The following is a 56962-nucleotide window of genomic DNA, read 5'->3' as shown; positions in this document are numbered from 1 at the left end:
GTGCAGCAGCCGCGCGGCACCGCTGACGGTGCCGGTCAGCATGACGGCGTTGAAGACCTCGACGTGCTTGATGCGCATGGCAACGGCAGTATCGCCCGCGCCGGCGCTTCAGCGGAGGCGCCTCATGGCACGAGGAACGACCGCACCAGCGTCAGCTCGCCGGGCTTGCGCATCGGCACGCGGAACACCTGCTGCTTCTCGCGCGGCGTGCCCTCGTCCTCGACGATCGCGACCTGCGCGGTGGTGATCACGTCGCGCTGCTCGCCGGCGCCGTAGTAGTTGACGAACACGTGGTACGCCCCGCGCACCGGGCTCGGCGTCGCGAAGATCTCGGGGCCGAAGCCGGTCGTCACGTCGACGTCGAGCGCGCCGCCGTTGCCGGCCACGCGGGACCCGTAGAACACATGCTCGCCGTCGGGCGAGACGACGTGCAGGTCGAGGTCGGTGTTGTCGCTGTCCCAGCTCAGCACGACGCGCAGCCGCGTCGGCACGCGGCCGGCCTGCGCCTCGTAGAACTGGGTGCGCCTGCCGGCGCCGCCGCCGGGCGAGCGCACCTCGACACCGTGGCTGCCGCTGCCGAACGACCAGGGCCGCGCGAAGCCGCCGCTCTCGTCGACCGACAGCGGCATCGCGACGCCGTCGACCACCAGCCGCGCCGGCTGGCGCGCGCCGTCGGCCCGCGGCTTCGCGGCGCCGTCGATGTGCCCGCGGATCAGCGCGCTGGCCGAGCGGCCGTTCACGTTGACGCTGGCGGCCGGGTAGTGCACCTCCTGCACGAAATCCTGCTGGCGCGGCGGTGCGCTGCGCCAGCCGGAGGTCGGGGCGTCGATCGCGGATTGCGCCGCGGCGCCGGTGGCGGCCGCGGCCAGGATCAGGGGGAGGAGCTTCTTCATGAGTCGGCCAATCGCTGTGCGAGTTGTTCGATGTAGGCCTCGTCCTGTCCGCGCGGGTGGTCGCGGAAGGCGAGGTGCAGGTATTCGTGGATCAGCGTCACGCGGCCTTCGCGGCTCAGCCATTCGCGCACGCGGATCTCGAGCCGCCGCTGGTCGGAGTGCGGCGTGCCCATCGCGAGCTGGCACACCCGCAGCGCCGGGCCGAGCGGCTGGTAGCCGGCCTCGCGGCGCAGCAGCTCGCGCCAGCGCTGCTGGCGCTGCAGCAGCCAGGCGTGGGCCTGCGGCAGCGCCTCGCAGTCGGCCGCGGCCTGCGCGCCGGCGAGCGACATGCCGGGCCAGGTGGCGCGCAGGATGGTCTCGAAGCCGTCGCCGCGCCGGCTCGCGGCGACCGCGGCCTGCCACGACAGCACGCCGGGCGAGGCCTGGTCGAGGTGGTAGCGCACCTCGGCGCCGCGGATCACCAGGCCGTCGGTGAAGGCCGCCGCGGCGCGAGCCGCCTCGCTCGGCGGGTTCGGGCTGACGCGCTGCGTGCGGCTGTCGTCGGCGATCTGCCGGCAGGCCTCGGCCTGCGGTGCGTTCTGCAGCACGTAGCTGCGCGCCGCGATGGCCAGCGCACGGGCCGCCTCGACCTCCGTCGCGCGGCCTTCGCGGTCGACGACGCGGGCCACGTAGTCTTCGAGCGGCAGGCGCGCGTCGATCGCCGGGCCATCGCGTTCCAGGCGCAGCTGCAGGGCCGGCAGTGCGTCGACCGGCAGCTGCGTGCCGTTGCGGAACACCACCAGGTGGCGGCCGATCAATGCACCGGCCGGCGCCGCGCTGCCGTCGGCGCGCAGCACCGCCTGGATCGGGTAGCGCTGGAAGAAGCGCACGTCGATGCAAGGCTGCGCGGCCAGCGCATCGGCATCGTCCTGCGGCGCCGCCAGGCCGTGCGCCGACCACTGCCGCGCGATCCACGGCGCCTGCGCGCGCAAGGCCGTGCGGCTGGTGCCGGCCGCGCCGAACCAGAACGGCGTGCCGTCGGCCAGCCAGCCGGCGGCACCGCCGGCGCGTTCGCCGTCGATGCGCCACGACCAGGTCTTGAAGCGCGGCCCGCTGCCGAGCGCGGCCAGCACCGGGCCGTCGCGCGTGGCCAGCGGCAGCAGCGCCTGCCGTGCCGCGAGGCGCGACGGCGCCGGCACCTGGCGCAGCGCGTGCAGCAGATCGGGCACCGCCAGCTCGGTGGCGGGCTGCATCGCGTCGAGCCGCTGCAGCCAGGCCGGCGCGCCGTGGTCGCGCCAGAAGCGCGACCAGTCGTCGGCCGACAGCGCCAGCCGCTTCGGTTCGAAGTACGGGCCGCAGGAGCGCGCCAGCGCCTCGTCGCGCCCGATCGACACCCCCGGGTCGCAGCAGTAGTCGTCATCCGGCAGGCGCTGTGCCGCTTCGCAGCGGTAGGCCGGCTCCTGCACGCCGCGCGCCTCCAGGTAGCCGTGGACGAACAGCTTCCACAGGCTGCCGAGCGGCGTGCGCGGCACCGATGCGAGCGGCAGCGCGCCGTCGCCGCTGCGCTGCAGCGCGACCAGCGCGTCGCCCTGCAGCCAGGCCAGCCGCGCGGCCGGCGCGGCCTGCACGCCGCCGGCCGACGACAACGCGATGACGAAGCACAGACGCGCGAACATGGCAGCCTTCAGCGGACCTCGATGGACGTCCAGGCGCCGCTCGTGTCGACGCCCTTCGCCTCGGGCTGGTACATGCGGTGCACGCGCGCCGGCGGCAGCTTGAACTGGCCGCGCTGCGCAAAGCGCACCAGGTGACGCAGCGTGACCGAGCCGCCGGCGTCCAGCTTCTCGACCGGCACCGCATAGCCCTGCGCGGTCGGCTCATGCTGCGCGCGCTCCAGCGGCTTGCCGCTCAGGTCCAGGCCCCAGGTGCTGCCCTCGACCGCCGCGCCGGGCGGCAACGCGACCTCGAGCAGCGCCCAGCGCATCGCCTTCGGTGCACCGACGGTGACCTGGTCCAGGTACAGCGTGTTGGTGTCCAGCGGCGTGCCGGTCTCGACCCGCTCCAGCGTGACGTTCATGCGGGCGTTGTCGGCGGAGGCCTGCGCGCCGGCGGGTTGCGACGCCGCGGCCGGCTTCGCTGCCGTCACCACGCGCCACAGCGTGCGCTGGATGCTCACCGGCAGCACCGGCGCCTGCGCCTCGCTGCTCTCGTAGCTGACGTAGGCCCAGGCCGCCTTCGCGCCGGCCGGCAAGGCCAGCGTCTCGGGCAGCGCCGCACCGGCGGGCAGCGTCCACACCACGTCGCCGCTGCTGCCGACGCTGCGCTGCCACGGCGCAGCCAGCGCGACGCCATCGGCCGCGCCGTCGGGCTTGCGGCCGAGCGCGCGCTGCAGCCACAACAGCGTCTGCGAGCGGTCGAAGGTCGGCATCGCACTGCCCACCTGGCCGAGCAGCTCGCCGGCCTTCTCGGTGCCGCTGCGGCGCGTCGCCATCAACAGTGCTTGCACGAACGGCGACGGCGACACCCCGAGGCGCGCCGCCGCCGCATCGGCCGCGGCGCGCTGGTCGGCAGCGACCGCGCCCTTGGTCCGCTGCGCGGTGTCGACGGCGAGCACCAGCGCGATGTCGCGCGCGCCGCCCGCCTCGCCGTCGGCCATCGCCCAGCTGCCGCGCTGCGCGTCGCCCGGGCCCGCCTCGGGCGCCTTCGCGGCCACCAGCTGCTCGACCAGGCTCGCGTTCATCGCGCCGACCGGCAAACCCATCTCCTGCATCCACGACAACGCCAGCGCGCGCTGGATCGGCGGCAGTGCACTGCCCTCCTTCGCGTACACGTCGAGCAGCCGCTCCCAGTGATCGTCGGGCAGGCTGGTGCGCAGCGCCTGCGTCGCACGCCAGTCGGCGTAGTACGCATACGCGGTCAGGAAGGCGTCGTCGCTCATGCCGCGGCCCCACCAGCCGAAGCGCGCCTGCGGCCCGGCCATCTGCGCGAGCGACAAGCGCGCCGTCGACAGCCGCTGCACCAGCTGCGGCGCCAGCGGCTGCTGCGCCGGCGACAGCGACTGCAGCGCGATCGACAGCGGCAGCATGCGGCTCGCCGTCTGCTCGACGCAGCCGTACGGGAAGTCGATCAACTCCTCCATCCAGCGGTTGAACGCACCGGCCGCCGGGTCCTGCGCGAAGGCCACCCGCACGCGGGTCGCATCCGCCGGCAGCTTCAGCGGCGCGCTGCCGGCCGCCATGTCCAGCACTTGCTCGCGCGGCGCGCGCCAGGCCACCGGCAGGCGCTGCAGCGTGGTGTCGAGCTGGTCGACGACGCGGCCGTCCTGCTTCAACACCAGGCTGACGCCGGCCGCGCCGACGCGGTCGGCCGCGATCGGCAGCGCGATGAAGTTGATGCCCGGCTGCACGCTCAGCGTGTCCTTGCGCTCGACGCCGGCGCCGCGCGCTTCCCAGTCGACGCGCGCCGGCTGGCCGGTCTGGTTGAACAGCGCGATCGACGCCTGCGCGCGGTCGCCCTCGCGCTGCCAGTCGGGGCTGGTCCACTTCGCGTAGAACGGCTTGTCCGAGCGCACCCAGCCGACCTGCTGGCCGACCGCGCCGCCGGCCTGCATCGCCCGCGCGGTGATGCGCCAGCGCGTCAGCGAATCGGGCATGCGGAACGTGAAGCGCGCATGGCCGCCCGCATCGGTCGACAGCTTCGGCTCCCAGGCCGCCGTGTCGACGTTGTCGCGGCGCGGCCGCTCCAGCACCTTCACCGCGCGCTGGTTCACCTGGCGCGACGATGGCAGCACGCCGAGCTTGCTGGTCGCGAGGTCGTAGCCGATGAAGGACAGGCTCGCGCTGGTGCGCACGTTGTTGCGGCGCGGGTGGTAGAAGAAATCCTCGATGCCCGGCGCGATCTCCGGCTGCAGCACGTAAATCATCTCGTCGACCACGCCGACCGCGACCTCGGCCGCCACCGGCTTGCCGCCGAGCCGCGTGTCGATGTCGACCGTGACCAGCTCGCCCGGCGCGTAGACCGGCTTGTCGGTGCGCAGCGCCAGCGCGACGCGCGGCTGCTCGACCAGCAGCCCCTGGTTCTGGAACACGTAGTCGCCGTTCTTCACGTAGGCGACCGACACCGTCATGTTCGGGCTCATCTCCTCGCGCACCGGCAGCGTCAGCTTCCATTGCGTCGGGCCGAGGCGTTCGCTCCTGACCCAGTCGGCCGCTTCGCCGAGCACCGCGGTCGCTTCGACGCGGTCGCGCTCCAGCGTCAGCAGCGCGTGGTCGATCGGCTCCGGAAAGCTCAGCAGCAGCTCGGCGGTGTCGCCCGCGCGGTAGGCGGCGCGGTTGAACACCATCGTGATGCTGCCCGCGGGCGCCTTCAGCCCGTCGCCACTGACCCAGTGGCTGGCGGCGCCGACCAGGCGGCCCTGTTCATCGCGCAGCGACACGGTGTACGCGCCGGGCTGCGGGAAGCGCAGCGTCAGCACGTCGCCCGACGGCATCGCCCCCGATTCCTTCGCGCGGTTCTCGAGACGCAGCCATTCCCAGCGCGCCGGGCGCTTCGCATCGGCCGACGACTGCGCGCCGGCGCTGACGGTGAACGCGACCGGCTCGGTGGGCTTCGAGAACTGGCGGTCCGGCGTCAGCCTGAACGACCCGCTGCCGCGCTCGACCAGGATCTCCTTCGACGTGCGCACGCGCCAAGCGGCGCCGTCGGTCGCGAGCGCGGTCAGGATGTAGCGGCTCGGCTGGTCGGCCGGCGGCAGCGAGAAGCTCGCGACGCCGCTGCCGTCGGTCTGCAGCTCGTCCTGCGTCAACTTCAGCGGGAACTGGCCGCCGTAGTCGAGTTCGCCTTCGACCATCGTCAGCTTCTGCGCGCGCGCCGTCAGGCTGACGCGGGCATGGGCGACCGGCTTGCCGTCCGGGTAGTTCAGCTGCAGCTTGCCGCTGACGCGCTCGCCGGTCGCGAAGCCGGGCTTGTCGGCCAGCAGCGTGATCTCGAAATGCGGCTTCTGGTAGTCGGCGACGCGGAAGGCCGCGGTGTAGACATCGTCGCCCATCGCCAGGCGCAGCTCGTAGCCGCCGGCCGCCGCGTTGTCGGGCAGCGCGAAGCGGGTGTCGGCGCCCTGCGTGCCGCTGAAGCGCAGCGACTGCGTCGCGATCACCTGGCCGGCCGGGTCCAGCGCCTGCAGCGCCAGCGGGCCATCCTTCAGGCTCACCGATTCGCGCGCGCTGCGGAATTCGCGGCCGGTCACCTTGACCTGCACCCAGTCGCCCGGGCGGTACAGCGGGCGGTCGGTCACGGCATAGACCTTGGCCGCATAGATCTCGCTGTCGTAGTAGAAGTTCTCGGAGATGAAGACGCCGCCGGCCGGGTCTTCGCCGAACACATAGGTCTGCTCCGGCGCCTTGCGGTCGAGCCGCACCAGCCCCTGCGCATCGGCCGCGCCGCTCTTCAGCACGCCGATTCCGTCGGTCCACACGACGCGGGTCTTCGGCACCGCGGCGCCGTCGCCGCGCTGCGCGGCCCACACCAGCATTTGCTCGCCCGACACCTTGGTCAGCGCGACGGTGTCGCTGACGAACAGCAGCGTCGTCGCGCGGTGCTGGCCGGCGATCGCCTCGACCAGGTACAGCCCCGGCGCGCGCTGGCCGATCGGCACCCAGACGTTGCCCTGCGACGGGTTGATGAATTCGCTGCTGCTGCCGGCGAGCTTCAGGTCCTTCGGCGGCTCGATCGGCTTGGCCGCCTGCACCGGGTAGCGGAAGCGCTCGATGACCGCCAGCCCGGCGATCGGCTTGAACTGCGGCGGCTCCTCGAAGCTCGACGGCTTCGTCAGCGCCGGCGGCGTCTTCAGCGCCGGCGCCTGCGCGGTGACGGCCTGGCGTGCGTCGCTGGAGAACAGCTTCTGCCACGCGAGGCGCGACTTGACGGCCCAGTTGTCCCACAGGTGGGTCAGCGTGTTCGACAGCCCCGGCTCGGCCGGCCGCGCATCGACCTGCACGCGGTGCAGGTTCTTCTGGCGCTGCAGGAACTCGAGCGGCTGCGGGATCCGGTAGACCAGCACGTCGACGCCGCCGGCCTGCTCCAGCATCTGTGGCGAGTTCACCTCGAGCCGCACCTTCGCGACATCGGCGCTGCCGAAGGTCGCGTCCGACAGCAGGAAGAACGGCTCGCCGGCGAACGGCGCCCAGGCATTGGGCAGCGGCACCGGGCCGGCCGGCGGCGCGGCCGGCGCCACCGGCGCCAACGCGAGCAACGCCGCCAGAGCGAAGGCGGGCCAGGAGATCTTGTGCAGGTGCTTCATGCGAGGAACGCCAGTCGATGGACGCCCGAGAAGTTGGGGTTGTCGTCGGAAGGCCGCCAGCGCGTGTCCTTCCATCCGAGGAGCTGGTCGGCGCGCACCGCGCGCAGGCCGTTGTCGTGGGCTTCGATGCGGCCGGTGTGGTACGCGATGTAGCGGCCCATCCAGACCATCAGGTGCTGCTCGTCGCCGAAGTCGTAGAACAGCAGGTCGCCGGCCACCGCCTGCGTCAGCTGGCGTGCGACCGGGCGGGTGTTCTCCTGCACCAGTTCGAGCGCTCCGACGAAGGCGTCGCGCGTGCCGTCGACGCGCCGCCAGGCATGGCGCAGCGGCTGCGCGTCGCCGGCCTCGAGGTCCGGCGGCAAGCGCATGCCGAGCAGGCCGTTGGCGCGTCGCCAGGCCAGGTCGTGCTCGCGCAGCGATTCGGCGACCGCGAAGCGCACCAGCCCGGCGCAGTCGCGGTGCGTCCAGCGCGGCGTCGGGCCGCGCTCGATCTGCGCGTGGATCAGCAGCGTCATCCAGTCGCGAAAGCGCTGCGACTGCGCGCGGTCGAGGCGCGCCGGCGCCGCGCGGCTGCCGGTCGCGAGCAGCGCACCGGCCAGCAGCAGCGCACGCCGGGTGAACGGGGCGGCGTCCATCAGCGGGCCTTCGCAGCCGCCAACGGGAACGGCTGCCAGTCGAGCGCGACCCAGCCTTCGGCGTCGGGCTTGCCGGCGGCCACCGCGCGCGCCGTCGGCAGCTTGCCGAGCGCGTCGAGGCGTGGCACCAGCTGGCGTTCGGCGGCGCGGCGGAACAGCTCCTGCTCCGGCGGCAGCACCTCGAAGGCCTCGCGCCGGGCCAGCTCGGCCACCTGGCGCGGCGCGACCACCGCCAGCGTCGCCGGCCCGGCCGGCAGGCTGTCGGCGACGCTCGGGAAGCGGCGCGCCTGCGCATCGAGCGCCTGCTCGACCAGCGCCTCGTCGGGCGAGAACGTGAGCCAGCGGCCCTGGCGCGCGAGCGTCGGCCGGTAGGTGGTCGCGGCCGCGTCGCCATGCGGGCCCCACGGTGCGGCGACCTCGCGCTGCCAGCGCTGCGCGCCGGTGCGCGCGGCCGGCGTCAGCGCGGCCGCCTTGGCGGGCAGCAGCCAGCCGGTCAGCGCATCGAGCGAGGCCGACGGGTCGGCCGCGCCTTCCCTCAACTGCGCGACGACCAGCGGCGTGTGGAACTGCGAACGCGGGTACCAGCAGATCGCCGCCGGCCCGTCGAGCTGGTCGGCCAGCGCGGGCCAGCCGGCCGCGCCGGACACCGCCCGCGCACGCGTCCAGTCGGCCGGCAGCAGCGTGCAGGCGGCCGGGTTGGCCGGCAGCGCGGACCACAGCTGGCGATCGGCCGGTGCGGCCGGCAGCGCCGCCAGGCCGTCGACGCGCAGCTTCGTCGACAGCACCGCGCCGCCGGGCGCGATGTCGAAGCGCAGGGCCCGCAGGCCGGGGAAGAAGTGCTGGTAGCCGAACGACATCAGCCGCGCGTCGGCGACCAGGGTGTGCCCGTTGCCGCTGGCGGTCGCGTCGCCGAGCCCGAAGCCGCGGCGGTACACCGCCTGCGCCTGCGCATCGGCCGACAGCAGCGCGCCGACGATGTCGCGCGAATGCGCATCGGCCTTGCGCTCGGCGTCGAACAGCAGGCCGGGGTCGCTCAGCACGACGACGCGGTTGCCCTGCGCGACCAGCGCCAGCGTGCGGCGCGACGACAGCGTCAGCGCGTAGACCGGCAGCGTGTCGCCGTTGACGCGGACCTGGTCGATCACGCTGAACTGGCGGTCGTTGGTGGCGAGCGCGGCCGCGCCCTGCAGCGTGCGGGCCAGCACGCCGCGCGTCATCGCGATCACCCAGTGGCGCGGCGCGCCCTTGGCATCGGTCCAGAAGGCCATCTCGGCCGGCTCGTCGAGCGCCAGCGCGATCAGCTTGTCGCCGAGCGTGGTGTCGTGCTCGAACGCGATGCGCTTCAGCGCGCCCTGCAGGCCGAGCCGGCTTTCATGCTCCTCGTAGTAGAACGCGAAGTCCTCGGTCAGCACGTCGCGCAGCACCGGCGCCTTGATCAGGTCGCGCGGCAGCTTCGACAGCGCCGGCGTCGACACATAGGCCTGCGGGTGCTCCAGGTCGACGTTCAGCGCATTGATGCTGCCGCCGTAGCGTCCCCAGCCGATCGTCGCGGCGACGATCCCGCCGGCCACCAGCACCGTGGCCACGGCGATGCCGGCCCACTGTTTTCGATTCAATCCCACGGGTTCCCCCTCGCCCATCCGCGCCATGCCGTCGACGGCGCACGGGCGGCATCATCTCAGTGCCGCAAGCGGGACAGGTGATGCGGTCGTGAAGTCAGCGTGAATTTCGGCCGCGGATTCCCGTGTTCACAACATTTCCTCCGGCGCGAACGGCGACAGCAGCTTCACTGTCAGCTTCAGCCACAGGCTCGCCTCGGGTTCGCTGTCCAGCACCTGCGGCGCGCCGCCGGGCGGCGACAGGGTCCACAGCAGCCGGCCGTCCGGATCCAACGACAGCCGGTAGCTGTTGGCGCTGGCGACCTCGTCGTAGAGCTGCAGCATCTGGCGCGCGATCTCGGGGCTGTGCATCACCACGCCCATCTCGGTGTTCAGCCGGGCCGAGCGGGGGTCCATGTTCATCGAGCCGATCAGCACGTCGCGCTGGTCGATCACCAGCACCTTGGCATGCAACGACGCCTGCGACGAGCCGAACGAGCCGACCTTGCTGCGCGGCAGGTCCAGGTGCACGCGCAGCTCGCGCAGGTCGACGCCGGCCTTCAGCATCGGCTCGCGGTAGCGCGCATAGCCGGTGTGCACCGCCGGCGCATCGGTGGTGGCCAGCGAGTTGGTCAGCACGCGCAGCCGCACGCCGCGGCGCTTCAGGTCGTCGATCAGCGCCATGCCGCGCGCGCCCGGCACGAAGTACGGCGAGATCAGCAGCACCTCGCTGCGCGCGCCGCGCAGCAGGCCCTCGACGTCGTCGCTGATCACCTCGTGCGGCGATGCCGGCTGCTCGGCGTCGGTCGGCGCGCTGGCCTTGGTCGGTTTGTCGGCCAGCACGCGCGACGGCGCCCACACCAGCTTCAGCTGGTTGCGCGCCAGCTCGCTGCCGAGCGGCGACTTCGCGGCGCTCGTGACGATCGCCGGCGCCGAGGCCGCCGCTTCGCCGGCCAGCGCGCTGGCCGGATGGTCGGGCGCCGGGGCTTCGCTGGCCACGGCTGGCGGTGCGCCGGTCACCACGTCGATCGGGTAGGCCAGCGGGTCGTTCCAGAAGCCGTCGAACACCGCCGACAGCGCGCGCACCGCCGGCCCGGCCACCAGCACGTCGACATCGAGGAAGTTGCTCTGCGCGCTCTGCACGAAGTAGGCGTCGCCGAGGTTGCGCCCGCCGGTCGCCGCGAGCGCGTTGTCGGCGACGAACATCTTGTTGTGCATGCGGTGGTTGATGCGGCCGATGTCGGTCAGCGACGCCATCACGCGGCTCATCGTGGCCATGCGGCCGGACGGGAACGGGTTGTACAGCCGCACCTCGATGCGCGGGTGCCGCGTCAGCCGCATCAGCGCGTCGTCCTGGCCGGCGGTGTTCAGGTCGTCGAGCAGCAGCCGCACGCGCACGCCGCGGTCGGCGGCCGCGCGCACGCGCTGCATCAGCGCGCGCGACGACTCGTCGCTGTGGATCAGGTAGTACTGCAGGTCCAGCGTCTTCTGTGCGCGGTCGGCCAGCGCGGTCAGCGCGGCGAAGGCATCGTCGCCCGAGGCCAGCACCCGGAAGCCCGAGATGCCGGGCGCCGGCGCGGCGGCGGCGACCAGCTTGCCGAGCGCGGTGCTTTCCGGATCGGCCAACGCCTGCACCGCCGGGCGCGGCTGCGGCGGCGGCAGGCTGGCGCAACCGCCCAGCCCGGTGAGGCAGAACAGCAGGCTGACGAAGGCGGTGCGCAACAGACGGCTCATTCCAACGCCAGGGCAATCCGCGTGCCTTGGTCGATGGCGCGCTTCGCGTCCAATTCGTTCGCTTCGTCGGCGCCACCGATCAAGTCAGTGGCCACCCCCGAGGCGCGCAGCGGCTCCAGCAGCTCGCGCAACGGCACCTGGCCGGCGCACAGCACGACGGTGTCGCACTCGATCAGTTGGCCGTCGAGCCGTTTTTCGCCGTGCGTGACGAACAGGCCCTGCGGCGTGATGCGTTCGTAGTTGACGCCGCCGATCATCTCGACCTGCTTCATCTGCAGCGCCGCCCGGTGGATCCAGCCGGTCGTCTTGCCCAGCCCCTTGCCGAGCTTGCCCGTCTTGCGCTGCAGCAGCACCACCTGGCGCGCCGGCGCGGCGGGCCGGGGCGGCACCACGCCGCCGCGCACCTCGGCCGGATCGGCAACGCCCCATTCGGCACGCCACTCGGACAGATGCATCGTCGGCGACGCCCCCGGCGGCGTGACCAGGAACTCGGCGACGTCGAAGCCGATGCCGCCGGCGCCGATCACCGCGACCTTGTCGCCCACCGGCTTGCGCTGCAACAGCACGTCGAGGTAGCTCAGCACGTGCGGCAGGTCCTGGCCTGGGATCTTCGGGTCGCGCGGCGTCACGCCGGTGGCGAGCAGCACGCGGTCGTAGTCGCCGGCCACCAGCAGGCCGGCCGTCGCCCGCGTGTTCAGGTGCAGCACGACGCCGGCCGATTGCAGCCTCTGGCCGAAGTAACGCAGCGTCTCGCTGAACTCCTCCTTGCCCGGCACGCGCCGCGCGAGGTTGAACTGCCCGCCGATCTCGGCCGCCGAATCGAACAGGTCGACCGCATGGCCGCGCTCGGCCAGCGTGCAGGCCGCCGCCAGCCCGGCGGGCCCGGCGCCGACCACCGCGACGCGGCGGCGCTGCCGCGCCGGCCGCTGCACCAGCACCGTCTCGCGCGCCGCGCGCGGGTTGACGAGGCAGGTCGCGAGCTGCGCCTTGAAGGCGTGGTCCAGGCAGGCCTGGTTGCAGGCGATGCAGGTGTTGATGGCCTGCGGCCGCCCGGCCGCCGCCTTGCGGACGAACTCCGGATCGGCCAGCAGCGGTCGCGCGAGGCTCACCAGGTCGGCGCAGCCGTCGGCCAGCACCTGCTCGGCCACCTCAGGGGTGTTGATGCGGTTGCTCGCGACCAGCGGGATCGTCAATCCTGCGTCACGCAGCGCGCGGCGCATCGTCTGCGTGACCGATGCGAACGCACCGCGCGGCACGCTGGTCGCGATGGTCGGCACGCGCGCCTCGTGCCAGCCGATGCCGGTGTTCAGGATCGTCGCGCCGGCCTGCGTGACCGCCTTCGCGAGCGCCACCGCCTCGGGCCAGCTGCTGCCGTCGGGGATCAGGTCGATCATCGACAGCCGGTAGATCAGGATGAAATCCGGCCCGACCGCCTCGCGCACGCGGCGCACGATCTCGACCGGCAGCCGCATGCGGTTCTCGTAGCTGCCGCCCCAGTCGTCGCGCCGCTGGTTGGTGTGCGTCGCGAGGAACTGGTTGATCAGGTAGCCCTCGCTGCCCATGATCTCGACACCGTCGTAGCCGGCCTCGCGTGCCAGCAGCGCGCAGCGCACGAAAGCGCGGATCTGCCGCTCGATGCCGCGCGCCGACAGCTCGCGCGGGGTGAACGGCGAGATCGGCGACTGGATGCGCGACGGCGCGACGCAGAACGGGTGGTAGCCATAGCGCCCGGTGTGCAGGATCTGCAGCGCGATGCGGCCGCCTTCGGCATGCACCGCGTCCGTCACCTCGCGATGGCGGCGTGCCGCGCCGCTGCTGGCCAGCATGCCGGCGAACGGCTTGGTCCAGCCGGCGATGTTGGGGGCGAAGCCGCCGGTCACCATCAGCCCGACGCCGCCACGCGCGCGCTCGGCGAAGAACGCGGCCATCGCCGGGAAGTGCTTGCGGCCGTCTTCCAGGCCGGTGTGCATGCTGCCCATCAGCACGCGGTTGGGCAGCGTCGTGAAGCCGAGGTCGAGGGGGTTCAGCAGGTGGGGATAGGGCACGGATTGGGGGGTCATGGGTGGGTGCGAAGCGGTCGGCCCATGCTAGCGATCCGCGCTGCGGGCCGGCTCAGGGCTTGGCCGCATGGACACGCCGGGCGGCACCGGGTGCAACGGCCAGGCGCGACGTCCCGCTTGCCGGCGGCGCACTGCGGTGCGACATGTGACGACATGGGCCGACGACAGTACTTTACGAAGCCCCGCGGAGCGAGCCGCCATGCGGGCTGGCGCGTTCCGGCGCGCCGATGGAGGCGGCTCCTGACACCGATCCGTCATCTGCGCTGCCTAGAGTCCGCCGCGCTCACCACCCTCCGGACCCCGCCATGCGAAGCATCATCACCGCACCAGCCTTCTCGACGTCCCGCACCGCCTCCCTGACCCTGCTCGCCGCCGCCGTGCTCGCGGCCTGCGGCGGCAGCGACAGCTCGTCGCCGGCGCCCGCGCCCGCACCGACGCCCACCGTCAGCGGCGTCGTCACCGCGACGCAGTTCGTCGCCGGCAGCGCCACCGACCCGACCATCAAGGCCTCGTACTACCAGGGTGCCAAGGTCTGCGTCGACGCCAATGCCAACGGCGTCTGCGATGCCGGCGAGAACCCGGTCACCACCGACGCGAACGGCAGGTTCACGATCCCGATGGCCACCCAGGCGGCGCTGATCGCCGACATCGGCACCGATGCCACCAACACCGCCAGCGGCGCCAAGGTCGCCAGCCGCGACGTGCTGCGCGCGTCGCTCGACCAGGTGATCGAGCAGGCCGCCGGCAGCATCGTCATCAGCCCGCTGTCGTCCGAAGTGCTGCGCACGATGGAAGCCAACGGCAGCACCTATGCCGCCGAGAAGCAGAACCTCGCCGGCCGCATCGGCGTGACCGCCGCGAACCTGCTGGCCGACGTCAACGTCGTGACCGGCGCCGACCAGGCCGCGATGCTGGCCGAATCGAAGGTGCTCGACAACCGCTTCACCTTCGCGATCACCAAGCTCGACCGCGGCGACCTGTACCCCGACGCGCTGGCCGTGCCGGGCGGCGACCCGCGCCTGAAGGGCGCCGCCAACGTGACGCAGGCCACCGCCCCGGCCGGCGACGACACCCGCGCGAAGATCACCTTCGCGCAGGCCGAGCAGGCCGCCTTCAACCTCGAAGGCGTGCCGCGCTACGACCACGTGTTCGTCGTGATGCTCGAGAACAAGGCCACGCTGTCGATCGCCGGCTCGCCGTTCGCGCCGAAGATCAACGCGCTGCTGAAGGCCGGCAACCAGCTGACCTCGTACTACGCGACCGGCAACCCGAGCGAGCCGAACTACACCGCGCTCGGCGGCGCCGACGACTTCGGCATCACCGACGACAGCCAGTGGAACTGCGACGCCACCGGCGACAACGCCGTCAAGGACCTGCCGCTGCCGGACAAGACCCAGACCGGCCTGCAGAACTCGCCGTTCGCCGCGACCTGCACGCAGGCCGTCGGCGTCAACCACAACATCACCGCGCCGAACCTGTTCAACGCGCTGAGCGCGGCCGGCCTGACCTGGCGCACCTACAACGAGTCGATCAACCCGGGCCAGGACTACCGCACCGACAGCGTCGCCGATGCCGCGGTGATCGCGGCCGACCACGTCTACGCACCGGGCACGCTCGCCAACAACACCGCGCAGATCGGCACTGCCGGCCTCGCGCTGCCGCTGCCGGCCGGCCTGTACAAGACCAAGCACCACCCGGGCATGGCCTACCAGAACGTGCGCAGCGCGCCGGAATGGAAGTACAGCAACCGCACGATGGGCGGCGGCCAGTGGGATGCGGTGATGAAGAACAGCACCGCCTACGCCGTGCCGGCGAACTACGACGTCGACCAGCTCGGCACCGACCTCGCCAGTGGCCACATCGGCACGCTGAACTTCCTGGTGCCCGACCAGTGCGACGACATGCACGGCATCACGGTCAAGGGCAGCGTGGCCGGCGGCGCCACCGGCGTCACCGCGAGCGACTGCAGCAGCGTCGCCAACAACGTGCCGACCGCGACCGGCGGCGCGATCATCGCGCGCGGCGACAACTACGTCGACGCGCTGGTCAAGCGCATCCAGGACTCGCCGGTCTGGAAGAACCCGGCCAAGCGGGTGGCCATCGTGCTGATGTTCGACGAGGGCAATGCGACCAGCGGCTTCAACTCCTGCTGCGGCTGGAACGTGGCGAACAGCACGGTGGCCAAGCCGCTGAAGCAGAACGCCGACGGCAGCTTCACGCCCGATGCGACGATCAACAACTACACGCGCGGCAACCGCGGGCACGGCCAGAGCATCTTCGGCATCCTGAGCAACCAGGCGTCGGCCCCGAAGGGCGTCAGCGACAACGACGCGTACAGCCACTTCTCGCTGGTGCGGACCTTCCAGGACATGTTCCAGCTGGCCGACCCGGCGGTCGATGCGTCGTACATGAACCGCTCGAAGTACACCGAGCGGTTCATCGCGGCGAACATCATGAACCTGCCGGAATTCGCGGGCAGCGCCGACACCCACTTCGACGCGGTGCGCCCGATCAACCACGCCTTCGTCGCGCCGGCCGGCTACACCGCGAAGCAGTCGGCGGACGTGACGACCGCGGCCCAGATCGGCCCGGATGCCGTGCAGACCAACGTCTGGTCGCTGAAATAAGGCCGAAGCCGCCGGCCGCGGGACGCCCCGTGGCCGGCGGCACCGTCATCATGCAGATCACCTCGTTCCACCGGGCCGCGGCATGGGCCGCGGCCCTCGCGCTGGCCGCCTGCGGCGACGGCGGCGCGCCGAATGCCGGCCCGGCCCGGGGCGCCGCCGCGACCCCGAGCACCGCCAGCCCGCCCTCCTCCCTCAGCCTGGCCGCGCAGGTCGGCGAGAAGATGTTCTTCGACACGACGCTGTCCGGCTCCGGCCAGCTCGCCTGCGCGAGCTGCCACGACCCGCGGCATGCGCACGCACCGGCCAACGACCTGGCGGTGCAGTTCGGCGGCGCCGACCTGAAGGCCGCCGGCACCCGCGCGGTGCCGTCGCTTCGCTACAAGGAGGTGACGCCGCCGTATGCCGACCTGCTCGACAACCCCGACGGCATCAGCGTGCCCGGCCCGGGCGGCGGCTTCGCATGGGACGGCCGCGCGGCGACGCTCGCCGAGCAGGCGACCATGCCGCTGCTGGCCGCCAACGAGATGGCCAATGCCGACGGCGCCGCCGTCGTCGCGAAGCTGAAGGCCGGCGCGTATGCCGACCTGTTCCGCCAGGCCTTCGGCGCCGACGCGTTTGCCGACCCGACCAGCGCATTCGCGAAGGCCGGCCTTGCGTTGCAGGCCTACCAGCTCGAAGACCGCAGCTTCCACCCGTACTCCAGCAAGTACGACCTGTACGCCGGCAACAAGATCGGCGGCACGCTGACGCCGGCCGAGGTGCGCGGCTTCAAGGTGTTCGCCGACCCGCAGGTGGGCAACTGCGCGTCGTGCCACTACCAGGGCGCGGGCCTGAACGGCAGCTCGGCGCTGTTCACCGACTTCTCGTACGAGGCGATCGGCGTGCCGCGCAACCCGGCGATCCCGGCCAATGCCGACCCGGCCTATGCGGACACCGGCTTGTGCGGGCCGCTGCGCACCGACCACCCGCCGGCCGCCGGCAACACCTTCTGCGGCATGGTGAAGGCGCCGACGCTGCGCAACGTGGCCACGCGCCAGGCCTTCTTCCACAACGGCGTGATGCATTCGCTGGAGCAGGTGATCCGCTTCTACAACACGCGCGACACGCTGCCGGAGATCTGGTACCCGACCGTCGGCGGCCGGCCGAAGGCCGTGCCGGACGCCGGTTTCCCGAGCTACGGCCTCGTGAAGACGCAGTACGTTGGCGGCCAGGTGAAGAAATACGACGACCTGCCGCCGCAGTTCGTCGCCAACATCGACACCCAGATGCCGCTGGACGGCCGCAAGGCGCACAGCGCGCCGCCGATGAGCGAGCAGAACATCGCCGACCTGATCTGCTTCCTGAACACGCTGACCGACGGCTACCAGCCGCCGGCGGCGCCCGCTTCCACCGGACCCTGCACGCAATGAACCCGCTCACCTGTCGACTGATCGCGCTGATGGGCGCCGTGCTCGCCATTGCCGGCTGCCACCCGGCGCCCGACCAGGCCACGTTCACCGCCGCAATGACCACCTACCTGGCCAAGCGCGGCGACCTGTGCCTGGGCAAGTCCGCCTGGCCGATCGACGTGACGCAGCACGAGATCGACGTCGGCGGCCGCAACGCGCTGCAGATGCCGGCGCTGGAACGGCTCGGGCTGGTCCGCTCCGGCGTGGCCGAGGTCGTGGTCGACGACGAAGGCACGAAGCACGCGATGAAGGTGCGCCGCTTCGAGCTCACCGAGGCCGGCCAGCGCTACCTGGTGCAGCGCGACGCGAAGACGCGCGACTTCTGCGCCGCGCACCTGTCGCTGGACCGCGTCGTCGGCTGGACGCTCGACCGGGGCGAGCGCGGGCCGGACACGCACGCCCGCGTGACTTACACCTACCAAGTCGACGCGGCGCCGTGGACGCGCGACGGCGAGATCCAGAAAGTGTTCCCGGTCGTCGCCGGCGTGGTGCGCGGGGCCGGCACCGCGCAGCTCGAGGAGAACTTCGTGCGCACCGAACAGGGCTGGGTCGCGGTGGACCTGCCGGGCCCATGACGGCACTGATGACGTCACAGCTGCGCTTTGCGCCGGCGCTCGGCGAATGGGTCGCGCAGCACCTGGCGCAGGGGCAGCCGCCGGCCGCGCTGGTCGACGCGATGCGCGAGCGGCAGGTGGCACCGGCGGCTGCGCAGGCCATCGTCGACGCGTTCGTGCGGGCACGCGAACGCGGCGAGCCCTTCCCTGTCGACACGGTCGAGGTCGGCACGGTCGTGCCCGGTGCGCGGCTGGCCGAGGGCCCGGCGGTCCAGACCCACGACCGCCGCATCCGCGTCGCGATGCGCACCGGCGCGCCGCTGCTCGCGGTGCTGCAGGACGTGCTGGACGGCGCCGAATGCGAGGCGCTGATCGCGCTGGCGCGCCCGCGGCTGAAGCCGTCGACGCTGGTCGACCCGGTGAGCGGCCGCGACGTGGCCAGCGGCCTGCGCGGCAGCCTCGGCATGTTCTTCCGGCCGGCCGAGACGCCGCTGATCGCGCAGATCGACCGGCGGCTGGCCGAGCTGATGGGGCTGCCGGTGTCGCACGGCGAAGGGCTGCAGCTGCTGCACTATCCGGTGGGCGCCGGCAGTGCGCCGCACTTCGACTTCCTGCAGCCGTCGAACGACGCCAACCGCGCGTCGATCGCCCGCAGCGGCCAGCGCATCAGCACGCTGGTGTGCTACCTGAACGACGTGGCGGACGGCGGCGAGACCGACTTTCCGGAACGCGGCTGGCAGGTCACGCCGCAGCGCGGCAACGCAGTGGTCTTCGAGTACGACGGGGCCGACGAGCGCTCGCTGCATGCGAGCCGGCCGGTGCGGGCCGGCGAGAAGTGGGTCGCGACGAAGTGGATGCGCGAGCGGCCGTTCATCAGCCTGTGAGGCGCTGAGCGATCAGCTGAGCGCCGGCTCGGGCTGCGGCACCAGTCCGCCGCGGAACACCTCGAAGATCAGCATCAGCGGGCCCTCGGGCGTGACGATGCGGTAGGCCCGGCTCGCCCGCGAGTCCGGCAGCCCGACCACCCTCCACAGCCCGGCTTCGAGCGCCGGTTCGCTCTCGATGGCCTGGCGCTGCACGAACAGCCGTGCCAGCAGGTGACCGATCGGCGCCGCGCCTTCGTCGAGGCCGCTCAGGAACCAGTCGGGCACCGCGTCGAGGCGGGTGTACGACAGGTTGTCCATCAACACCTGGCCGCCGGCCACCAGGCTCGTCACCCGCTCCAGCCACGACGTGCCGCCAAGCTGCTCGGCCACCGTGCGCGGCACCTCGGCCGTGCGGTGCTGGTGGTGCAGCAGCACCTGCACCGGCAGGCCGCACATCGCCGAGCAGGTGCGGGTGGTGGAGCCGTCCTGCGCCAGCAGCAGGCGGCGCAGCGACTCGTGCCGCGCCGTCGGAGGGAAAAGTTGCCGCTCTACACTCATGCGCCCTGTGTCCTGTGCGTGTACTGCGTGGCTGATTCCGGTTCGAGCATCCTAACCCTGCCGCTGGCAGCCACCCCACAAGCCCTCTGCGGCCGCGTGCTGGCGCGCGGACCGGCCGCGCTGCTGGAGAGCAGCAAGCCGATGCCGGGGCAGGCGGGCTGGTCGTACCTGGCCGGGCCGCCGGCCGCGGTGCTGGAGACCGATGCGCAGGCCACCTGGCTGCGCGATCCGCAGGGCCGCGTGCTGCAGCGCTGGAGCGACCCGTTCGACGCGCTGCGCGAGGTGCTGGCCCGCACCGCGCTGCCGGCCGGCGCACGGCCCGCCGGGCTCGACTTCGCCGGCGGCTGGCTGGGCTGGCTCGGCTACGACATGGCGCGCCATGTCGAGCGGCTGCCAGTGCAGGCAGCCATCGACCCCGCGCTGCCGGCGATGCGCCTGCTGCTGTGCGACCAGGTGCTGGCCCATGACCCGGCGACGCAGCGCTGGCACGCCTGCCGCAGCCACTGGCCCGGCCTGACCGATGCGCGCGACGACGCCTGGCATGCGCTGCTCGACGCCGCCGCCGGTCCGGCGCCGGCGGCGACGCAGTTCCAGGCCGGCGCGCTGCAATCGCGCACGCCGGCCCCGCGCTACCTGCAGCAGGTGCGCGAGGTGCTCGAGCTGATCGCGCGCGGCGACCTCTTCCAGGCCAATCTGTCGCACCGCCTCGAAGGCCGCTTCGACGGCGACCCGTTCGCGCTGTACCGCACGCTGACCGCGCTGAACCCGGCCCCGTTCGCCGCCTACCTGCCGCTGCCGCACGGGGCCATCGCGAGCGTGTCGCCGGAGCGCTTCCTGCGGCTGGACGGCCGCGAGGTCAGCGCGCGGCCGATCAAGGGCACGCGCGCCCGCGGCGCCGACGCGCCGGCCGATGCGCAGCAGCGCGCAGCGCTGGCCGCGAGCGTGAAGGACCGGGCCGAGAACCTGATGATCGTCGACCTGATGCGCAACGACCTGGGCCGCGTCGCGCAGGTCGGCAGCGTGCGCGTGGACGGCCTGTTCGAGATCGAGGCGCACCCGAGCGTGTTCCAGATGGTGTCGACGGTGCGCGCGCGGCTGCGCGACGGCGCCGGCACCGCCGATCTGCTGCGCGCCTGCTGGCCGCCCGGCTCGATGACCGGGGCGCCCAAGGTGCGGGCGATGGAGGTCATCGAGTCGCTGGAGCCGGTGCGGCGCGGGCCGTATGCCGGCGCCATCGGCTACTTCGATGCGGCCGGCGGCATGGACCTGTCGGTGGTGATCCGCACCGCGGTCGTGCACGACCGGCGGGTGATGGTGCAGGTCGGCGGCGCGGTCGTCGCCGACTCCGACCCGCGCGACGAACTCGACGAGACGCTGGCCAAGGGCCGGCTGCTGTTGCACGCGTTGCGCGAGGGGTCGACACTGCCGCTTCGATGACCCTGCCAATGACGAAGTTGCCATGAACCAGGCCGCCCACCTGCTGACCGCCGTGCACCGCCGCCGCCTGCGCGAGGTCTGGCGCTCGGCCGGCTGGCCGTGCCAGGACCTGGTCGAGGTCGAACTGCTGTTCCTCGGCCTGCTCGAACGGGTGCTGCAGGCCTCGGGCCACGAGACCTTGCGCGTCACCGAGGCCGGCATCGCGGTGCTGGCCGAGACGCTGCAGCGCAACCGTGCGCGCCGCGACGCGCACGAGCAGCTGGTGGAGCGCGTGGCCCGCGAGATGACGCGCGCCGGCCGCCTGGCTTGGCGCGGGCTGTCGGTGCGTGCGAAGGTCGACGACGGCTGGGTGATGGCGATGCCGGACGTGTTCTCGATCCGCCACACCACCGTCGAGGCCTACCTCGAACCGATCGTGCACGAGGTCAAGGTGCAGCGCAGCGACCTGCTGTCGGACCTGCGCCGCGCCGCCAAGCGCGCGGCCTACCTGCAGCTGAGCAGCGAGTGCTGGTACGTGCTGGCCGAGGGCATCGCGCGCGCCGACGAGATCCCGCCCGAATGCGGCGTGCTGGTGGCGCGCAGCGGCACGCTCGACGTCGAACGCGCGGCACCGCGGCGGCCGATGCGCATGCCCTTCCACCTGTGGATGGCGCTCGCGCGCGCGACGCCGCTGGACGGCTGGCACGACGACGATGCGCAGGGGCACCTGGGCGGCGAGCCTTCGTCGCCAGGCGAATAAGGTCGATCGGTTTTCGAAGATCGTCCTTCGCGGATGCGCCACACTGGCTGCCTTGCGCCCCGGGAGATGCCGATGAGAACCCACCCGCCCTTCGCGATCCTGACCCTGCTGGCCCTGCTGGCCGCCTGCTCCCGACAGGAAGCGCCGCCCGCCCCCGCCGCCGCCCCAGTCGTCACCGCCGCCGCTGCGGCCAGCGCGCCGCACGACGCGCCCGGGATCGCGTGGCGCCAGGCCGCCAGCGACGCCGACGTCGATGCCGCGTTCGCCGACGCGAAGGCCGCGAACAAGCCGGTCTTCGTCTACTGGGGCGCGAAGTGGTGCCCGCCGTGCAACCAGGTCAAGGCCACGCTCTTCAACCGGCAGGATTTCATCGAGCGCTCGCGCGCCTTCGTGCCGGTCTACATCGACGGCGACAGCCCCGGGGCACAGAAGCTCGGCAGCCGCTTCGCGGTGCGCGGGTATCCGACGATGCTGCTGTTCAACCCGGCTGGCGCCGAAGTGACGCGCCTGCCCGGCGAGGTCGACGCCGCGCAGTACACGCAGGTGCTGACGCTGGGCATCAGCGCGCAGCGGCCGGTGAAGGCGGTGCTCGCCGAGGCGCGCGCCGGTGGCGCCGGGTTGTCGGCCAACGACTGGAAGCTGCTGGCGTTCTACTCCTGGGAGACCGACGAGCAGCAGGTGCTGCCGAAGGCGCAGTCGGTCGCGGCGCTGCGCCAGCTCGCGCAGGGCTGCCCGGCCGACCAGCGTGAGACCTCGCAGCGCCTGCTGCTGAAGGCGCTGACCGCCGGCGACGCGGCGCAGGTGAAGGCGACGCCGGCCGACCGCGAACGCGCGCTCGCGCTGCTGGCCGACCCGGCCGCCGCCCGCGCGCAGATGGACGTGCTGACCGTCAGCGCCGCCGACCTGGTGCGGGTGCTGGCGGCGCCGAAGACGCCGCAGCGCCCGCAGTTGCTGGCCGCCTTCGACAGCGCGCTGAAGGGCTTGCAGGCCGATGCCACGCTGTCGCGCGCCGACCGGCTGACCGCGCTGATCGCGCGCGTCGACCTGGCCCGCATCGATCTCGCGAAGGACGCGACGCCGGCGCTGCCCGACGCGCTGCTGGCCGAGGTGCGCGAACAGTCGGCCCGTCTCGACCGCGAGATCACCGACGGCTACGAACGCCAGGCGGTGATCACCAGTGCGGCCGACCTGCTGGAGATGGCCGGGCTGCTGGACGAATCGGACGCGTTGCTGAAGGCCAACCTCGCGAAGAGCCATTCGCCGTACTACCTGATGCTCGGGCTGGCCGCCAACGCGAAGAAGCGCGGCGACACGGCCGGCGCGCTCAACTGGTACGAGGCCTCGTTCGACAAGAGCGAGGGCCCGGCGACGCGGCTGCAATGGGGGGCGCGCTACCTGGCGGCACTGGTCGACCTGTCGCCGCAGGACGATGCGCGCATCGAACGCGCCGCGCAGCAGCTGTTCACCGAAGCGGCCGGGCAACCCGGCGCCTTCTACGAGCGCAGCGGCCGCTCGCTGCAGCGCGCCAGCGACAAGCTGCTGGCCTGGCAGCACACGCCCGCCCAGCGCGCGACGGTCAAGCGGCTGCAGGCGCAGCTCGACGCCGCCTGCCGGCAGCTGCCCGATGGCGACAGCCAGCGCGCCACCTGCGATGCGCTGCTGAAGCCAGCGCCGAAGAAGACCGCCTGATTCAGCGCTTGCGGGCGCCGAGCTGCAGCTCGTAGCGCGCGCCCTTGTCGCGGTCGGCGAACTGCAGCGTGTCGCCCTGCCAGGCGTAGTCGGCGCTGAACTCGTCGAGTTGCATGCTGCCCTGCATCAGCACCACGTCGAGCTGGCTGCTGTGCAGCTTCAACCGGTAGACGACATCGCTGATCTGCACCTGCACGCGCTGGCCGCTGCGCCAGTCGACCCGGGCCGGGCCGCAGCTGGGCGCCGCGTCGGAGGTGGCCACGCACAGCCGGGCGTCGTAGTGCCCGGGCGCCGGGGCGGCGTTCGCACTGGCCGATCCCAGCAGGGCCAGCACGGCACAGGCCGCCAACGCGCTTCGAGAATGGGTCACGTCAATCCTTCGACTTTCATCGCATCCTGCACCGCCGGGCGCGCGCCGACCCGTTCCACATACGCCGACAGGTTCGCCAGCCCGCCCAGGTCGATGCCGACGCGCGGCGCCCAGCGGCACACGGTGAACAGGTAGGCATCGGCAATGCTGAAGTGCTCGCCCATCAGGTAGGCCTTGCCGCTCAGCTGGCCGTCGAGCCAGGCGAAGCGGCCCTGCACCTTGCTGCGCATCACCGCCTTCGCCTCTTCCGGCATCGCCGGGTTGAACAGCACGCCGAAGCCCTTGTGCAGCTCGCTGGTGATGAAGTTCAGCCATTCCTGCACCCGGTAGCGCAGCATCGTGCCGTTGGCCGGCACCAGGTTCTTCGTCGGCACCTGGTCGGCGATGTACTGCAGGATCGCCGGGCCTTCGCTGAGCCGCTCGCCGGTGTCCAGCTCCAGCATCGGCACGTAGCCCTTCGGGTTGATCGTGTAGTAGTCGGTGCCGTCGGCCAGCTGGTGCGTCTTGGTGCTGGCCAGCACCGGCTCGAACGCCAGGCCGGCCTCGCGCAGCACGATGTGGGGCGACAGCGAACAGGCGCCGGGGCTGTAGTAGAGCTTCATGGTGGGCCTTCGTCGGAAGTGGCGGACCCGGTATTACACAGCGGGCGCGTGGCCGGCGCCATCGGGTGCGAAAGCGGGCTGCACGTCGGCTAATCTCCCGCCTTTGCATTGGAGCCCGCATGCCGCGCCAAGTCCTTGAAGAATCCCGATTGCATCCGGCGATCCGCGAGAAGGTCGCCACGCTGCATGCCGACATCGTCCACAACGTGCAGGCGGCGGCCGCATCGAACCCGGTGCTGGTGGTCGGCATGGCGCAGAACCCGCACTGCCGCCGCGTCCGCCGGGCGCTCGAGGGCGCCGGCGTCGCGCACCACTACCTCGAGTTCGGCAGCTACTTCAGCCTGTGGCGACGCCGCGCCGCGTTGAAGATGTGGACCGGCTGGCCGACCTTTCCGATGGTGTTCGTCAAGGGCTCGCTGGTCGGCGGCGACTCCGACGTGCAGCGGCTGATCGCCAGCGGCGAACTGAAGCGGTTGCTGGGCGAATGACGCGCTCGTTGCTTGCGGCGTTGGTGGGCGCCGTGTTGGCTGGCCCGGCGTTGCCGGCGTGGGGAGCCGACGAAGCGCTCACGCCCTGCCGCGTCGCCGGCCTGCGCAACGAGGTGCTGTGCGGCCAGCTGCGGCGCCCGCTCGACCCGGTCCGCCCGACGGGGCCGCAGATCGACGTGCACTACGTCGTCGTGCCGGCGATGGCCCGCCGCAAGCTGCCCGACCCGGTGTTCCTGCTGGCCGGCGGGCCGGGCCAGAGCGCGATCTCGCTGGCCGGCAGCGTGATGCCGCTGTTCCAGCGCCTGAACAACCGGCGCGACATCGTGTTCGTCGACCAGCGCGGCACTGGCCGCTCGGCGCCGCTGGCCTGCGACGACGGGCCTGGGAGCGCGACCGACGGGGGCCGCGAAACGCTGGCCGACGAGGCCGACCCGGCCCGGCAGTTCGCCCGCATGGCCGCCTGCCGCGACCGCCTCGCCGCGCGCGCCCCGCTGGCCGTGCCGGCCGACCTCGGCTTCTTCACGACGACGCTCGCGATGCAGGACCTCGACGCGGTGCGCGCGCGCCTCGGCGCTCCACGCATCGACCTGGTCGGCGCGTCGTACGGCACGCGGGCCGCGCTGGAGTACCAGCGGCAGTTCCCGGATCGCGTGCGACGCAGCGTGCTCGACGGCGTCGCGCCGCCGGACATGGTGCTGCCGGTCAGCTTCTCGACCGACGGCCAGCAGGCGTTCGATGCGCTGCTGGCCGCCTGCGAAGCCGAGGCCGCCTGCACGCGCGCGCACCCGACGCTGCGTGCCGACTGGAAGGCGTTGCTGGCCGGCCTGCCGCGCGAGGTCAGCGCCGCGCACCCGCTGAGCGGACGCATCGAGCGTTTCACGCTGACGCGCGAGATGGTGCTGGGCGCGGTGCGAGGTACGCTGTACGCGCCGTGGATCGCCGCGGCGCTGCCGACCGCGCTGCACGATGCGGCGCAGGGCCGCTTCGAGGGACTGGTCGGGCTCGGCGGATTGCTGAGCGCGCGCAAGGGCATGGGGCTCGCGATGGGCATGCACTTCAGCGTCGTCTGCGCGGAAGACGCTCCGCGGATGGCGCAGGCGAGCGACCCGCCGGGGGCCGATTTCGGTCGCTCGCTGGGCGCGCTGTACGCACGCGTCTGCGCCGACTGGCCGCGCGGCGCGGTACCCGACGCGTTCTACCGCCTGTCGGCCAGCACGACACCGGTGCTGCTGCTGAGCGGCGGGCTGGACCCGATCACGCCGCCGCGCCATGCCGACCGCGTCGCGCGTGCACTCGGGGCGCGGGCGCGCTCGGTGGTGGTGCCGAACGCGGGGCATGGCGTGATGGGCGTCGGCTGCGCGCGCGACCTGATCCAGCGCTTCATCGATGCGGCCGACGACGCCGCGGCGCTGGCGCTCGACACGACCTGCCTGGTCGCGGTGCCGCGTCCGCCGGCCTTCGTGCCGCTGCAACCGGAAGCGCCGACATGATCCGCATCGACCATGTGGCCAAGCGCTTCACCGCCGCGCGCGGGCGCAGCGTGCAGGCCGTCGCCGACGTGCACCTGCATGCCCCCGACGGATGCATCACCGGCCTGCTCGGGCCGAACGGCGCCGGCAAGACGACGACGCTGCGCATGCTGGCCGGGCTGATCACGCCGGACGCCGGCCGGCTCGAGGTCGACGGCCTCGACGTCGCGACACAGCCGCGCGCCGCGCTGGCGCGCATGGGCGTGCTGGCCGATGCGCGCGGGCTGTCGCTGCGGCTCAGCGCGCGCGAGAACATCGTCTACTACGGCCGGCTGCAAGGGCTCTCGCGCGACGCCGCCCACGCGCGCGCCGACGCGCTGGCCGAGTCGCTGGACCTGAAACCGCTGATGGAGCGCCGCACCGATGGTTTCAGCCAGGGCGAGCGCATGAAGACCGCGCTGGCCCGCGCGCTGGTGCACGACCCGGCCAACATCGTGCTCGACGAGCCGACCAACGGGCTGGACGTGCTGGCGACGCGCGCGCTGCGCGAGGTGCTGCGCCACCTGCGCAGCCCGGCCGGCGGCGGCAAGTGCATCGTGTTCTCGACGCACATCATGCAGGAGGTGGAGCGGTTGTGCGACAGCGTCTCGGTGGTCGCGCACGGCCGCACCGTTGCCAGCGGCACGGTGGGCGAGCTGCTCGCGCAGACCGGCGAACAGGACTTCGAGGAGGCCTTCGTGAAACTCGCCTTCGCGGACGAGCTCGCTCATCCTTTGCCTGTGGGGACGCCAGCATGAGCGGCCTGCCGTTGCTGTTGATCGTGCTGCGCAAGGAACTGGCCGACGCGCTGCGCGACCGGCGCACGCTCATCGTCGTGCTGGTGTCGAGCGTGCTGCTCGGGCCGCTGCTGCTGGTCGCGCTGTCGGGGCTGATCGCGACACTGGAGGCGCAGGCCGAGAAGCGCGAGCTCGTCGTGGTGGGCATCGAGCATGCCCCGGCGCTGCGCAACTTCATCGAGCGGCAGAGCTACGTCGTGACGCCCGCGCCGGCCGACTACGAAGCGAAGCTGCGGGCGCAGAAGCTCGGCGACCCGGTGCTGGTGATTCCGGCCGGCTTCGAGGCCGCGCTGGTGCGCGGCGAGCAGCCGGTGCTGCAGGTCGTCTCCGACACCGGCAACAAGGCGGCCGAGGCCGGCGCCGGGCGGGTGCAACGGCTGCTGGCGGCGTACGCGCGCGAGCGCGGCACGTTGAGCCTGGCGCTGCGCGGCGTGTCGCCTCAGCTGCTGGAGCCGATGCAGGTGGAAGAGCACGACCTCGCGAGTGCGCAAGGCCGTGCCGCCCAGTTGACCGGCATGCTGCCGTTCTTCGTGATCATGGCCGTGGTCTACGGCGCGCTGAACGCCGCGCTCGACACCACGGCCGGCGAGCGCGAGCGCGGGTCGCTGGAGCCGCTGCTGGCCAACCCGGCGCCGCGCTGGGCGCTGGTCGGCGGCAAGTGGGGCGCGGTGTTTGCGCTCGCGATGCTGATCGCGGTGCTGTGCTGCCTGAGCTTCCTGCCGGCGCAGTGGCTGCTGCGCAGCGACACGCTGCAGGCGATGTTCCAGTTCGGCTGGGCCGAGGCGCTGCGGTTCATCGCGGTGTTGTCGCCGCTGGCCGCGGCGCTGTCGGCGGTGCTGATGGCGGTGGCGATCCGCTGCAAGACCTTCAAGGAAGCGCAGGCCAACAGCACGGTGGTGGTGCTGGCGGCCTCGCTGCTGCCGCTGATGACCCTGTTCAACCAGGGCGGCGAAGCCTGGTGGCATGCGTGGGTGCCGGGGCTCGCACAGTTCACGCTGATGACGCGCGTGCTGAAGGGCGAGGCGCTGGCGGCGCAGCCGATCGCGATCTCGCTCGGCGTCTGCACCGTGCTGACGGTGGCGAGCGTCGTGTTCGTTGCGCGGCACCTGCGCGCTGCGGCCGTTCGCTAGCGGGCATCATGTCGGGATGAGCACTCCTCCTCTCTCCCTCGATGCGCTGCAATGGCGCTTCTGCCGCTTCGACGAGCTGTCGCTGCGCGAGTTGCACGACATCTACATGACGCGCCAGCAGGTCTTCTCGGTCGAACAGAACTGTGCGTACCTCGATGTCGACGGCCATGACGAAGCGGCATGGCACCTGGCGGCGTGGCTGCCGGCACAGCGCCAGCCGTTCGCTTATGCACGCGTGCTGCCGCCGGGCGCCAAGTATGTCGAGCCGTCGATCGGCCGGGTGATCACCAGCGAGGCGGCGCGCGGGCTGGGCCTGGGCCGCGAGCTGGTGCGGCGTGCGATCGCGCATGCGCGCGAGGTGTTGCCCGGCCATGGCATCCGCATCTCGGCGCAGTCGCGGCTGGAGACGTTCTACGCCGGCTTCGGGTTCGAGGTGGTCGGCGAGCGCTACATGGAAGACGGGATCCCGCACACCGAGATGGTGCTCGCGGCGGGGTGAACGCGGAGCGGGTGTAATGCCCGTGGTGCTCAGGCCGCGCGGTCCAGCGCGCGTTGAACTTCCGATTGCCACGGCAGCGTGTGCACGATCTCGTTGAGCCGCAGCGCCACTTCCATGCCGGTGAGCTTCTCGCCGCCGGCACCCAGCAGCTGCAGGTTGGTGATCAACCCGAGCGGGTCGGCCATCGCGACGATGCCCTGCTCCAGCTGCACCCAGTCCCAGGCCACGCCGGCCGCGCCTTCGGAGAGTGGACCACCCCACAGCGTCTGGCCGGTGCTGGGTCCGTCCTCATCGCCGGGATTCAGCACCCGGGTGCCCAGGTGAACGAAGTGAAGATCGGGGGTGCTGTCCGCTTGCCACTTGACGGGTGGCCAGGCGTAGATGGTCCATGCAGGCGTCATAGCGGTTGATCGTGTTGATCCCTGAGTTTTGTGATTGGCCAATAATGTGGTCAAGTCACGGTCTCGCCTAGCTGTAAACCTTGCCAGCTGTAATCTCTGTCAGCTGTAAGACCTGTCAGGTCGCTTGAGGTAGTGAGGCAGACGCAATCGGTTGCGAAGGTGAGAGGACCATGCTGCAAGGTGGGTACATGTCGGTGCTGCAGGCTGGAACCCGTGACGAGTTCCAGGGCGAGATCGTTCGCTTCGCCCAGCAACTCGGCTTCGAGAAGGTCAGCGCCACCACGGTGATCGACCATTTCCTGGGTGAGCCCGAGTTCATCGCCGTCGACAACGCGCCGGTTGCGTACCGCGAGTCCTTTGAAGATCCGGCCAATTTCCGGGCTGATCCGGTGATGCAGCATTGCAAGCGCCAGAGCGTGCCCATCATCTGGAACCAAGGGACTTACACGACCTCCGGCCAAGGCGAAAAATGGGAGCAGCAAGCCCGCTTCGGCTACCACTGCGGAATTGGATTGGCGCTTCATCTGCCCGACGGAAAGCACTTCGTGCTGGGGGTCGAGCGTGATCAACCGTTGCCGATGGACCGCCAAGAACTCACACGCATCGTCGCGGACTTGCAACTCTTCGCCGTGCACGCCTATGAGAGCGCGTCTCGCATTCTCATCCCCGCCGCACAAGAACCTGGCATGTCACCGCTCACGCCACGGGAGGTGGAAACCTTGCGCTGGACCATGGACGGTAAGACTGCATGGGAAGTGGGAAACATCCTTGGTATCAGTGAACGAACCGCTGTACTACATGTGAACAATGCGATGCACAAACTGGGTTGCGTCAACAAGCATCAGGCCGTTCTGAAGGCCTTGCGCATGGGGCTGATTCGTTGAGTTTTCACTGCCCGAACTTGGCGTGCAGCGATACCTGTAAGAGCTGACAGTTACCGCGAACGAGGGGGGCTGCTGCAATAGAGCCAGTGCACGAGTTGGCGTGCACGCAGCAAGCCAGGAGCCCCTCATGCAACAAGCAATCTCCGTGATCCCGATGGCTGACTCGAAGAACGAAGTTCTGTTCGAGATGGAGCCGGCAGCAGTGCGCAACGAGCCTGTCGTTCTCGATGCACAGCTGCTGCGCCTGATCAGCGGCGGAACGGATTTGCCGAACAAGGGCTGGTGAGACTGCGTATCTGAGCGGTAGTAGTAAAAGTTGATCGAGCAGTGATCGGGCGCTCCAGATTCCCGGGATCACTGCAACGAACTCAGCGGAGGAAGTAGTAAATCGAAGAGGAACCCGTGAGCGGCTGTCACCGCAGCGAGGTTCCCTCGAAGAGACAGGGGTGTCCCTGATCTCGTCAATGTCAGTCGTGCCAAGCCAGGTCTGTTGCGTTTCGAACTGTCGAAGTGCCAACAGGCTTGGCCCGGCCGCCTCAGCTCCCGCGAGGCCGGCCCGTCAAACTCCCACCAGATTCTGAGCCGCTGCCATCGCAGTGGTATAGACCACCACCTGGTTGCGTCCGTCGCGCTTCGCGGCGTAGCAGGCCGTGTCGGCGGCCCGCAGCACCTCGGCCGCATTCGCGAAGCCGGCGTCGACATGCACGAGCCCGATGCTCGCCCCCACGCTGAAGTTGCGGCCCTCCCAGGCCAGGCGATAGCCGTTGATCGCCGCCCGCAACGTGTCGGCCAAGTCCACCGCGCGCTTGACCGGGCAGTGCGGCAACAGCACCGCGAACTCGTCGCCGCCCAGCCGTGCCACCGTGTCCGATGGGCGCACGCGGTCCTGCAGTTGCGCGGCGATGTCGCGCAGCAGCGCGTCGCCGGCCGCGTGCCCTGCACTGTCGTTGACCGCCTTGAAGCGATCGAGGTCGATGAACAGCGCACAGAACGGCTGCTCGGCGGCCCTCAGCGTCGCCTCGTCGAGAACCTTCTCGAACTGCACCCTGTTGGCCAGGCGCGTCATCGCGTCATGCGTCGCCGACCACGACAGCCGCGCGTTGCGTTCATGCGCCTCGGTCACGTCCTCGACGATCCAGATGATGCCGGCGCGCCGATCGCTGTCGGGCAACAGGCTGCCGCGGATGTGGCCCCAGAAGATGCTGCCATCGCGCCGCGCGAGTTGGCTCTCGACCTCGAACATGCCGGTCGCGCCCAACGCATCGCGCGACTGCTGGCTCAGCAGCTGGTGCTGCAGTTCGCTCGTGAAGAGCTGCCGCGTGTCGTGCCTCAGCAGTTCGGTCTTGTCGCGCCCGAACAGCTCGCAGAAATGCCGGCTCACCAGTTCGAACTGTCCATCGCGCGTCAGCGCGATACCGGCGTGCGCCGCATCCAGGACAGCTTGCAGCTGCATCAGCAAGCGTTGGGTCTCCCGGTCGCGCAGCGACCGCTGTTCGACGACATGCTGGAACACGCGCGACAAGGCGCCGATCTCGCCCCCGCCACGCGGCCAGTCGCCGCGAATCGGCGCATCGTCATCCAGCAGGCTCATGGCCCTCGCATGCAGACGCGAGATCGGCCGCGTGATGAACCAGGCGAGCAAGCCCGCGAGCAGCGCGGCCGCAAGCCCCACCAGCGCCCCGACCCGCCATGCGGTGTCGCGCGCCGCGGCCAGCGATTGCATCGCATCGGCTTCGGGCGTGACGTGAACCAGCATCCACTCGGCGGCCGGCACGCCGGCCAGCGCAACCAGGTAGCCATGACCCACCGAGGCCGTGCCCTCCACGTGGATCGTGCTGCCGTCGAGGACCCAGCGCTGGAACTCGGCGCTCAGGCCGACCTCCTCGCGCGCATTGCGCAGGATGCGCTGCGGATCGGCATGCGCGAGGATCTGCCCGCTTCGATCGATCACCAGGTCGCGCGAGTTGTCGCGGCCGGATGAATCGCGCAGGAACGACAGCAGCCCGGTCTTGTCGAGCCGCAGCGATCCGCCGACGACGGCCGTGACCTGGCCATCGACCTGCCGCACCGGAACAGCGAAGACGAGGACCGCAGCATGGCTGATCGCGCCGACCAGCGGGCTCGACACCACTGGCAGCTTCTCGCGCATCACGCGCTGGAAGTACTCGCGGCCTCCCAGGCTCGGCAGCGTCGTGTTCGGCACCCCCTTCTCGAGCCGCACCAGCAGGTCGCCGTTCGGCGCCGCGATGAAGACCGAATCGAAGAGCAGGCCAGCGGACGGCTTGTCGATCAGGAATCGCGTCAGCGCCGGACGGTCTTGCAACATCTCGGGCCGCACCTGGTTCGCGACGCCCTGCAGCGCCGTCTGCAGGAGCTCGAGCTTGCTCGACAACAGGTTGGCCGTGCGCTCCACGTCGTTGGCGCTTTGCAGCAGCAACTGCTGCCGCGAACGGCTTTGCGTGGTCGACAACACGAAGTGCGTCGTGACCGCGGTCGCACCGACGGCCGTGACCACCCCGGCCGCGACGATCTTGAACTTGACCGAAGCAGCAACCCGACGCAGCAGTTGACGGAACTTCAACACCATGGACGACGATCCCGCCACGGTGCCGGCGGCAACCCAGCGCCGCCCGATCGTCCGTGTCGGCGGATGCTCCCATGGCCGCGCCGCCGGCAAAGCGCCGGGAAGCGCGTCGATCGCGGCTCAGTTCAGTCGTTGCCGGATGGGCGGCGCTCCGTTGGCCGCTCAGTCCGGTTTGATGCGCGCCCGCGTGATCACCGGCTTCCAGCGCGCCTGCTCCTGCGCGATGAACTGCGCGAACTGCGCCGGCGTGTTGCCGATCGCCTCGGCCGCGTCGCCTTCCAGGCGCTCCTTGGCGGCCTGCGAGCGGATGGCCTTCGCCGCCTCCACCGCGAGGCGGTCCGCATACGTTTGCGCGAGGCTGGACGGGGCCATCAACCCGTACCACTGCGTCATCTCGAAGTTCGGGAATCCTTGTTCAGCGACGGTCGGCACGTCGGGCAGTTGCGCCAGGCGCTGCTTCGACCCTGTGGCCAGGCAGCGCAGCTTCCCGGCCTTGATGAACTGCAGGATGGCCGGCGCACCGACCGAGGCCGCATCGAGACGGCCAGCCAGCAGGTCCGTCAGCTGAGGCCCGGTGCCGCGGTACGGTACATGAACGATGAACAGGTTGGCCGCAGCCTTCAGGTACTCCATCGCCAGATGCCCGGCACTGCCGTTGCCGGCGGAACCGAAGTTCAACTGCCCGGGTTTGCTGCGCACCAGCGCGATGAACTCCTTCAAGTTCTTCGCCGGCACATCCGGGTGGACGACATAGAGGCTGGGCACCTTCGCCAGCAAGGTGATCGGGCGGAAATCCTTGATCGGGTCGTACGGCAGCTTGTCGTACATGAACGGGTTCACCGCCAGCGTGCCGATGTGGCCCAGGATCACCGTGTGCTGATCGTCGGCGTGCGCGACGTCGGCCATCGCGATGTTGCCGCTGCCGCCGGGCTTGTTCTCGACATAGACCGTCTGGCCCAGACCCTTGCCAAGCTCGACGGCGGTGGAGCGAGCGACGATCTCCGAGCTGCCGCCCGGTGCGAACGGCACGACGAAGCGGATCGGCTTGGTCGGCCAGGCAGCACCCTGCCCCCAACCGATCGACGGAAGACTGCCGGCCGCAGCGGCGGCCAGCCAAGTGCGGCGGGTGATGGAATCGAATTGCATGTCGAGGTCTCCGCTCTGTCAGGGTGTACCAGTCTAGAGAGCGGCCTCCCGTTCGGCATTGGGGGTAGCCGCAGCGGTGTCAGCGCGATGCCGGGCAGGTCCGGCGCTCAAGCTGCGTCAGCCAACGTATCGCATGCTCGGCGTCGGTGCCGCACATCTCGGCACTTGGCTGCAGCGAACCGCAGACCGCGGGCCGATCCGCCTGGCCGAAGATCTTGCAGCGCCGCTCGGCATCGAGTTGCACACACGGCACGCCTGCGGGTTTGCCATCGGGCATGCCGGGAATCGGCGTGCTGATCGACGGCGCGGTGCAGCAGGCGCCACAGCCGGGTCGGCAGGCCAAAGCGGCGTTCATCGGCTGTTCCACGTGAAACCAAGGTGTCGACGAAACCACGCTGCAAGCGCGGCAGGCCGCAACAACGGGTGACGGGAATGCGGGCCACGCCTAAAATTCGGCCCTCGCCGGCGCCCCTTGCGCCCTGCGACTGCAGCGCGGAAAGCCGCCGCTGCGACCCCAACCGGAGCCCCCATGTTGTTCCCCCATGAATTCGACGTGATTGTCGTCGGCGGCGGCCATGCCGGCACCGAGGCCGCACTCGCCGCCGCCCGCATGGGCTGCGGAACCTTGCTGCTGACGCACAACATCGAAACACTGGGCCAGATGAGCTGCAACCCGTCGATCGGCGGCATCGGCAAGGGGCACCTGGTCAAGGAAGTCGATGCGCTCGGGGGCGCGATGGCGGCGGCCACCGATGAATCCGGCATCCAGTTCCGAATCCTCAACGGCTCGAAAGGCCCGGCCGTTCGGGCCACCCGCGCGCAGGCGGATCGCATTCTCTACAAAGCAGCCATTCGCCACCGGCTGGAAAACCAGCCGAACCTGACGCTGTTCCAGCAGGCGGTCGACGATCTGATCGTCGAAGGCGATCGCGTCGTCGGTGCCGTCACGCAGGTCGGCATCCGCTTTCGGGCCCGGGCCGTCGTGCTGACAGCCGGCACCTTCCTCGACGGGCGCATCCATGTCGGGCTGCAGAACCATGCGGGCGGCCGGGCCGGCGATCCACCCGCCGTGTCGCTGTCCGCGCGGCTGAAGGAACTGAAGCTGCCACAAGGCAGGCTGAAGACCGGCACCCCGCCGCGCCTGGACGGCCGCACCATCGACTTCTCGAAGCTCACCGAGCAGCCCGGCGACCTCGATCCGATGCCGGTGTTCAGCTTCATGGGCCATGCATCGCAGCACCCGCGCCAGCTGCCCTGCTGGATCACCCACACCAATGAGCGCACGCACGAGATCATCCGCGGCGGCTTCGACCGCAGCCCGATGTTCACCGGCGTGATCGAAGGCGTCGGCCCGAGGTACTGCCCGAGCATCGAAGACAAGATCAACCGCTTCGCCGACAAGGACTCGCACCAGATCTTCCTCGAGCCGGAAGGCCTGACGACACACGAGTTCTACCCGAACGGCATCAGCACAAGCCTGCCGTTCGACATCCAGCTGGCAGCCGTGCGCTCGATGCCGGGACTGGAGAATGCCCACATCCTCCGGCCCGGCTATGCGATCGAGTACGACTACTTCGATCCGCGCGGCCTGAAGGGCAGCTTCGAGACCAAGTCGATCGGCGGCCTGTTCTTCGCCGGCCAGATCAATGGCACGACCGGCTATGAAGAGGCCGCGGCTCAAGGCCTGTTCGCTGGCATCAACGCCGCTCGCCAAGTGCAGGGGCACGAGGCCTGGACCCCCCGCCGCGACCAGGCCTACCTCGGCGTCCTCGTTGACGACCTGATCACCAAGGGCGTGACCGAGCCGTACCGCATGTTCACCAGCCGCGCCGAATTCCGGCTGCAGCTGCGTGAAGACAATGCCGACTTGCGGCTCACCGAGGTCGGCCGCGAGATGGGCTTGGTGGACGACGCGCGCTGGAATGCTTTCAACCGCAAGCGTGATGCTGTTTCACGTGAAACCGAGCGGCTGCGCTCGACCTGGGTCCACCCGAACCTGCTGCGCGCGGCCGACGCCGAACGGCTGCTGGGCAAGGCCATCGAGCACGAATACAGCTTGGCCGACCTGCTTCGGCGGCCGGGGGTCGGCTTCGACGCCATTGCCGAAGTCGCCGCCATCGCCAAACCGGAGCTGGGCGTCTCACGTGCCGCGCTGCAAGCCGAACTGGGCCTGACGCTCGCCGACACGGTGATCGAGCAGGCCGAGATCAGCATCAAGTACGCCGGCTACATCACCAAGCAGAACGATGAAGTCGAGCGCGCCGCCCATTTCGAAAGCCTGCGGCTGCCGGCCGAGCTCGACTACGCCCAGGTCACCGCGCTCAGTTTCGAGGCCCGGCAAAAGCTGGCGAAGCATCGGCCGGAGACGCTGGGCCAGGCTTCTCGCATCTCCGGTATCACCCCGGCCGCCATCTCGCTGTTGCTGATCCACTTGAAGAAAGGCCGCTTCAAGGAGTTCATGGCGGCAGACCGCGCAGGCAACGACACCACCCCGACCGATGCAGCCGCCTGAGGCCCGCGAGCTCGTCCTCGCCCGCGGGCTGGAACGGCTCGGGCTGGCGCTCGACGCCGACCAGCAGGCGCGCCTGCTCGCCTACCAGGACCTCATCGCGAAGTGGAATCGCGTCTACAACCTGACAGCCGTCCGCGATCCGGCTGAGATGCTGACCCACCATCTGCTCGACAGCCTGTCGGTCGTGCTGCCGCTGCGCCGGCATGCGGCTGGTCAGCCGCTGCGCTTGCTCGATGTCGGCAGTGGCGCGGGCCTGCCCGGGGTCGTGATCGCCATCGCCGAGCCCAGCTGGCAGATCACCTGCGTCGACACCGTCGGCAAGAAGGCCAGCTTCATCCAGCAGGCCGCAGCCGAGCTGGGGCTGCGCCAGCTGCGGTCGCAGCATGCCCGTGTCGAAGAACTGCCGCCCGCCGGGGCCGATGTGGTCACCTCCCGCGCCTTCGCGTCGCTGGGCGACTTCACGCGACTGACCGCGAAGCACCTCGCTCGGTCCGGCGGTACCTGGATGGCGATGAAGGGCAAGCCCCCCATGACCGAGATCGCCGACCTGCCGGTCGATCTCGATGTGTTTCACGTGGAACCGTTACAGGTGCCCGCTCTTGACGCCGAGCGCTGTCTGGTCTGGATCCGACCCCGGGCTGCCGAATGACCGTCCTCGGCATCCCCGACTACGGGTCGTTCTGCCTGGCCATCGTGCTGTTCCTGGCGCTCCCCGGTCCGGGCACGCTGGCCTTGCTCACGTCGACCGCGAAAGGCGGATTCCGCGCCGGCGCGGCCGCCACCTTCGGCGTGATCGCCGGCGACCAGGTGCTGCTGTGGTTTGCCGTCGGGGGCGTGGCCGCGCTGCTTGCCTCGCACCCCGCCGCGTTCCGGCTGGTGCAATACGGTGGTGCCGCCTACCTGGTCTGGATCGGCCTGCGGCTGCTGCTGGCCAAGCCCGGCGATGCCTCGCCGGTCCGCATCGAGCCGCGCGGCTATGCGCGCCAAGCCTTCCTGATCACCTTGCTGAACCCGAAGGCCATTGTGTTCTACATGGCCTTCTTCCCGCTGTTCATCAACCCGGCCACCCACCGCGGTGCGATCACCTTCAGCGCGATGGCCGCGACGATCGCACTGATCACCCTCGCCTACTGCCTGACGCTGTGCGCGTTCGCGCAGTCGGTGTCGAACAAAGTGCGCCGGCACCGGCGATTGGCAGCGTGGATGCAGAAGGCGGCTGGTATCTTCCTGATCGGCTTCGGCATCCGCCTCGGCAGCAACTGATCCCCCTTCCAGCAGCGCCCTCCTCCATGACCCGCATCTTCTGCATCGCGAACCAAAAAGGCGGCGTCGGCAAGACGACGACCACCGTCAACCTGGCCGCCGGCCTGGCGCAGATCGGCCAGCGCGTGCTGGTCGTCGACCTCGACCCCCAGGGCAACGCGACCATGGGCTCGGGCATCGACAAGCGGGCGATGTCACTGAGCATCTACGACGTGCTGCTGGAATCGGCGACGATCGCCGAAGCCCGCCAGCGCAGCGAGAAGGTCGGCTACGACGTGCTGGGCGCGAACCGCGAACTCGCCGGTGCCGAGGTCGAACTGGTCAGCTTGGAGCGGCGCGACAAGCGGCTGAAGCTGGCCCTCGAGGCGGTGGCGTCCGACTACGACTTCGTGCTGATCGACTGCCCGCCGTCGCTGAGCCTGCTGACACTGAACGGGCTGTGCAGCGCCCACGGCGTGGTGGTGCCGATGCAGTGCGAGTACTTCGCGCTCGAAGGGCTGTCGGACCTGGTCAACACCATCAAGCAGGTGCATGCCAACCTGAATCCCGACCTGCAGCTGATCGGCCTGCTGCGCGTGATGTTCGATCCGCGCATCACGCTGCAGCAGCAGGTCAGCGACCAGCTGAAGGTTCACTTCGGCGACAAGGTCTTCAACAGCGTGATCCCGCGCAACGTGCGCCTGGCCGAGGCGCCGAGCTACGGCCTGCCGGGCGTGGTGTTCGATCCGGCGTCGCGCGGAGCGCAGGCCTTCGTCGAATTCGCAACCGAGATGGTCGCGCGGGCCAACCAGGCCGTCGCGGCCTGAAGCCCGATCCGCAGCCTTACAGCCCCAGGCCTTCGTCGAGACCGAGGTGCACGTTCATCGACTGCACCGCCGCGCCGCTGGCGCCTTTGCCGAGGTTGTCGAGGCGCGACATCAGCAGCACCTGGTCGTCGTTCGCGAACACGAACAGGTCGACGCGGTTGCTGTCGTTGCAAGCCTGCACATCGAAGAAGCCATCTTCGAGCGTCGGCGCATCGCGCAGCGGCATCACGCGCACGAAGCGCTCGCCGTCGTAGCGCCGGCTCAGCGCCGCATGCACCGATTCGGCGCTCGCACCCGCCGACAAGCTCGACAAGTGCAAGGGCACACTCACCGCCAAGCCCTTGTAGAAGCTACCCACGATCGGCATGAACACCGGCTTGGTCGTCAGCCCGGTGTGCGCCATCATCTCGGGCAGGTGCTTGTGCGTCAACGTCAGCCCGTAGGGCCGGGGCGCGTCGAGGCGGGCATCACCGCCCGCTTCGTACTGCTCGATCATCTTCTTGCCGCCGCCGGAGTAACCGGTGATCGACGTCGCGCTGACGCCGAGCGAGGCCGGTACGAGACCGGCATCCACCAGCGGCCGCATCAGCAGGATGAAGGCGCTGGCATGGCAGCCCGGGTTGGCGATCCGCTTGCTGCCGCGCAGCCGCTCGCGTTGGTCAGCTGCCAGCTCCGGCAGGCCGAACACCCAGCCTGGCACCGTGCGATGGGCCGTGCTGGCGTCGATCAGGCAGGTGTTCGGGTTCGTCACCATCGCCGCTGCCTCGCGCGAGGCCGCATCCGGCAGGCACAGGAAAGCAACGTCGGCGGCATTCAGCAGGCGGGCGCGTTCGGCAGCATCCTTGCGCCGGTCGGCATCGATGCGCAACACTTCGACGTCGCTGCGCGCCGCCAGGTATTCGTTGATGCGCAGACCGGTCGTGCCTTCCTGGCCGTCGACAAACACGCGATGCTTCATTGAATCGTCCACCTGCCCAAAAAAGAACTCGGACCGCGAGGATAAGCCACCTGCATGACAAACGCCCATTCGCAAGAATCGCTGGCCCTGCACGACGTGCGGGTGCTGCTGCTCCCCGGTTGGGAGAATTCCGGCCCCGGCCATTGGCAGACCCTCTGGGAACGCGAACACGGCGACCTCCGCGTCGAGCAGGCCGACTGGCTGTGGCCGAAGCGCGGCGACTGGATGGCCCGCCTCGAAGAGGTGCTGCTGCAGGACGAGCGCCCCGCGCTGCTGGCCGCGCACAGCCTGGGCTGCCAGCTGGTGGCGGCCTGGGCCGCGCACTCTCGCCACACGCACCGCGTGCGCGGCGCCCTGCTGGTGGCGCCGCCCGACATCGAGCGTGCGGACATGCCGCCCCAGCTGACGCCGTGGCGCCCCATCGCGCGCCAGGCCCTGCCCTTCGCGAGCATCGCGGTGGTCAGCAGCGACGACCCGTACTGCGCCCCCGAACGCGCCGCCCAGATGACCCGCGCATGGGGCAGCCGGCAGGTCGACATCGGTCCGCGCGGCCACATCAACGGCGACTCGGGACTCGGCGCCTGGCCCGACGGACGCGCGCTGCTGCAATCCCTGCAACCACCGCCGACGGCCCGCGCCGATTGATCGGGGAAAATGCCCCGATGGCAACCAAGAAACCCAAAGGCCTCGGCCTCGGCCTCGAAGCACTGCTCGGCCCCACGGTCAGCGACACCCCCGTTCCGGCCAACGACGGCACGCCGCGCACGCTGAAGCTGACGCAGCTGCAGCCCGGCAAGTACCAGCCGCGCACGCGCATGGACGAGGGCTCGCTGTACGAGCTCGCCGAAAGCATCAAGGCGCAGGGCATCATGCAGCCGGTGCTGGTGCGACCGGTCGCGCCGAACCGCTACGAGATCATCGCCGGCGAACGCCGCACGCGCGCCGCGAAGCTGGCCGGCCTCGACGAGGTGCCGGTGCTGGTGCGCGAGGTGCCCGACGAAGCCGCTGCGGCGATGGCGCTGATCGAGAACATCCAGCGCGAAGACCTGAACCCGCTCGAAGAGGCGCAAGGCATCGCGCGCCTGGTCAACGAATTCCACCTGACGCACGAGCAGGCGGCCCAGGCCGTCGGCCGCTCGCGCAGTGCGGCGAGCAACCTGCTGCGCCTGCTGAACCTGGCCGAGCCGGTGCAGCAGATGCTGATGGCCGGCGACCTCGACATGGGCCATGCGCGCGCGTTGCTGCCGCTCGATGGCGCGCACCAGATCCTCGGTGCCGGCGAGATCGTCGCGAAGAAACTCAGCGTGCGCGAGGCCGAGAAGCTCGTGACGAAGATGGGTTCATCGCGCCAGCAACCGCTGCTGCGCGTGCCGAAAGAAAAGCCGCGCGACATCGCCCGCATCGAGGAAGAACTCTCCGACGCACTGACGGCGCAGGTCGAGATTCGCGTCAAGAAACGCACCAAGCGCGGCGAACAAGGCGAAGTCGCCATTGCCTTCGGCTCGCTGGAGGAGTTGAATGGGTTGCTCGACAAGCTCGGATTGACCAACACCTGAGAGCAGCCCCCGACATGCCGATCCGTATTCCGTTGTCCTCACAATCCCTGAGGCGCGCATCAGGAACTTCCCCCGCCGCAAACGGCTCATTGCATGCATCATCCACTCAGGTGGGTGACATGCGGCAACAGACGGGGGCACACTATTTGCTGTACACCTTCATCCCATCGAAGCGTTGAACAGCGGTCGTTTTCCTCCACATCTCCACACACACGACACCTCGAAATGACGCAAGCTTGAATCACGTGACGCGCTGACCTTTCAAAGGAAAGCTCTGATGGAGCCCTCGACCCGGGACTTCATCAGAACTTCCCCAGACGGCAGCGAAGGTGGCCCCTTCGCTGTCGCCATCCCGATGTCTTAGGAGGTCAGCATGGACGTGATCAGCCATTTCGCAGCACGCTTCGAGCGCACGCGTGAAGAGGAACTCTCGCTGGAAGAGTACCTCGCCGAATGCAAGCGCAACCCCGTGGCCTACGCCACTGCCGCCGAGCGCATGCTCAAGGCGATCGGGGATCCACAGACCATCGACACGCGCAACGACCCGCGGCTGTCCCGTCTGTTCGCGAACAAGGTCATCAAGATCTACCCCGCCTTCGCCGAGTTCTACGGCATGGAAGACTCCATCGAGCAGGTGGTGTCGTATTTCCGGCATGCCGCGCAGGGGTTGGAGGAAAAGAAGCAGATCCTGTATCTGCTCGGCCCGGTGGGCGGCGGCAAGTCGTCGATCGCCGAGCGGCTGAAGGCGCTGATGCAGGAGGTGCCGTTCTACGCGATCAAGGGTTCGCCGGTGAACGAATCGCCGCTTGGGCTGTTCGATGCGGTCGAGGACGGCCCCATCCTCGAGAAGGAATACGGCATTCCGCGCCGCTACCTGCAGCGCATCCTGTCGCCGTGGGCTGTCAAGCGGCTCGAAGAATTCGGCGGCGACATCCGCAAGTTCCGCATCGTCAAGCGCTTCCCGTCGGTGCTGAAGCAGGTGGGCATCGCGAAGACCGAACCGGGCGACGAGAACAACCAGGACATCTCGTCGCTGGTCGGCAAGGTCGATATCCGCAAGCTCGAGACCTATGCGCAGGACGACCCCGATGCCTACAGCTACTCCGGCGGCCTGTGCCTGTCGAACCAGGGCCTGCTCGAGTTCGTCGAGATGTTCAAGGCGCCGATCAAGGTGCTGCACCCGCTGCTGACCGCGACGCAGGAAGGCAACTACAAGGGCACCGAAGGCTTCGGGGCGATCCCGTTCGACGGCATCGTGCTCGCGCACAGCAACGAGAGCGAGTGGAAGGCGTTCCGCAACAACAAGAACAACGAGGCCTTCCTCGACCGGATCTACATCGTCAAGGTGCCGTACTGCCTGCGCGTCAGCGAAGAGGTGAAGATCTACGAGAAGCTGCTGCGCGGCTCGTCGCTCGCGCAGGCCACCTGCGCGCCGGGCACGCTGAAGATGATGTCGCAGTTCGCGATCCTCACGCGCCTGAAGGAACCCGAGAACAGCAGCCTCTATTCGAAGATGCTGGTGTACGACGGCGAGAACCTGAAGGACACCGACCCGCGCGCGAAGAGCTTCCAGGAGTACCGCGACTACGCCGGTGTCGACGAGGGCATGAGCGGCATCTCGACGCGCTTCGCGTTCAAGATCCTGTCGAAGGTCTTCAACTTCGACAGCACCGAGGTGGCCGCGAACCCGGTGCACCTGATGTACGTGCTCGAGCAGCAGATCGAGCGCGAGCAGTTCCCGGCCGAGACCGAGCAGAAGTACCTCGCGTTCATCAAGGAGCACCTGGCGGTGCGCTACGCCGAGTTCATCGGCAAGGAGATCCAGACCGCGTACCTCGAGAGCTACAGCGAGTACGGCCAGAACATCTTCGACCGCTACGTCACCTATGCCGACTACTGGATCCAGGACCACGAATACCGCGACACCGACACCGGCGAGGTGTTCGACCGAGGCTCGCTGAACGCCGAGCTCGAGAAGATCGAGAAGCCGGCCGGCATCGCGAACCCGAAGGATTTCCGCAACGAGATCGTCAACTTCGTGCTGCGTGCGCGCGCCAACAACGCCGGCAACAACCCGGTCTGGACGAGCTACGAGAAGCTGCGCACCGTGATCGAGAAGAAGATGTTCTCGAACACCGAGGAGCTGCTGCCGGTGATCAGCTTCAATGCGAAGGCGAGCGCCGACGAGGCGAAGAAGCACGAGGACTTCGTCACGCGGATGGTCGCGAAGGGCTACACGTCGAAGCAGGTGCGGCTGCTCTGCGAGTGGTACCTGCGGGTCAGGAAGAGTTCGTGATGACACCTGACTCCGTTCGAGCTGAGCCTGTCGAAGCCGGCGCGCACCTCGCTGCAGGCACTTCGACAAGCTCGGTGCGAACGGGCTGAACCGGCACTCGTTCCAGGAAAGGCCCCAATGCTCCAGCAGATCATTGACAGGCGGCTGGCGGGCAAGAACAAGTCCATCGGCAACCGCGAGCGCTTCCTGCGCCGCCACAAGGACCAGATCCGCGAGGCGGTCAAGCGCGCGGTCGATGGGCGCGGCATCCGCGACATCGCGCAGGGCGAAGACATCCACATCCCGAAGCGCGACATCGCCGAGCCGGTGTTCGGCCACGGCCAGGGCGGCAAGCGCGAGATGGTCCACCCGGGCAACCAGGACTACGTGCGCGGCGACCGCATCGAACGGCCGAAGGGCGGCGCGGGCGGCGGCGGTGGCGGGCAGGCGAGCGATTCGGGCGAGGGGGACGACGACTTCGTCTTCCACCTCAGCAAGGAAGAGTTCATGCAGGTCTTCTTCGACGACCTGGCGCTGCCCAACCTCGCGCGCACGACGCTTGCCGAGACGCCCGAGTTCAAGACCCACCGCGCCGGCTACAGCAGCGACGGCACGCCGAACAACCTGCACGTGGTGCGCTCGATGCGCGGCGCGATCGGCCGGCGCATCGCGCTCGGCGCCGAATCGCGGCACGAACTGGCCGAGCTCGAGGCACAGCTGGTGCAGCTGAAGCGCCACCCGCACCCGAACCCGTTCGCGCACGAGATCCCGCCGCTCGAGCTGCAGATCGAAGCGCTGCGCGCCCGCCTGAAGCGCATCCCGTACCTCGACCCGATCGACCTGCGCTACCGCAGCCGCGTGCGCGTGCCGGTGCCGACCTCGAAGGCGGTGATGTTCTGCCTGATGGACGTGTCCGGCTCGATGGACGAGGCACGCAAGGACCTCGCGAAGCGCTTCTTCATCCTGCTGTACCTGTTCCTGACGCGGCACTACGAGAAGATCGACATCGTCTTCATCCGTCACCACACGCAGGCGCAAGAGGTCGACGAGCAGAACTTCTTCCACTCGACCGAGACCGGCGGCACCGTGGTGTCGAGCGCGCTGGTGCTGATGGAAGAGATCGCGCGGGCCCGCTACCCGACCAGCGAATGGAACATCTACGGCGCGCAGGCGAGCGATGGCGACAACTGGCACCACGACAGCGGACGCTGCCGCGAGCTGCTGGCCAACAACATCCTGCCGCTGTGCCGCTACTTCGCCTATGTGCAGGTGGCCGAGGAAGAGCAGAACCTGTGGGACGAGTACTCGGCGCTGGCCGCCGACGCGAAGGCCTTCGCGATCCGCAAGGTGACCGAGGCTTCGCAGATCTACCCGGTGTTCCGCGAGCTGTTCAAGAAGGAGGGTGCGCCGACATGAACCTCCAAGTCACTCCACCGTGGGGCGCCGAGAGGCGCAAGAAACAGATGCTGACCGCTTCCCCGAAACGCCGCGCCTCCGACGTGACGGCGCCCAAACGCGCTCACGAGCCGCTGCCGTCGCCCACCGACTGGTCGTTCGAGCTGGTCGAGCGCTACCACGAGGTGATCAAGGCCACCGCCGAGCGCTACGGCCTGGACACCTACCCGAACCAGCTCGAGATCATCACCGCCGAGCAGATGATGGACGCCTACGCATCGGTCGGCATGCCGGTGAACTACCGCCACTGGAGCTACGGCAAGGAGTTCATCTCGACCGAGAAGAACTACCGCCGCGGCCACATGGGCCTGGCCTACGAGATCGTCATCAACTCCGACCCCTGCATCAGCTACCTGATGGAGGAGAACACGATGGCGATGCAGGCGCTGGTCATCGCGCATGCGGCCTACGGGCACAACAGCTTCTTCAAGGGCAACTACCTGTTCCGCATGTGGACCGATGCGTCGTCGATCATCGACTACCTGGTCTACGCGAAGAACTACGTCACCGAGTGCGAGGAGCGCCACGGGCTCGACGCGGTCGAGAACTTCCTCGACAGCTGCCACGCGCTGATGAACCACGGCGTCGACCGCTACCGCCGGCCGAGCCGCAAGTCGCTCGCGCAGGAGCTGGCCGACGCGAAGGACCGCGAGGCCTATGCGCAGCGCCAGATCAACGAGATGTGGCGCACGCTGCCGCGCAAGGCCGACAAGGCCACGCTCGAAGAAGCCGAGTCGCGGCGTTTCCCGGAAGAGCCGCAGGAGAACCTGCTGTACTTCATCGAGAAGCACGCACCGCTGCTGGAGCCGTGGCAGCGCGAGATCGTGCGCATCGTGCGCAAGGTCGCGCAATACTTCTACCCGCAGCGCCAGACGCAGGTGATGAACGAGGGTTGGGCCACGTTCTGGCACCACTCGCTGCTGAACACCATGTACGACGACGGCCACCTGAGCGACGGCATGATGATCGAGTGGCTGAAGTCGCACACCAACGTGGTGTACCAGCCGCGTGTCGGCGACCGTGGCTACAACGGCATCAACCCGTATGCGCTCGGCTTCGCGATGTACACCGACATCAAGCGCATCTGCCAGAACCCGACCGACGAAGACCGTCGCTGGTTCCCGCAGCTCGCCGGCACCGACTGGCTCGAATCGATCGACCATGCGATGCGCAACTTCAAGGACGAGAGCTTCATCGGCCAGTACCTGTCGCCGAACCTGATGCGCGAGTTCCGGCTGTTCGCGATCGTCGACGACGAGAAGGACAAGGAGCTGGAGGTCTCGGCCATCCACGACGAGAGCGGCTACCGCCGAGTGCGCGAGGCCTTGTCGCACCAGTACGACCTGGGCAGCCGCGAACCGAACATCCAGGTCTGGAGCGTGAACCTGCGCGGCGACCGCTCGCTGACGCTGCGCCACGCGCAGCACAACGACCGGCCGCTGCACGACAACGCGCAAGAGGTGCTGAAGCACGCCGCCCGGCTGTGGGGCTTCGGCGTGCACCTGGAGAGCGTCAACGGCGCCGGCGAGGTGCAGAAGCGCTGGTCGGTGCCGGCACCACACTGAGCCCCCAGTCGCTCCGCTCCTGCCCCCAAGGGGCGCCTCCCCTCGGCCCGGCGGAGCCGGATCCTGGGGAGTGGCTTGATGGGCACTTCGCTGCGCTCGTGCGTTCGCGCTCGCAGCCTGGATGCCAATCCGGGAATCAACTCACAGTTGTTCGCTTGTCACCTTTCCAAGGCAAGGCAGTGGCACAAGGCGCGAACGAAAAAACCTACAGCAGCAACTCGTCCGGCGGAATGAAGGCCCGCACGGTGCCGATCAGCTTGTCGACGTAGGCCTCCTTCTCGCCGACCGGTGCCACGTAGTGCAGCGCCTTCGACGTCGCATCGACGCCGGCGCGCCGCAGCATCGCCCAGGTGGCGAGGTACTGCGACGCCATGCAGCCGCCGGCGGTCGCGATCGGGCCGCGCGCATGGAACGGCGCATCGACCACCCGCACGCCGGCTTCGACCACCCATGGCTTGGTCGTCAGGTCGGTGCACGCCGGGATGTCGGCCAGCAGGCCCAGCCGCGCCAGCAGCAGCGTGCCGGAGCACTGCGCGCCGATCAGCTGGCGCACCGGGTCGAGCTGCAGCCGGTCGAGCAACGCGCTGTTCTCGGCGATCGCCCGGGTGTAGATGCCGCTGCCGAACAGCACGATGTCGGCCTCGTTCGCGAACTCGAGCGGCTGCTGCGTCTCGATCGTCACGCCGTTCATCGACGTGAGCCGCTGGCTCGGGCCGGCGATGTCGACCGTCCAGCCGGACGGCCGCAGCCGGTTCATCAGGCCGAGCGCGATGAACGAATCCAGCTCGTTGAAGCCGTCGAAGGTGACGATCGCCGCGCGCACTGCGGTGGGGCCGTTCATCGTGCCCGCCCGTTCACTCTTCGAGCAGGCTGCGCAACATCCACGCAGTCTGTTCGTGCACCGTCAGGCGCTGGGTCAGCAGGTCGGCGGTCGGCTCGTCGCCGGCCTTGTCGGCCAGCGGGAACAGGCTGCGCGCGGTGCGCGCGACCGCCTCGTGGCCCTGCACCAGGATGCGCACCATCTCGAGCGCCTTCGGCGGCACCGCCGGCGCGTCCTGGATCGAGGCCAGCGCGCCGAACTGCGCGTACGAACCGGGAGCAGGGTGGCCCAACGAGCGGATGCGCTCGGCGACCGGATCGACCGCGGCCCACAGCTCGGTGTACTGCGTCATGAACATCAGGTGCAGCGTGTTGAACATCGGCCCGGTGACGTTCCAGTGGAAGTTGTGCGTCGTCAGGTACAGCGTGTAGGTGTCGGCCAGCAGCTTGCTCAGGCCGCCGGCGATCGCCGCGCGGTCCTTGTCGCTGATGCCGATGTGGATGCCCATGCCACCGCTCGGTGCGGTCGAGGCTGCGGGAACGGTTGCGGTCTTGGTTTTCTTCGCCATCTGGGAATCTCCGGGAAACAAGGGTGAATCGGGTCGAGTCTAGTCAGGCTGCAAAGGCCCCTCACAAAGGCCCCTCATGACACTCTGCTGACGCCTTCGAGCGGGCAGGCGTAGATCGCGTTGCGCAGCGCGGCGATCGCCTCGTAGCGCGTGAAGGTGCGGCGCCATGCCAGCACCACGCGCCGCGTCGGCACCGGCGTCGCGAACGGCACGTAGCGCACATGCGGCTGCTGGTCCTTCGGCACGCTCAACTGCGGCACCACGGTGACGCCCATGCCCGAGGCCACCATGTACTTGATGGTCTCGAGCGACGAGCCTTCGAAGCTCTTGCGGATGCCCTCGGCATCGCTCGAGAAGCGGGCGTACTCGGGGCACACCTCGAGCACGTGGTCGCGGAAGCAATGGCCGGTGCCCAGCAGCAGCATCGTCTCCTGCTTCAGCTCTTCGGCGGTGATGCGCTTGCGCCTGGCCAGCGGGTGGTCCTTCGGCAGCGCGACGACGAAGGGCTCGTCGTACAGCGGCGCCATCGCGAGACCGGTGTCGGGAAACGGCTCGGCCATGATCGCGCAGTCGAGCTCGCCGGTGCGCAGCATGTCGAGCAGCCGGGCGGTGAAGTTCTCCTGCAGAACCAGCGGCATCTGCGGCACGCGCTCGATCGCCTGCTTCACCAGGTCGGGCAGCAGGTACGGGCCGATCGTGTAGATCACGCCGACCCGCAGCGGCCCCGACACCGGGTCCTTGCCGCGCTTGGCGATCTCCTTGATGCCGGCCGCCTGGTCGATCACCGACTGGGCCTGGCGCACGATCTCCTCGCCAAGCGGGGTCGCGCTGACCTCGTTGGAGCCGCGCTCGAACAGCTTGACGTCGAGCTCCTCCTCGAGCTTCTTGATCGCGACGCTGAGGGTCGGCTGCGAGACGAAGCAGGCCTCGGCGGCACGGCCGAAGTGCTTCTCTCTGGCGACGGCGACGATGTATCTCAGTTCGGTCAGTGTCATCGGTCAATCCTGTCGATGTCCGCGCGTCGCCGTCGCCACCGGCCGCTGCGGGCTCCGATCCCCGTGAACGGGGCCCCTCTTCCGCCCTCCGCGTCCGACAGCGACGATGTATCTCAATTCGGTCAGTGTCATGGCATCCCGCTCAAGCCGCTCGCACGGAAGAAGCGGAAGAATATCCGACACCCGGGCGCACGTCATGCGCCTGCCGGCATCACCTTGCGATACCCCCGGTCGTGCCGCTTGCCGCGGTGAAGGCGCCGGCGGATTCTCCGGCCCGCGGCATCCGCCGCCTACCGAAAGACCCCGCATGAGCAAGCCCCCTTCACGTGCCTCGCAAGCCGCTGTGCTGCTGGCCGTTGCGGTCTCGCTGACCGCCTCCCTCAGCGCCTGCTACGTGGTACCGATCGACCCGCGCACCGGCCAGGGCTACCCGGTCCAGCGCGCCGATGCCCGCGGCGACGGCGCATCGCCTGCCAACGTGACCGTCGTGACGCCGCCGGCATCGCCCGCTCCGCCCGCCCCCACCGTGCTGAACGCCAGGCTCTACCCGCTGAACACGCAGGCCAACAAGGGCGGTCTGCTGACCGCCGTCGTCGTCGACAACAACACCGGCCGCGGCAGCTTCACGCTGTCGTACCTCGGCGACACGATGCAGGGCGAGAGCACCCGCGTCGACGGCAGCTACGCCGCGTTCGGCCGCATCTACAACGAGGTGCTGGGGCTGAACCAGCGCAGCTTCAGCGGCCGCCGCGGCATCGCGAACGCCTACGGCGGCAAGGGCGTCAACGCGCAGTGCGAGTACCTGATCACCGGGCCGGGCATCGGCACCGGCGCCTGCCAGTTCTCCGACGGCGCCCGCTACCAGATCCACTTCGGCAGCTGACCGGCGCAGCACGCGGGCCGAGCGCCGGGCCGCCCGCAAGCCGGCCCGCGTCCCCTCGGGGGATCGGTCGACGTACCCGTCGACCGAGGGGCCGTCATTTCGCGGGGCGCTTGATGCCTTCCAGCTTGTCGAGGCCGACGGTGTCGAGCGCCTTCCTCAGCGCGGCCAGGTCGACCTGCTCGCCCCGGGCTTCGACGATCACGCCGTTGGTCAGCAGCACCGTCACCTCGCCGTGGCTGCCGTCCTTGCGGTACTCCTCGCGCACCGTGCGCTCGCCCTGCTTGTAGACCTTCTCGACCTGCTCGGCCGTTTCCTTGTCCATCGTCATGTTGGCCCAGCCGGCCAATGCCGCGAGGCCTGCGGTGCCGCCCAGGTCGGTGATGCTGAGTTGCACCCGCTTGTCGGCAGCCGCATACGAGGCCTTGGCCATCGAGGTCGCGATGCCGATGGCCTGGCCGCCCTGCGATTCGATCGATTCGCGCTTCAGGTCGCCCAGCGCCTCGGGCAGCGCGGCCTTCAGGTCGGCCGGCGCGATCGGCTGGCCGTTGCCGCCGGTCAGCGCGCCCATCATCTCGCCCATCGCCTTGCCGGTGGCGGCCGGGTCGCCGGACTTCTGCGCTTCTTCCATCCGCTTGCCGGCCTCTTCCATCTTCTTCGCGAGTGCATCCATCTTCGCGGTGTCGATCTTGACCTCGCCGTCGGGCGTCTTGATCGTCACGGCGGGGCCGCCCGCCGTCGTGGCGCCGAACATGCCGCGCGTGGGCAGCGCCAGGCCGGAGAGGGCTGCCAGCACCAGCATCAGCACGATGGCGCACAGGATCACCACCGCGGTGTACGCCGCCGCCTTGGCTTCCGGCGCCTTCATCAGCACCGGGAGGCCGGTGAACAGCAGGTAGATCGAATACAGCGACGCCAGCAAGCCGAGCACGCCGATCGACGGCAGCAGCGCGAAGATGCCGCCGACCCAGGCCGCGGTCATCGAATAGGCGACCACCTTCAGCGCGCTGATCGGGTCCTTGCGGCCACTGAAGGTGGGCGCCAGCGCGTCGACGAGCAGCGCCAGCACGAACACCGTCACCAGCCCGAGCACGTAGCCGACCACCATGTGCACCAGGCCCGACAGCAGCGGCACCCGGAACGACATGCCGAAGCCGCCGTAGCCGACCACCGACAGCCCGATGAAGCTGGCCAGCGCGGGAATCGCCGCGAGGATCATCACGTAGCGCTGGTACAGCGACGCGGTGGTCTCGGCCTCGCCATCGATCACCGGCCAGGTGGCCTTCGGCTTCAACAGGATGTCTTGCACGCGCTGGATCAGGTTCATGGGCAGGCCCTCCGGGGTTGACGGTCTCGCCGCGGATGCTATCCCGCCCCTCTTTGCGACAGGGCGCCAGAAACTAGGGGGTTGCCCGTCAGGCCTTCAGGTACTCGGCCTTGCCGCCCAGCCAGCGCAGCACATGCTGCTCGGCGATGCGCGGGTGCTGCGCCAGCAGCGTCGTCGCAACCGCTCGCGCCCGGTGCACCAGCGCCTCGTCGAGCGCGAGGTCGGCAAAGCGCAGCAGCGGCGCGCCCGACTGCCGCGCGCCGAGGAACTCGCCCGGCCCGCGGATCTCCAGGTCGCGCCGCGCGATCTCGAAACCGTCGTTGGTCTCGGCCATCGCGCGCAGCCGGTCCTTGCCCGTGGGCGACAGCGGCGCGGTGTAGACCAGCACGCAGACGCTCGCGACCGAGCCGCGCCCGACCCGTCCGCGCAGCTGGTGCAGCTGGCTCAGCCCGAAGCGCTCGGCATGCTCGATCACCATCAGCGAGGCGTTCGGCACGTCGACGCCGACCTCGATCACCGTCGTGCTGACCAGCACCTTCATCTGGCCAGCGGTGAACAGCGCCATCACCGCCGCCTTCTCGGCCGAAGGCATGCGGCCGTGCAGCAGGCCGACCATCTCGTCGGGCAATGCCTCGCACAGCTGCTGGTGCGTCGCGGTGGCGTTCTGCAGGTCCAGCGTCTCCGATTCCTCGATCAGCGGGCACACCCAGTAGACCTGCCGGCCGCGCGCCACCTCGTCGGCGATGGTCAGGATCACGTTGTCGCGGCGCGCATCGCTGAACACCTTGGTGACGATCGGCGTGCGCCCGGGCGGCAGCTCGTCGATGGTGCTGACGTCGAGGTCGGCGAACACCGTCATCGCGAGCGTGCGCGGGATCGGCGTCGCGCTCATCATCAGCAGGTGCGGCTCCAGCGCGCCCTGCTGCAGCTTGGCGCGCAGTGCGAGCCGCTGCGCGACGCCGAAGCGGTGCTGCTCGTCGATGATGGCCAGCCCGAGGCGCGCGAACTCCACCTCGCCCTGGATCACCGCATGCGTGCCGACCACCAGCCCGGCTTCGCCGGAGGCCACGCGCGCCAGCATCTCGCGCCGCGCCTTCCCCTTGCGGCTGCCGGTCAGCCACGCCACCTGCACGCCCAGCGGCTCGAGCCAGCCGACCAGCTTGCGGAAATGCTGCTCGGCGAGGATCTCGGTCGGCGCCATCAGCGCGCACTGCCAGCCTTCGTTCATCGCGATCGCGGCCGACAGCGCCGCCACCACCGTCTTGCCCGAACCGACGTCGCCCTGCAGCAGCCGGTGCATCGGCACCGGGCGCTGCAGGTCGAGCGCGATCTCCTCGACGACGCGGCGCTGCGCCGGCGTCAGCGAGAACGGCAGCGCCGCGAGCAGCTTCTCCTGCAGGCCGCCGGCGTGCACCGTGAAGGCCGGCGCCTGCTGCAGCGCCCGCTCCTGCTTGGCTTGCAGCTGCGACAGCTGCTGCGCCAGCAGCTCCTCGAACTTCAGCCGCTGCCAGGCCGGGTGGCTGTGGTCCTCGAGCGTGGCCAGGCTGACGTCCGGCGTCGGGTGGTGCAGGAAGCGCAGCGCGTCGCGCAGGCTCATCAGCCCGGCCGGAAGCAGCGCTGCGGGCACGATCTCCGACAGATCGGCGCGCTGCAGGCCCGAGGCCACCGCCTTGCGCAGGTAGGCCTGCGGCAGTGTCGCGCTGGTCGGGTAGACGGGCGTCAGCGCCGCGGCCAGCGGCGTGTCGTCGTCGACGCCCTTGAAGCTCGGGTGCACCATCTCGCGCCCGAAGAAGCCGCCGCGCGCCTCGCCGCGCACCCGCACGCGCCGGCCGACGCCGAGCGTCTTCTGGTGGTTCGGGTAGAAGTTCAGGAAGCGCAGCCACAGTTCATCGGTGCCGTCGTCGATCTTCACGACCAGCTGGCGGCGCGGGCGGAACTGGATCTCGCAGTCGCGCACGATGCCTTCGACCTGCGCGTTGTCGCCGTCGCGCAGCGCGGCGATCGGCGTGATGCGGGTCTCGTCCTCGTAACGCAGCGGCAGGTGCAGCGCGAGGTCGATGTCGCGCACCAGGCCCAGCTTCTCCATCGCCTTCTGCGGCGCGGATTTTTCGCGTGCCGGTGCTGAAGCAGGAGATTCGACGGGAGACGAGGCAGCGCGACCGGGCATGCGCGGATTCTGCCGCGTCGAGCGTCCGTGAAAGAATCCGTCCCCTGCAGATCTTCGTCAGGCCGGTCCAGCCTGCATGCCATGTCGTCCGATCCATCCCCCGCTTCCGCCCTCACCCCCGTCTCCCGTCGCTTCACGTTGAGCGACTTCGACTTCGAGTTGCCGCCCGAGCTGATCGCACAGCACCCGGCCGCCGAGCGCAGTGCGTCGCGGCTGCTGGATGGCCGCGGCGCGGCGCCCGTCGACCGCATCTTCCGCGAGCTGCCGGCGCTGCTGCAGCCGGGCGACCTGCTGGTCTTCAACGACACCCGTGTGATCAAGGCGCGGCTGTTCGGCGCGAAGGCCAGCGGCGGCGCGGTCGAGGCGCTGGTCGAGCGCCTGCTGCCGGGCAACGAGCTGCTGATGCACCTGCGCGCCAGCAAGTCGCCGAAGCCGGGCCAGACGGTGCGCTTCGCCGACGCGTTCGATGCCGAGGTGCTGGGCCGCGGCGGGCCGGACGGCAGCCTCTTCCACCTGCGCTTCCCGGCCGATCCGCTGACGCTGCTGGAGCAGCACGGCCATGTGCCGCTGCCGCCGTACATCGCGCACGCTGACGAGGCCGACGACGAGCGGCGCTACCAGACCGTGTTCGCCGCGCGGCCCGGCGCGGCGGCCGCACCGACCGCCGCGCTGCACTTCGACGAAGGCGTGCTGGCGGCGCTGCGCGAGCGCGGCGTCGGCACGGCGAGCGTCACGCTGCACGTCGGCGCCGGCACCTTCCAGCCGGTGCGCAGCGAGAACATCGCCGAGCACACGATGCACAGCGAATGGTTCGAGGTGCCGCAGGCCACGGTCGACGCGATCGCGCGCACGCACGCGGCCGGCGGCCGGGTGGTGTCGGTCGGCACGACGACGCTGCGCGCGCTGGAATCGGCCGCGCGCGGCGGCAGCCTGCTGGCCGGCAGCCGAGACACCGACATCTTCATCACGCCCGGCTTCGGCTTCCGCGTCGTCGACGTGCTGGTCACCAACTTCCACCTGCCGAAGAGCACGCTGCTGATGCTGGTCAGCGCGTTCGCCGGGTACGAGCACATGATGGCGCTGTACCGCCACGCGATCGCGCAGGGCTACCGCTTCTTCAGCTATGGCGATGCGATGCTGCTGGAGCGCACTGCAAGCCTGTCCATCACCCGTTGAGATGTTGCGTCCGCAGGAAGTGCCGCGCTGAATGGCGCTGGCTGGCAACCCGTCGGCGGTGTGTCGGTGCACGTTCATCGCTCCTGCGAAAGTTTTTAAGGAGCCAGACGCTCGCAAAGACTCCGTTCGGACTGAGCTTGTCCTTCGACAGGCTCAGGATGGTCGGGGTCATGGCCTCGGACACAACCCTTCGACGGACGGGCCTTCGACAAGCTCAGTCCCTGCTCAGGGCGAACGGAGCGTGAGTGCTCCAGCCCCGCTCATCATCGCGAATCACTGGGAGACAATCCCCCCATGCTCCAGTTTGACCTCCTCAAGACCGAAGGCCACGCGCGCCGCGGCCGCCTGACGCTGAACCACGGCGTCGTCGAGACACCGATCTTCATGCCGGTGGGCACCTACGGCACCGTCAAGGGCGTGATGCCGCAATCGCTCGAAGACATGGGCGCGCAGATCATCCTCGGCAACACCTTCCACCTGTGGCTGCGCCCGGGCATCGACATCCTGAGGCAGTTCGGCGGGCTGCACCGCTTCGAAGGCTGGACCAGGCCCATCCTCACCGACAGCGGCGGCTTCCAGGTGTGGTCGCTGGGCGAGATGCGCAAGATCAGCGAGGAAGGCGTGCGCTTCGCCTCGCCCGTCAACGGCGACAAGCTGTTCCTGACGCCCGAGACCAGCATGCAGATCCAGCACGCGCTGAACAGCGACATCGTGATGCAGTTCGACGAGTGCACGCCCTATGAAAGCAAGGGCCACCTGACCACCGAACGCGAGGCCCGCAGCTCGATGGAGCTCAGCCTGCGCTGGGCGCGCCGCTGCCTGGCCGAATTCCAGCGCAACGAGAACCCGAACGCGCTGTTCGGCATCGTGCAGGGCGGCATGTTCGAGAACCTGCGCGAGGAATCGCTCGCGTCGCTGGTCGAGCTCGACCTGCCCGGCTACGCGATCGGCGGCGTCAGCGTCGGCGAACCCAAGGCCGAGATGCAGCGCATCATGGCCCACACGCCGCACCGGCTGCCGGCCCACAAGCCGCGCTACCTGATGGGGGTCGGTACGCCGGAAGACCTGGTCGAAGGCGTCGCCGCCGGCGTCGACATGTTCGACTGCGTGATGCCGACCCGCAACGCGCGCAACGGCCACCTGTTCACCCGCTTCGGCGACCTGCGGCTGCGCAACGCCCGCTACCGCACCGACGAGCGCCCGATCGACGAGACCTGCAGCTGCCACACCTGCCGCGGCTTCAGCCGCGCCTACCTGCACCACCTCGACCGCTGCGGCGAGATGCTCGGGCCGATGCTCACCACCATCCACAACCTGCATTACTACCTGAACCTGATGCGCGAAGTGCGCGAGGCGCTCGACGCCGGCCGCTTCGCGGCGTTCGCGACGCAGTTCGCCATCGACCGCGCGCGCGGCTTCGGGCCGGCCGGGCCCTCGCCCTCGCCGGGCTGAGCCGGCGGACCCATCGCGTGCGGGCATCACCGTTGATCGCGCTCACCACTGGATGCGCGGGTTTCCACCAGGGGCTGCCGCCCTGCCGTGAAGTCGTTCACGCTCGCCGCCGTCGTGGGTGCACCAGCGACGGGCACACTCAGCAGCTTTGCCAGTCAGCAGCCACGTCAGCCTGATCCGATGCTCCGCCGCTTGATCTCGACGGGTGAGCGCCTCTGGGCGTCCTTGCACGCCTTCCTGCAGTTACCGGGCCGCCCGTCCCAGGACACCGACAGCCGCGTTCAGCTGAGCGCGCTGCGCATCGTCCTGCTCAGCGGCATCACGCTCGAGGCCGCGATCGCGCTGCACAGCTCGTGGCTCGGGCTGCAGCGCGGCGTCTACTACATCCTGTTCATCGTCGTCGCGTTCTACGTCGCGCTGCTGGCGGCCATCCGATGGTCGACGCAGCACCAGCGCCTGAGCGCCAACGGCCTGATCGTCGCCGTCTACGTCGCCGGCCTGGTGATCGCCACCTGCGTGCGCATCCCCGAGGTGCAGCGCCTGGGCTACGTGTTCTGCTATTCGGCGCCGCTGCTGGCCGGCCTGCTGCGCGGCTACCGGCTCGCGCTCGCGCTGATGGCGTTCAACATCGTGCCGTTCTGGTTCGCGGCCAGCGGCTTCGTGATGCCCAACCTGTTCGGCATCGACGTCACCATCGACACCTCGCCGCTGTACATCCACGGCCTGCTGTTCACCTTCTTCAACTTCTGCCTGCCGCTCGCGGTGTTCCGCATCCTGAGCGCCGTCAAGCATTCGCAGCAGCATGCCCAGCGCATGCAGGACCTGTACGAGGACCTGTTCGAGAACCAGGGCACCGCCGTCGTGGTGTGCCGCGACGACGGCCGCGTGCGGCGCGGCAACCGGCTGTTCGCGCAGCTCGCCGGCGGCGTCATCGACGACCAGCTGCTGTCCCGCTGGCTGCGTTCGCCCGCCCCGGAAGGTAGCGCTGTCCCGAGCTTCGACGCCGGCACCGAATGGCTGGTCGGCGAAGGCCGTGCGCAGCGCCGGCTGGTGGTGCGCAACCGCTTCGCCTGCGGCGACCGCCACTACGCGGTCAGCTTCCAGGACGTGACCGAGCTGCGCGAGCTGCAGCGCAACCTGGTGCGCAGCCAGGCCGAGGCCGAGTACCTGGCCTCGCACGACGTCGTCACCGGTCTGCCGCGCCCCGAGGGCATGGCGCAGTGGCTGGAGCGCCAGCGCGCGATGCTGCTGCCCGGCATGGTGATCCCGGTGGTGTCGTGCGGGCTCGGCTCGTTGCGCCAGGTCAATGCGCGTTTCGGCATGGCGCAGGGCAACCAGTTCATCGTCGCGTTCGCGAATGCGCTGCGCGACGCCGGCGGCAAGGACAGCTACATCGCCCGCACCCGCGGCTCGATGCTGAGCATCGCGCTCCCGCCCGTGCCGGCGGTGCAGGCCATGATGGCGGTGACGCGGCTGCGCCGGGCGCTGCCGCACCAGTTGCAGGTCGGCAGCGGCCAGGTGCAGGTCGAGCTCGCGCTCGGCGCCGCGCTGTTCCCGAACGACAGCGCGCAGGCCGCCGAGGTGATGCACCGCAGCGGCGTCGCGATGGAGCTGGCGCGCGAGGGCGCCAGCGCCGACGAGGTCGGCACGCCGATCAGCGAGCGCG

General features: G+C 69.9%; 48 protein-coding genes (2 of these 48 only partly in view). 27 read left to right on the top strand and 21 right to left on the bottom strand.

Annotated elements, in window-relative coordinates; translation table 11 throughout:
- The 8 genes from FHT26_RS11480 to FHT26_RS11445 all read right to left on the bottom strand — a co-directional run.
- Positions 1-78 carry the 5' portion of a LysR family transcriptional regulator gene (locus FHT26_RS11480; protein WP_168560269.1) on the bottom strand. 828 nt of this gene lie to the left of the window's left edge, so the window shows 78 of its 906 coding nt (coding positions 1-78); it begins with the start codon at positions 76-78; its stop codon lies off the left edge, out of view.
- Positions 79-122: 44 nt separating this feature from the next.
- Positions 123-893 carry a YfaP family protein gene (locus FHT26_RS11475; RefSeq protein WP_168560268.1) on the bottom strand — a complete coding sequence of 257 codons (771 nt, stop codon included), beginning with the start codon at positions 891-893 and terminating at the stop codon, positions 123-125.
- Entirely contained in the window at positions 890-2548 is a 1659-nt protein-coding gene (locus FHT26_RS11470; RefSeq protein ID WP_168560267.1) for a DUF2300 domain-containing protein, read from the bottom strand. The genes FHT26_RS11475 and FHT26_RS11470 overlap by 4 nt, the downstream gene beginning before the upstream one ends.
- 8 nt (positions 2549-2556) lie before the next feature.
- Positions 2557-7167 (bottom strand): alpha-2-macroglobulin family protein, encoded by a 4611-nt coding sequence (locus FHT26_RS11465; RefSeq protein ID WP_210427346.1) that lies wholly within the window; start codon positions 7165-7167, stop codon positions 2557-2559.
- Positions 7164-7802: a DUF1175 family protein gene (locus FHT26_RS11460; RefSeq protein WP_168560266.1), complete on the bottom strand. Its 639-nt coding sequence runs from the start codon at positions 7800-7802 to the stop codon at positions 7164-7166. The genes FHT26_RS11465 and FHT26_RS11460 overlap by 4 nt, the downstream gene beginning before the upstream one ends.
- On the bottom strand, positions 7802-9424 hold the full coding sequence (locus FHT26_RS11455; RefSeq protein WP_168560265.1) for a DUF2138 family protein: 1623 nt from the start codon (positions 9422-9424) through the stop codon (positions 7802-7804). Before FHT26_RS11455 ends, FHT26_RS11460 begins: the two co-directional genes overlap by 1 nt.
- Positions 9425-9550: 126 nt before the next feature.
- Positions 9551-11134: a phospholipase D-like domain-containing protein gene (locus FHT26_RS11450; RefSeq protein WP_168560264.1), complete on the bottom strand. Its 1584-nt coding sequence runs from the start codon at positions 11132-11134 to the stop codon at positions 9551-9553.
- Positions 11131-13194, bottom strand: a complete 2064-nt coding sequence (locus tag FHT26_RS11445) for an NADPH-dependent 2,4-dienoyl-CoA reductase (protein WP_168560263.1) — start codon at positions 13192-13194, stop codon at positions 11131-11133. Before FHT26_RS11445 ends, FHT26_RS11450 begins: the two co-directional genes overlap by 4 nt.
- A 305-nt stretch (positions 13195-13499) precedes the next feature.
- Between FHT26_RS11445 and FHT26_RS11440 the strand changes: the two genes are divergently transcribed.
- From FHT26_RS11440 to FHT26_RS11425, 4 genes are read left to right on the top strand one after another with little or no spacing between them, the layout of a single operon-like run.
- Positions 13500-15821, top strand: coding sequence for a phosphoesterase (locus FHT26_RS11440; RefSeq protein ID WP_168560262.1), 2322 nt, complete (start codon positions 13500-13502; stop codon positions 15819-15821).
- A 50-nt stretch (positions 15822-15871) separates the two neighbouring features.
- Positions 15872-17230, top strand: a complete 1359-nt coding sequence (locus tag FHT26_RS11435) for a cytochrome-c peroxidase (RefSeq protein WP_168560564.1) — start codon at positions 15872-15874, stop codon at positions 17228-17230.
- Complete coding sequence (locus FHT26_RS11430; protein WP_168560261.1) at positions 17227-17844, top strand: hypothetical protein; 618 nt, start codon at positions 17227-17229, stop codon at positions 17842-17844. Before FHT26_RS11435 ends, FHT26_RS11430 begins: the two co-directional genes overlap by 4 nt.
- An 8-nt stretch (positions 17845-17852) precedes the next feature.
- Complete coding sequence (locus FHT26_RS11425) at positions 17853-18707, top strand: 2OG-Fe(II) oxygenase (protein ID WP_168560260.1); 855 nt, start codon at positions 17853-17855, stop codon at positions 18705-18707.
- 12 nt (positions 18708-18719) lie between these two features.
- On the opposite strand, the gene FHT26_RS11420 is transcribed toward FHT26_RS11425, so the two are convergent.
- On the bottom strand, positions 18720-19247 hold the full coding sequence (locus FHT26_RS11420) for a chorismate--pyruvate lyase family protein (RefSeq protein ID WP_168560259.1): 528 nt from the start codon (positions 19245-19247) through the stop codon (positions 18720-18722).
- Between the two features lie 96 nt (positions 19248-19343).
- Between FHT26_RS11420 and pabB the strand changes: the two genes are divergently transcribed.
- The 3 genes from pabB to FHT26_RS11405 all read left to right on the top strand — a co-directional run bounded on the left by pabB (position 19344) and on the right by FHT26_RS11405 (position 23112).
- Positions 19344-20684 (top strand): aminodeoxychorismate synthase component I, encoded by a 1341-nt coding sequence (gene pabB, locus FHT26_RS11415; protein WP_168560258.1) that lies wholly within the window; start codon positions 19344-19346, stop codon positions 20682-20684.
- A gap of 22 nt (positions 20685-20706) precedes the next feature.
- Positions 20707-21423 (top strand): hypothetical protein, encoded by a 717-nt coding sequence (locus FHT26_RS11410; RefSeq protein WP_168560257.1) that lies wholly within the window; start codon positions 20707-20709, stop codon positions 21421-21423.
- A 72-nt stretch (positions 21424-21495) separates the two neighbouring features.
- A complete protein-coding gene (locus FHT26_RS11405) occupies positions 21496-23112 on the top strand; it encodes a thioredoxin family protein (RefSeq protein WP_168560256.1) in 1617 nt (538 codons plus the stop codon).
- A 1-nt stretch (position 23113) separates the two neighbouring features.
- On the opposite strand, the gene FHT26_RS11400 is transcribed toward FHT26_RS11405, so the two are convergent.
- Positions 23114-23482, bottom strand: a complete 369-nt coding sequence (locus FHT26_RS11400; RefSeq protein WP_168560255.1) for a hypothetical protein — start codon at positions 23480-23482, stop codon at positions 23114-23116.
- Complete coding sequence (gene gstA, locus FHT26_RS11395) at positions 23479-24084, bottom strand: glutathione transferase GstA (RefSeq protein ID WP_168560254.1); 606 nt, start codon at positions 24082-24084, stop codon at positions 23479-23481. Before gstA ends, FHT26_RS11400 begins: the two co-directional genes overlap by 4 nt.
- A gap of 119 nt (positions 24085-24203) precedes the next feature.
- On the opposite strand from gstA, the gene FHT26_RS11390 reads away from it, so the two are divergent.
- The 5 genes from FHT26_RS11390 to FHT26_RS11370 are packed head-to-tail and all read left to right on the top strand — an operon-like array spanning position 24204 to position 28506.
- Positions 24204-24572 carry a glutaredoxin domain-containing protein gene (locus tag FHT26_RS11390; RefSeq protein WP_168560253.1) on the top strand — a complete coding sequence of 123 codons (369 nt, stop codon included), beginning with the start codon at positions 24204-24206 and terminating at the stop codon, positions 24570-24572.
- On the top strand, positions 24569-26062 hold the full coding sequence (locus FHT26_RS11385) for an alpha/beta hydrolase (protein ID WP_168560252.1): 1494 nt from the start codon (positions 24569-24571) through the stop codon (positions 26060-26062). The genes FHT26_RS11390 and FHT26_RS11385 overlap by 4 nt, the downstream gene beginning before the upstream one ends.
- On the top strand, positions 26059-26838 hold the full coding sequence (locus tag FHT26_RS11380) for an ABC transporter ATP-binding protein (RefSeq protein WP_168560251.1): 780 nt from the start codon (positions 26059-26061) through the stop codon (positions 26836-26838). The genes FHT26_RS11385 and FHT26_RS11380 overlap by 4 nt, the downstream gene beginning before the upstream one ends.
- Complete coding sequence (locus FHT26_RS11375) at positions 26835-28007, top strand: ABC transporter permease (protein ID WP_168560250.1); 1173 nt, start codon at positions 26835-26837, stop codon at positions 28005-28007. The genes FHT26_RS11380 and FHT26_RS11375 overlap by 4 nt, the downstream gene beginning before the upstream one ends.
- A gap of 16 nt (positions 28008-28023) precedes the next feature.
- On the top strand, positions 28024-28506 hold the full coding sequence (locus FHT26_RS11370; RefSeq protein WP_168560249.1) for a GNAT family N-acetyltransferase: 483 nt from the start codon (positions 28024-28026) through the stop codon (positions 28504-28506).
- Positions 28507-28535: 29 nt separating this feature from the next.
- Here FHT26_RS11370 and FHT26_RS11365 read toward each other — a convergent pair whose 3' ends face one another.
- Positions 28536-28907 carry a DUF4902 domain-containing protein gene (locus tag FHT26_RS11365; protein ID WP_168560248.1) on the bottom strand — a complete coding sequence of 124 codons (372 nt, stop codon included), beginning with the start codon at positions 28905-28907 and terminating at the stop codon, positions 28536-28538.
- 188 nt (positions 28908-29095) lie between these two features.
- On the opposite strand from FHT26_RS11365, the gene FHT26_RS11360 reads away from it, so the two are divergent.
- The gene (locus tag FHT26_RS11360; protein WP_168560247.1) at positions 29096-29791 is read left to right on the top strand and encodes a helix-turn-helix transcriptional regulator; all 696 of its coding nucleotides are present in this window, start codon (positions 29096-29098) and stop codon (positions 29789-29791) included.
- Positions 29792-29918: 127 nt separating this feature from the next.
- Positions 29919-30077: a hypothetical protein gene (locus FHT26_RS11355; RefSeq protein WP_168560246.1), complete on the top strand. Its 159-nt coding sequence runs from the start codon at positions 29919-29921 to the stop codon at positions 30075-30077.
- Positions 30078-30350: 273 nt separating this feature from the next.
- Here the strand turns inward: FHT26_RS11355 and FHT26_RS11350 are convergent, their stop codons facing one another.
- The 3 genes from FHT26_RS11350 to FHT26_RS11340 form a co-directional block, all read right to left on the bottom strand.
- The gene (locus tag FHT26_RS11350) at positions 30351-32378 is read right to left on the bottom strand and encodes a diguanylate cyclase domain-containing protein (RefSeq protein WP_168560245.1); all 2028 of its coding nucleotides are present in this window, start codon (positions 32376-32378) and stop codon (positions 30351-30353) included.
- Between the two features lie 159 nt (positions 32379-32537).
- On the bottom strand, positions 32538-33521 hold the full coding sequence (locus FHT26_RS11345; protein WP_168560244.1) for a Bug family tripartite tricarboxylate transporter substrate binding protein: 984 nt from the start codon (positions 33519-33521) through the stop codon (positions 32538-32540).
- A 79-nt stretch (positions 33522-33600) separates the two neighbouring features.
- Entirely contained in the window at positions 33601-33876 is a 276-nt protein-coding gene (locus FHT26_RS11340; protein ID WP_168560563.1) for a YkgJ family cysteine cluster protein, read from the bottom strand.
- Between the two features lie 174 nt (positions 33877-34050).
- Between FHT26_RS11340 and mnmG the strand changes: the two genes are divergently transcribed.
- From mnmG to FHT26_RS11320, 4 genes are read left to right on the top strand one after another with little or no spacing between them, the layout of a single operon-like run.
- A complete protein-coding gene (gene mnmG, locus FHT26_RS11335; RefSeq protein ID WP_168560243.1) occupies positions 34051-36033 on the top strand; it encodes a tRNA uridine-5-carboxymethylaminomethyl(34) synthesis enzyme MnmG in 1983 nt (660 codons plus the stop codon).
- Positions 36020-36682 carry a 16S rRNA (guanine(527)-N(7))-methyltransferase RsmG gene (rsmG, locus tag FHT26_RS11330; RefSeq protein WP_168560242.1) on the top strand — a complete coding sequence of 221 codons (663 nt, stop codon included), beginning with the start codon at positions 36020-36022 and terminating at the stop codon, positions 36680-36682. The genes mnmG and rsmG overlap by 14 nt, the downstream gene beginning before the upstream one ends.
- Positions 36679-37296: a LysE family transporter gene (locus tag FHT26_RS11325; protein WP_168560241.1), complete on the top strand. Its 618-nt coding sequence runs from the start codon at positions 36679-36681 to the stop codon at positions 37294-37296. The genes rsmG and FHT26_RS11325 overlap by 4 nt, the downstream gene beginning before the upstream one ends.
- A gap of 26 nt (positions 37297-37322) precedes the next feature.
- The gene (locus FHT26_RS11320) at positions 37323-38102 is read left to right on the top strand and encodes a ParA family protein (protein WP_168560240.1); all 780 of its coding nucleotides are present in this window, start codon (positions 37323-37325) and stop codon (positions 38100-38102) included.
- Between the two features lie 16 nt (positions 38103-38118).
- Here the strand turns inward: FHT26_RS11320 and argC are convergent, their stop codons facing one another.
- Entirely contained in the window at positions 38119-39060 is a 942-nt protein-coding gene (argC, locus tag FHT26_RS11315; RefSeq protein ID WP_168560239.1) for an N-acetyl-gamma-glutamyl-phosphate reductase, read from the bottom strand.
- A gap of 54 nt (positions 39061-39114) precedes the next feature.
- On the opposite strand from argC, the gene FHT26_RS11310 reads away from it, so the two are divergent.
- From FHT26_RS11310 to FHT26_RS11290, 5 genes are all read left to right on the top strand, one after another.
- A complete protein-coding gene (locus tag FHT26_RS11310) occupies positions 39115-39705 on the top strand; it encodes an RBBP9/YdeN family alpha/beta hydrolase (RefSeq protein ID WP_210427345.1) in 591 nt (196 codons plus the stop codon).
- A 17-nt stretch (positions 39706-39722) separates the two neighbouring features.
- A complete protein-coding gene (locus FHT26_RS11305) occupies positions 39723-40616 on the top strand; it encodes a ParB/RepB/Spo0J family partition protein (protein ID WP_168560238.1) in 894 nt (297 codons plus the stop codon).
- Between the two features lie 373 nt (positions 40617-40989).
- On the top strand, positions 40990-42912 hold the full coding sequence (locus FHT26_RS11300) for a PrkA family serine protein kinase (protein WP_168560237.1): 1923 nt from the start codon (positions 40990-40992) through the stop codon (positions 42910-42912).
- Positions 42913-43029: 117 nt separating this feature from the next.
- On the top strand, positions 43030-44307 hold the full coding sequence (locus FHT26_RS11295) for a YeaH/YhbH family protein (RefSeq protein ID WP_056807677.1): 1278 nt from the start codon (positions 43030-43032) through the stop codon (positions 44305-44307).
- Between the two features lie 47 nt (positions 44308-44354).
- The gene (locus tag FHT26_RS11290) at positions 44355-45911 is read left to right on the top strand and encodes a SpoVR family protein (protein ID WP_246867859.1); all 1557 of its coding nucleotides are present in this window, start codon (positions 44355-44357) and stop codon (positions 45909-45911) included.
- A gap of 205 nt (positions 45912-46116) precedes the next feature.
- On the opposite strand, the gene FHT26_RS11285 is transcribed toward FHT26_RS11290, so the two are convergent.
- The 3 genes from FHT26_RS11285 to FHT26_RS11275 form a co-directional block, all read right to left on the bottom strand.
- The gene (locus tag FHT26_RS11285) at positions 46117-46734 is read right to left on the bottom strand and encodes a DJ-1/PfpI family protein (protein ID WP_168560561.1); all 618 of its coding nucleotides are present in this window, start codon (positions 46732-46734) and stop codon (positions 46117-46119) included.
- A gap of 31 nt (positions 46735-46765) precedes the next feature.
- On the bottom strand, positions 46766-47239 hold the full coding sequence (locus tag FHT26_RS11280; protein WP_157597879.1) for a Dps family protein: 474 nt from the start codon (positions 47237-47239) through the stop codon (positions 46766-46768).
- Positions 47240-47373: 134 nt separating this feature from the next.
- Positions 47374-48294, bottom strand: coding sequence for a LysR substrate-binding domain-containing protein (locus tag FHT26_RS11275; RefSeq protein ID WP_056807669.1), 921 nt, complete (start codon positions 48292-48294; stop codon positions 47374-47376).
- Between the two features lie 307 nt (positions 48295-48601).
- Here FHT26_RS11275 and FHT26_RS11270 point away from each other — a divergent pair, with 307 nt between their 5' ends.
- On the top strand, positions 48602-49177 hold the full coding sequence (locus FHT26_RS11270) for a hypothetical protein (RefSeq protein WP_168560235.1): 576 nt from the start codon (positions 48602-48604) through the stop codon (positions 49175-49177).
- A gap of 94 nt (positions 49178-49271) precedes the next feature.
- On the opposite strand, the gene FHT26_RS11265 is transcribed toward FHT26_RS11270, so the two are convergent.
- Both FHT26_RS11265 and recG read right to left on the bottom strand, forming a co-directional pair.
- The gene (locus FHT26_RS11265; RefSeq protein ID WP_168560234.1) at positions 49272-50501 is read right to left on the bottom strand and encodes a Yip1 family protein; all 1230 of its coding nucleotides are present in this window, start codon (positions 50499-50501) and stop codon (positions 49272-49274) included.
- Between the two features lie 88 nt (positions 50502-50589).
- Positions 50590-52668, bottom strand: a complete 2079-nt coding sequence (gene recG, locus FHT26_RS11260) for an ATP-dependent DNA helicase RecG (protein WP_168560233.1) — start codon at positions 52666-52668, stop codon at positions 50590-50592.
- An 81-nt stretch (positions 52669-52749) separates the two neighbouring features.
- Between recG and queA the strand changes: the two genes are divergently transcribed.
- The 3 genes from queA to FHT26_RS11245 form a co-directional block, all read left to right on the top strand.
- Positions 52750-53844, top strand: a complete 1095-nt coding sequence (gene queA / locus FHT26_RS11255; protein ID WP_168560232.1) for a tRNA preQ1(34) S-adenosylmethionine ribosyltransferase-isomerase QueA — start codon at positions 52750-52752, stop codon at positions 53842-53844.
- A gap of 294 nt (positions 53845-54138) precedes the next feature.
- On the top strand, positions 54139-55296 hold the full coding sequence (gene tgt, locus FHT26_RS11250) for a tRNA guanosine(34) transglycosylase Tgt (protein ID WP_168560231.1): 1158 nt from the start codon (positions 54139-54141) through the stop codon (positions 55294-55296).
- A gap of 180 nt (positions 55297-55476) precedes the next feature.
- On the top strand, positions 55477-56962 hold the 5' portion of the coding sequence (locus tag FHT26_RS11245) for a putative bifunctional diguanylate cyclase/phosphodiesterase (RefSeq protein WP_168560230.1). It continues 833 nt past the right edge of the window; only the first 1486 of its 2319 coding nucleotides appear in the window; the start codon lies at positions 55477-55479; its stop codon lies beyond the right edge, outside the window.

This window comes from Rhizobacter sp. SG703 (genome assembly GCF_012275445.1).
GTDB lineage: Bacteria > Pseudomonadota > Gammaproteobacteria > Burkholderiales > Burkholderiaceae_C > Rhizobacter.
Note: the sequence above shows the minus strand (reverse complement) of the source record. Positions and strands in the feature narration are given on the sequence as shown.

Bases quoted from the DNA above. Each gene is read 5' to 3' on its own strand.
- FHT26_RS11270 (WP_168560235.1), top strand. From the start codon at position 48,602: ATGAGCAAGCCCCCTTCACGTGCCTCGCAAGCCGCTGTGCTGCTGGCC.
- queA (WP_168560232.1), top strand. From the start codon at position 52,750: ATGTCGTCCGATCCATCCCCCGCTTCCGCCCTCACCCCCGTCTCCCGT.
- FHT26_RS11340 (WP_168560563.1), bottom strand. From the start codon at position 33,876: ATGAACGCCGCTTTGGCCTGCCGACCCGGCTGTGGCGCCTGCTGCACC.
- FHT26_RS11355 (WP_168560246.1), top strand. From the start codon at position 29,919: ATGCAACAAGCAATCTCCGTGATCCCGATGGCTGACTCGAAGAACGAA.
- FHT26_RS11410 (WP_168560257.1), top strand. From the start codon at position 20,707: ATGAACCAGGCCGCCCACCTGCTGACCGCCGTGCACCGCCGCCGCCTG.
- FHT26_RS11435 (WP_168560564.1), top strand. From the start codon at position 15,872: ATGCAGATCACCTCGTTCCACCGGGCCGCGGCATGGGCCGCGGCCCTC.
- FHT26_RS11465 (WP_210427346.1), bottom strand. From the start codon at position 7,167: ATGAAGCACCTGCACAAGATCTCCTGGCCCGCCTTCGCTCTGGCGGCG.
- FHT26_RS11350 (WP_168560245.1), bottom strand. From the start codon at position 32,378: ATGGTGTTGAAGTTCCGTCAACTGCTGCGTCGGGTTGCTGCTTCGGTC.
- FHT26_RS11360 (WP_168560247.1), top strand. From the start codon at position 29,096: ATGTCGGTGCTGCAGGCTGGAACCCGTGACGAGTTCCAGGGCGAGATC.
- FHT26_RS11385 (WP_168560252.1), top strand. From the start codon at position 24,569: ATGACGCGCTCGTTGCTTGCGGCGTTGGTGGGCGCCGTGTTGGCTGGC.
- FHT26_RS11390 (WP_168560253.1), top strand. From the start codon at position 24,204: ATGCCGCGCCAAGTCCTTGAAGAATCCCGATTGCATCCGGCGATCCGC.
- FHT26_RS11470 (WP_168560267.1), bottom strand. From the start codon at position 2,548: ATGTTCGCGCGTCTGTGCTTCGTCATCGCGTTGTCGTCGGCCGGCGGC.
- FHT26_RS11275 (WP_056807669.1), bottom strand. From the start codon at position 48,294: ATGACACTGACCGAACTGAGATACATCGTCGCCGTCGCCAGAGAGAAG.
- FHT26_RS11450 (WP_168560264.1), bottom strand. From the start codon at position 11,134: ATGAGCCGTCTGTTGCGCACCGCCTTCGTCAGCCTGCTGTTCTGCCTC.
- FHT26_RS11425 (WP_168560260.1), top strand. From the start codon at position 17,853: ATGACGTCACAGCTGCGCTTTGCGCCGGCGCTCGGCGAATGGGTCGCG.
- FHT26_RS11280 (WP_157597879.1), bottom strand. From the start codon at position 47,239: ATGGGCATCCACATCGGCATCAGCGACAAGGACCGCGCGGCGATCGCC.
- FHT26_RS11370 (WP_168560249.1), top strand. From the start codon at position 28,024: ATGAGCACTCCTCCTCTCTCCCTCGATGCGCTGCAATGGCGCTTCTGC.
- FHT26_RS11440 (WP_168560262.1), top strand. From the start codon at position 13,500: ATGCGAAGCATCATCACCGCACCAGCCTTCTCGACGTCCCGCACCGCC.
- recG (WP_168560233.1), bottom strand. From the start codon at position 52,668: ATGCCCGGTCGCGCTGCCTCGTCTCCCGTCGAATCTCCTGCTTCAGCA.
- FHT26_RS11295 (WP_056807677.1), top strand. From the start codon at position 43,030: ATGCTCCAGCAGATCATTGACAGGCGGCTGGCGGGCAAGAACAAGTCC.
- argC (WP_168560239.1), bottom strand. From the start codon at position 39,060: ATGAAGCATCGCGTGTTTGTCGACGGCCAGGAAGGCACGACCGGTCTG.
- FHT26_RS11265 (WP_168560234.1), bottom strand. From the start codon at position 50,501: ATGAACCTGATCCAGCGCGTGCAAGACATCCTGTTGAAGCCGAAGGCC.
- FHT26_RS11305 (WP_168560238.1), top strand. From the start codon at position 39,723: ATGGCAACCAAGAAACCCAAAGGCCTCGGCCTCGGCCTCGAAGCACTG.
- tgt (WP_168560231.1), top strand. From the start codon at position 54,139: ATGCTCCAGTTTGACCTCCTCAAGACCGAAGGCCACGCGCGCCGCGGC.
- FHT26_RS11365 (WP_168560248.1), bottom strand. From the start codon at position 28,907: ATGACGCCTGCATGGACCATCTACGCCTGGCCACCCGTCAAGTGGCAA.
- FHT26_RS11345 (WP_168560244.1), bottom strand. From the start codon at position 33,521: ATGCAATTCGATTCCATCACCCGCCGCACTTGGCTGGCCGCCGCTGCG.
- gstA (WP_168560254.1), bottom strand. From the start codon at position 24,084: ATGAAGCTCTACTACAGCCCCGGCGCCTGTTCGCTGTCGCCCCACATC.
- FHT26_RS11430 (WP_168560261.1), top strand. From the start codon at position 17,227: ATGAACCCGCTCACCTGTCGACTGATCGCGCTGATGGGCGCCGTGCTC.
- FHT26_RS11460 (WP_168560266.1), bottom strand. From the start codon at position 7,802: ATGGACGCCGCCCCGTTCACCCGGCGTGCGCTGCTGCTGGCCGGTGCG.
- FHT26_RS11420 (WP_168560259.1), bottom strand. From the start codon at position 19,247: ATGAGTGTAGAGCGGCAACTTTTCCCTCCGACGGCGCGGCACGAGTCG.
- FHT26_RS11300 (WP_168560237.1), top strand. From the start codon at position 40,990: ATGGACGTGATCAGCCATTTCGCAGCACGCTTCGAGCGCACGCGTGAA.
- FHT26_RS11445 (WP_168560263.1), bottom strand. From the start codon at position 13,194: ATGACCCCCCAATCCGTGCCCTATCCCCACCTGCTGAACCCCCTCGAC.
- rsmG (WP_168560242.1), top strand. From the start codon at position 36,020: ATGCAGCCGCCTGAGGCCCGCGAGCTCGTCCTCGCCCGCGGGCTGGAA.
- FHT26_RS11310 (WP_210427345.1), top strand. From the start codon at position 39,115: ATGACAAACGCCCATTCGCAAGAATCGCTGGCCCTGCACGACGTGCGG.
- FHT26_RS11475 (WP_168560268.1), bottom strand. From the start codon at position 893: ATGAAGAAGCTCCTCCCCCTGATCCTGGCCGCGGCCGCCACCGGCGCC.
- FHT26_RS11405 (WP_168560256.1), top strand. From the start codon at position 21,496: ATGAGAACCCACCCGCCCTTCGCGATCCTGACCCTGCTGGCCCTGCTG.
- FHT26_RS11290 (WP_246867859.1), top strand. From the start codon at position 44,355: ATGCTGACCGCTTCCCCGAAACGCCGCGCCTCCGACGTGACGGCGCCC.
- FHT26_RS11320 (WP_168560240.1), top strand. From the start codon at position 37,323: ATGACCCGCATCTTCTGCATCGCGAACCAAAAAGGCGGCGTCGGCAAG.
- FHT26_RS11375 (WP_168560250.1), top strand. From the start codon at position 26,835: ATGAGCGGCCTGCCGTTGCTGTTGATCGTGCTGCGCAAGGAACTGGCC.
- FHT26_RS11325 (WP_168560241.1), top strand. From the start codon at position 36,679: ATGACCGTCCTCGGCATCCCCGACTACGGGTCGTTCTGCCTGGCCATC.
- mnmG (WP_168560243.1), top strand. From the start codon at position 34,051: ATGTTGTTCCCCCATGAATTCGACGTGATTGTCGTCGGCGGCGGCCAT.
- FHT26_RS11380 (WP_168560251.1), top strand. From the start codon at position 26,059: ATGATCCGCATCGACCATGTGGCCAAGCGCTTCACCGCCGCGCGCGGG.